Genomic DNA, 57,671 nt, shown 5'->3' on the forward strand with positions numbered 1-57,671 from the left:
GGCCAAGCTCCACTACATCAAATAGGCTATGGATTGGCGCATCAGTGATGATACCAAGGTCAATTATTCCCGTTTGTATTTCATTTAATATCTGATGATTAGGCGCTGCTTTTAGTTTAACAACAAGCTGAGGGTGCTGAACTTGTAAATCCAATAACTTAGGATAAAGCATCAGAGCAAGTGCACCAGAGCAAGCTAAAGTACAATCGCCAGAAAGCGGGTCGTCGAACGCTAACAGTTCCATTAACCCTTGCTCATTTTTAACTAATTGCCCTGCATATTGATAAACTAACCTGCCCTGCTCAGTTACTTCGAAGCTCTTTTTTTCTCTGCGAATTAAAGCATGACCGCATGCTTTTTCAAGTTTACTAATATGCTGGCTGACCCCAGGCTGAGTCATAAATAACTTTTCTGCCGTTTTCGTAAAATGCCCCATATCAACGAGCGTTACAAACGTATTTAACCATGTAGGGTTTAGCATCACCAAGTTCCATAACAATAAATTATCATTATGATTATAATTGATAATTTCAACTAATATATAATATTCCATACAATAGCGTCATTAAATTAAATCACGAATTAAACACTTAAATTCAAAACAGTTAAGTTTGGAGTAAATTATGAAAATGAATCACGTAGGTCTTATGGTTGGCGATATGGATATAGCGGTTGAGTTTTACACTAAAGCGCTTGGTCTTAAAATTGTAATGGGCAACACTAAGGTAAAAGAAGAGCGTGAAACTGCCATTGGCAGAATGTGTGTGGCTGTTTTTGGTGAAGGCTTTAAAGGCTTCAACATTGCACACCTGGTTACGACTGATGGCATTGGTGTTGAAATGTTTGAAATGAAAGAGCGTCAAGAACGTCACGAAGTTGATTTCACACGCCTTGGTATATTCCACTTCTGTCTTCAAACAGATGACTTCGAAGGTGCTATTGCGCGTACTGAGCAATATGGCGGTAAAGTGCGTATGGACATTATGCGCTACCACCCAGAAGACGACAGTAAACAAGCAAAAATGGTTTACTTAGAAGACCCGTTTGGTAATTTATTTGAGCTTTACTCGCACTCTTATGAAGAAACTTACGCTTCTGATTACGAGTAGTTTAATAGGCTGATATTAAGCTAAATATTAGCCTATTAGTAAGGTAACAATCCCATCCTTGCCCTCATTATTTATGATAACAAGATTTATAACGCGACAGGCATTCAAATGAATAAAATTTTACACACCATGTTAAGAGTTACGGACCTTGAGCAATCAATCGATTTTTATACCACTGTATTAGGCATGAAAGTACTCGACAGAACAGATAACAATGAATATCGCTATACCTTGGTATTTGTTGGTTACGAAGGGCAAGGTTCAACGATTGAACTAACTTACAACTGGGATACAAATCAATACGATCTTGGCAATGCGTTTGGTCACCTTGCACTAGGCGTCGATGATATTTACGCCGCCTGTGACAAGATCAAAGCACTCGGTGGAAACGTAACCCGTGAAGCAGGACCTGTAAAGGGCGGAAAGACACAGATAGCTTTTATTACGGACCCCGACGGTTACCAAATTGAATTGATCCAGTTATCAAAATAAGAGAAAAACAAGATGAACGATGCACTATTTCAAACCATAAAACTCGGTAAGATCACGTTAAAAAACCGTATTGTAATGCCTCCAATGACTCGATCTCGCGCAAGCCAACCAGGTAATTCAGCGAACCAGATGATGGCTGATTATTATGCTCAACGCGCATCAGCGGGCCTTGTTATAGCTGAAGGTACTCAAATTTCAGCTATGGGCCAAGGCTATGCTTGGACTCCGGGTATCTATACGCCAGAGCAAATTGCCGGATGGAAAAAAGTAACCGATGCTGTTCACGCAAAAGGCGGCGCTATATTTGCTCAACTTTGGCATGTTGGCCGAGTTACTCACCCTGAAAATATCGGTGGTGAACAGCCTATTTCATCTTCAGCGTTAAAAGCAGTGAATGTAAAAGTTTTCATTGATAATGGCACAGATAAACCTGGTTTTGTTGATGTGGTAGAGCCACGAGAAATGACCAAAGCTGACATTCAACAAGTGATCGGTGAATATCGCCAAGCAGCATTAAATGCGATTGAAGCAGGTTTTGATGGTATTGAATTGCACGCTGCCAACGGCTACTTGATTAACCAGTTTATTGATTCTGAGGCTAATAATCGTACTGATGAGTACGGTGGCTCTATCGAAAACCGACTACGTTTTCTTAGCGAAGTGGTTGCCGCAATAAGCGAGGTCATTGGCGTTGATCGTGTCGGTGTTCGTCTCGCGCCATTCACATCATTAAATGGCACAGTAGATACAACACCAGTAGAAACATACACCGCTGCCGTAGTAATGCTCAATACACACAAGGTTGTTTACATTCATATCGCTGAAGTTGATTGGGATCAAGCACCAGAAACGCCAAAAGCGTTTAAATCTGCGGTTCGAGAAGCCTACCAAGGTGTACTCATTTATGCTGGACGTTACAACGATAAAAAAGGTGCACAGGCAATCACTGATGGTGTGACAGATATGGTTGGTTTTGGCCGCCCATTTATCGCCAACCCAGATTTGCCAAATCGCATGAAGAATGGTTTCCCATTGGCGGTTCACAATCCAGACACATTGTTTGGTGGTGCAGAGCAAGGACTAACGGATTATAACGAGTATAGTCCTTGCTAGTTAATTTACTGCAATTTATAGCCACAGTTATGAGCTTCATTACGCAAGTGGTGCGTATAGCTAAGTAGCTCTATTTTAATTTAAATTAAATTAAAAAAACTGATGCGTATCAATGGGATTACTTAACGTAATCCCATTTTTATGTCTGAAGTGATCTAAATTTTATAGATTATTACTTAAACATTGTATTTCGCTATTACTATTTAAGTGAGCACTTTAAACTTCAGCTCTTGTGAACTATGCCATCCATGTTAACTTCAAACGATCAAGATTAACTATGCCACCGAGTGTGAACTATGCCACCCATGTTAACTTCAGATTATGATTAACTATGCCAGATTAACTATGCCACCCATGTTAACTTCAAACGATAATAGCGCGATGATACTTCTATTATTTCTTGCATACTCATCGCATAAAAAGATATTTAGCAAGTTAATCTCTATCTACTAAAAACTTGCGGCTAATATCGACAAAATCACCAAATTTAAAACACAGTAAACCCGTCACACTAAGGCAACCTTTACTTTTTATACTGATTAAAGTGAGAAATCACCAGATTAACTATGCCACCCATGTTAACTTCAAACAATAACAGCGCGATGATACTTCTATTATTTCTTGCATACTCATCGCATAAAAAAATATTTAGCAAGTTAATCTCTATCTACTAAAAACTTGCGGCTAATATCGACAAAATCACCAAATTTAAAACACAGTAAACCCGTCACACTAAGGTAACCTTTACTTTTTATACTGATTAAAGTGAGTAAAAAGAGTTATGCCGTGTTCAAGCAGGCTTGAGCATTGGCTATACCATGGGCTCGTTGCAAACCGACATGCTCACTAAATTCACATAAGTGCTCAGCTGTGCCAACAGCTCCCGTGAAGATGCATTCAAACTCGGTAGTGAGTTTTAACCAACTTTCATTGCTGATGTGCAGCCTTGCAAGAATATTTTCTGCTTTAGCGCTAATAGCGCCGCGTTTATCATCACGGACAATACGACCTGTTTCATCAACGAGGGTTAAGTAGTCTTTTAAACTAAAGCTGATACCTACTTTTTTGTGTTGCTGTTCATTTCCCGTAAAAGCTAATAACGATGTTGGTTGTTTACCTGTTATTGCAGCCTTGATACGTAATTGAATACTAGTGAAGTCTGATTGCTCTGGTGTATCACTAATCCTTGCTCGTACTGGGTTTAAATCAACATAAGCCATACATGAGAGTAAAGCACCCTCATCAAGTAGCGCCTGTGATTTAAACCGCCCTTCCCAAAAATGTCCTGTGCATTTATCTTCTTTATTTGCTTGCCTGGCTATTGGCTCGTTAAGCGAACGCATAAACCAACTGATATCGATTAACCTTTTTTTATAAATTTCAGCTGAACTTTCAACCATAGCTAATTGAAACTTATCAAGGACTTGTTTATTTTGATATTGTCTGGTGAGATATGTGCCTTTGAACAACTGGTGCCAACGCTTAAGTATCTCTGCTGTAGACCAACTTTTTACTTGCTCGCTATCCACATGAAGCACGAGGTGAAGATGATTATGCATCACAGCATGGGCGCAAATATCGATAGAAAACACTTGAGATAATTGAAAGATACGCTGTTCAATCCATGCACGCCTATGCTCAAAGCTCACGCCTGTTTCTTTATCTACCCCACACAAAAACGCCTTTCGTACCGTGCGACTGCAAATGTGATAAAAAGGCGTATCTAATAAACTAATTTGTTGTGAGCGAGGCTTAGGCATAATAATCACCAAACTTAATTAAGGTAAGTTAAGCCTAGTTTAATGAAGGAAATATAACCAAGTTATAATGGGTGGCCTGATAACTTGAGCGAGCGAGGCTTAGGCATAATAATCACCAAACTTAATTAAGGTAAGTTAAGTCTAGTTTAATGAAGGAAATATAACCAAGTTATAATGGGTGGCCTGATAACTTCTCATGGGTGGCCTGATAACTTACTCTCCCCTACTAATGTATAAATATTTTGTCTAGAAAATAAAATTAAAAGCAAATGTCACAAATACCTTTCGCAACAGACTAATTATAAGAACTGTTTAATTACAGACTATTTTGTTGTTAGTGAGGTAAAAATATTATGGAAATTATAGACACCATGTTGAGGTTCTTAAATGAACTATTTGTTCCTGCAGAACTAGTTTTCATTGGAATAATTATAGACGTTGTATTATTGCTACTTGTAGCAAAAGCTTTCTTTTTTGTCGGGCGAAAATTTAAATTAATTTCAGATGAAAAATATCAGAAATTTATTAATAAAAATAAGGCGGTGTCTAAGTGGAAAAAAGGCATGAGACGTACTCTGCCAATTGTCGCTGTTGTGATGATGTTTACTATTGGCTATCGATTGAGCTGGCAGCCAGACACTAACATAAAACAATGGCAACAAGGCGACATTGGTCAATTAACGACTCAAACGAATCAGCAATTAGAAAGATTTATTCGTGAACAAGACATTAGAGACTTATGTGTTGGAATTATTAAAGACAAGCAAACCTATTCAACCTGCTTTAGCCAAAGCCCAGCTGAGGATAACTTTGAGCTTAATGATGAATCAATTTTTGAAATTGGCTCTATAACAAAAACCTTTACCTATGCTGCAATGATTAAGGTGCTAGATAAACACAATATCCCATTAACCGGTGAAATAGGGCCATACCTGCCAAAAGCTATTTCCCAGAAAAACCCTCAGCTAACCGAAGTTACCTGGCAGCAATTAGCAACTCATTCTTCAGGGTTAAGTCGTGAACCGATGGGCTTAAATTGGCCGACAATTTTAACGCAACTCAATGTTTTAAGGTTTGCTAATGCCTGGGAACCCTATACAACAGAATATGTTAATCATTACTTGCAGTCGGCTGAATTAAATAAAGAGCAATACGCGAGTTACTCGAATCTTGCTGTAGGGCTGCTTGGTGTATTAATTAGTGAGTTGGAGGGTAAATCCTATGCGCAGCTTATTACTGACGAAATAGCATTACCACTGAATATGACAGCGACTCGGACTAATCGCTCGGCTTATAAAGATAAAACTGTCCAAAGTTATGGACAATACCGAAGAGCTGGAAGCCTAGTAACGTCAACAAAGTCGGAAACAACGAGACTCTCTGAAGCATTGGCTGGCGCAGGCGCAATTAGCTCGTCATTGAGCGATATGATGCTTTACTTAGATGACCGCATGCAAGCCTATCAAACACCTATCTTTCAACAAGAAAAGTATGTCATGCCAACTAAAAAAGGAGCTAAAATCAACTTAGGTTGGCCTGTTTTATCATTATCAGCAGACAATGAACAAAAAGTTGTTATACACGATGGCATGGTTGGTGGCTTTGTTAGTTTTATCGGTTTTGATGAATCCAGTGAAGTTGGGATTGTTATTTTAGCGAATGGTACTCGCGATGTAACTAACTTAGGGTTAGATGTATTAAAACGAGTCATATTAAAGTAAATACAGTTAACATAATGAGAGATAAACCAGTTGCATAAAGAATTCGATAGCGTGATAGAAAGTAATCAGGGCCGGATACGTCACATCGTCTCTCGTTATTGTACGCCTGAGGAATTTGAAGATTTGTATCAGGAAATCTTATTGCAACTATGGCGTAGCTTTGATTCATTTAAAAATAATTCATCAAGGGAAACATGGCTTTATAAAGTAGCTTTAAATACAGCCTGTACTTTTGTCAGTACAAATATCAAAAATAGAGAATTAGATGACACCTTGTCAAAGCTAAATATTCAAGAGGAGCAATATGGTCAAGAAAGTTGTCAGGCTGATATTTTAAATAATTTTATGAAAACACTTGGTGATATTGATGCCAATATTTTAATGATGTATTTGGATGGTATTTCCTCTGAAGGTATGGCTGAAGTCGTGGGAATAAATGCAAGTGCGGTGAGAGCACGAATCAAACGGATAAAAAAGTCGTATGAAAACAAATATATTGGAGAAAAGTCATGATGTTCGATGATCTAAAAGTAGAGTGGAAGAATGAAGTTGCTCAGAAAAAGAATAATATTCGCTTGGCTTTTTCAAGTGAGCCACTGGAAAGGGAAGCAAATAAAATTGATAAGTTGGTAAAAAAGCAAAACATAATAGAAATAACAACCGCCATCGTGTTTTTACCCTTTATTTTGTATTTTTTACTCAATTCAGAAAATTCTGTTCAGTCAATTGGCTATAGTATCTGGATCTATGTGTGTTTAATTACGCCATATAAACTAGTAAAAGCTAGAATGATCAAGGTTGATAAAAATAATAGTATGAAAAGTTATTTACAGGTGGAAAAACTAAAAACGATTGAGCAATTAAATTTATTAAGAACTTTTGTCTGGTGGCATATCATACCTATATTACTTGGATTAATTTTAATTTCGGCAGGCTCTACTATGGATGAAACCGGTACTTTACATATTAGCTTCTCACTTAAAATATATTACGTCCTGTGCACCTTAGGTGCGATAGGAATTTATTTTTATAATAAAAAAATGGCTGATAATAAATTTAAACCACTACTCGATAAGATAAATCAGCGATTAGATGAGATACAGGATACGTTTTAATGTTGCCTTTACTCCTCATTGCTTAACTGTCTGAATTAAATTAACCATGGCACCACGTACTACACAGAGTTACACCATCGTATCAAGCATGGCTTTTATTCATAAATCGGATCGTTTTGATTAACAACTGAATAGGGTCTGTGGCTTACCCAGTATAAGATTTTATTACTCTGCCACCGTAGCTAAATATCACCAATTAAGTGAACTTAACCGGTGATATTTACCACTATTGACGCCGACGCTTGGCGATAACACCCTTTTCAAAACCTAAGATCTTTTCATACGTTGCGGGAAACCAGCGAACAATACGGTCAAGTAACTTAGCATCATTACCAATCAATATTCGGCGTTTATTCTTGGTTAAGCCCTGTAAAATAACCTCTGCGGCTTGCTCTGCTGTGGTTTTTGCTTGTTTATTAAAGTCAGCTAAAATTTTACTTTTGGAGACATGAGTCGATGATATTTTTGCGTTATTAGTGATATTGGTTTTAATGCCACCAGGATGAACACAATGCACGGCAACATTGGTACCGGCCATTTCCATTTTTAACGACTCGGTAAAACCCCGTACCGCAAACTTTGATGAGTTATACGCACTTTGTAATGGTAAAGACAACAAACCAAACAAGCTTGATACATTGACTAAATGTGCTTTAGGTGATTTTTTTAAGTAGGGTAAAAATGCGTGAGAGCCATGCACTACGCCCCAAAAGTTAATATTCATTAACCAATGAAAATCTGCCAAACTTTGATTTTCAACAGAATCGATTAAACTCACGCCAGCATTATTAAAGAGCATATCAACACCCGATAATTCATTATTTACTCGGTGAGAAAAATGTATAAAAGCCTGATTATCCGATACATCTAATTCTTCAATCAAACACTGTATGTCAAATGAGTTTAATTCATCCTTTACCGTCTTTAACGCTGCAAAGTTTTTATCCGCCAATGCCAAGTGGCAACCTTGCTCAGCTAATTTAAAGGCTAATGCCCTACCAATACCCGAGGCGGCCCCCGTGATCACCGCGACTTTACCGTTAAAGTATTGTTTAAACTTGTCTTGGTTACTCATATTAAAACTCCACTGCTTGAGCATGCTCGACAATGTCGTTAACAATGCTCGGAATTAATTCAATAGGGAAATCGTGCCCCATTCCCTGGTAAATTTGTAATTTTGCTTTTGAAATGGCTGTTGCTGTCGCGAGTCCGCCATCAAGATGGACTAAACCATCACTGTCACCATGTATAACTAAGGTTGGTGTGAGCACACTCTTTAATCGCTCGGTCCTATCTGGCGCGGTCAAAATAGCCAATATTTGACGAAGGGTGCCTTTGCCGCTGATACCTCTTTCTAAAAGTTTACCTACTCTTAAAGAAAGGTCAGTTTCGTTTATCGGATACTGTGGACTGCCAATGGCGCGCCATTTATTAACGTGGTAATTAAGACGATCTTCATAATCCGAAGAGGCCGGTTTTTGAGCCAAAGCCCTTTTGACTTCAACATCAATAGCGGGCAATTGTTTGTAGCCGGTAGTAGACATAATTGAGGTCAAACTGAGTAAACGATCTGGGTGATTAATAGCTATTAATTGGGCTATCATACCGCCCATAGAAGCGCCAACCACATGCACTTTATCAATGCCTAAGGCATCCAATAATGCCAAAGTATCTAACATCATATCTTCAAGTTGGTAGGGAACGTTAACTGAAAACCCACACTTGATTTTGATTACCGTCCACAATAAATTTGGTATCGCTAAATGATTTAACTGCTCTGATTTCCCCATATCTCGGTTATCAATCAGTAAAACGCGAAAGCCCTTTTCAACTAAAGACTCAACCATTTCTACTGGCCATCCCGTTAAAGGAGTGCTCAAACCATGCACTAATAACAAGACAGGGTTTTGTTCATCACCATGAATTTGATAGGCTATACTAATGCCATTGGCGTTTATTTTTTTATCAATGAAAATCAAAATACTTCCTAATTTACAAAAGGATAGGTGGTTACGCGTTACCGAAATGTTTACTATTCAAACGATAACTACTTATAAGAAAACAACTCATCATCTAAATTAACCTTGGGTAGTACTTCTTTTTCAGACCAATAATCTTGGCTATGCTGCCAGTCGGCTTTACTACCACGCTTAGGCAATAAATGCATTGAGCGCATCATATAACCGGGGTTAAATTCCTTAGTATCAATCCAAGGTAATAACTCCATATCTTTATCTTCTTCACGTAAAGTCATGGTCACTTGTTTCACCTGTTTATCATCCATGTGCCTAAGTAAACGACAAACAAAATCACCAATTAAATCGACACGTAAAGTCCAACTCGCGCGGAAATATCCCATCACCCAAGTCATGTTTGGAATGCCGGTAAACATCATGCCGCGATAGCCAACCGTCTGTGAAAAATCAACCACTTTATCATCCACAGAAAACTCAATTCCACCTAAGACACTTAAATTAAAACCAGTCGCAGAAACGATAATATCGGCCTCAAGTTGCTCACCTGATTTGAGTAAAATACCTTGCTTGTTAAAACATTCTATTTCATCGGTTTTGATACTCACTTTACCCGAGCGAATACCCGCGAAAATATCACCATCAGGCACGACGGCGATACGTTGGCGCCACGGATTATAATCAGGGGTAAAATGCTTAGCGACATCAAAATCTCCGCCTAAATGCTCTTGTACCGTGTCAATCAAGGCTTTCTTCACTTCATTGGGATAGGCTTGCGCTGTTTTTATAAAGCCCTCTTGTTCTTGTAATATTTGTTGACGAGAAATTTCATGTATCCATTTATCATCGATATTAAGGGCGCGTAACTGATCGGTTAACGGGTTTTCATTTTTACGTGGGAAAAAGTAAGTCGGTGAACGCTGTAATATCGTAACGTGTTTAGTCTCATCGGCAATATTGGGCACCAGTGTTGCCGCGGTTGCTCCTGAGCCAATAACAACGACAGTTTTATCTTGGTAGTTTAAGTCTTCAGGCCACGTTTGCGGGTGAATTAGTTCACCTTCAAATTTATCCATGCCATCCCACTTCGGCGTGTACCCTTTTTCGTGTTTATAGTAACCCTGACACATCCATAAGAAGTTAGCGGTAAAAACGTGCGTCTCTTGTGTGGCTTTATTTAAGGCCGTAATGGTCCATAACTGGGCTTTATTACACCATTTTGCCGTTGATACATGGTGGTTGTAGCGAATATGTGGTGCTAAATCATTTTCATCAATAACTTCTTGCAAGTAGGTCATGATCTCTTGGCCGGTCGCAATAGGTTTACCTGTCCAAGGTTTAAAGCGATAACCAAAGGTAAATAAATCACTATCAGAGCGTATGCCCGGGTATTTATGCATATGCCAAGTACCACCAAAACTTTCCATACCATCGAGTACACAAAAAGTTTTATCTGGATTTTGATCTTTTAAGTGGTAAGCACTGCCCAGACCTGAAATGCCGGCGCCGATGATCATAACGTCGAAATGTTCGACGTTTGTGTTGTTAGTGATAGCTTGGTTTTGTTTACTCATAACTTTACCTATTGGTGATATTGCCTACTCGAAGTGATTTACTGATACTGGCTGACAGTATTGAAACGCTTGTATTCAAGTAACACTGGGTTATCCAAAATTTCTTTAATATGTCTTTAAAACTGCTTTAACATGTAGTAAAAGGTTGCTAGCTTATTAATCATTTTTTATCTGTGTTTTTTTTCTTAATGCGGGAATATCCTTGATAAAATACTGCTGTCCTTGAATGGCCAAGATACCTGCCCGCTCCCATTCTTTCAGGGTTTTATTAATTCGTTGTCTAGAGCCCATGGTCAATTCAGCGAGTTCTTGCTGACTCATTTTTTTATTAATGAGCACACCATTTTCGGTTTCTTTACCATAATGACGAGCAAACCATAAAATTCGTCCCGCCAAGCGCGCGGCTAAAGGATAAAACAACATGCCGCCAAGCAGCTCAGACATTTTCAAAGTACGGTTTGCCTGAAAGAGAAATAAATTCTTATAAATAACCGGATATTTGTCGGCAACAGCCTGGACAACACGTTTAGGGATTTCAATAATGCTGGAGTTTTCTAATACCTGAGCTTCAAACATTTGTGTCGGTTGATTGGTCAGGGCAAGCTCGCCCAACCATTCATTGGCTGAAAACTCAGTAATTGAAAATTCTTGTCCGCCAATGCTGCTTATTTTTATGCGAACAAAACCAGATACCACGGCATAAACAAAATCACTTTCTTGTGCCAAACGGTATAGATATTTTTTGTTGTCATAATGCTTTAAACGCGCTGACTTTATGATAGTCTCACGGCCCTCTTCTGGCACATCATCAAACCAAGCACATGAATTAATTAAAAGATTTATACTACTCATTAAAATTCCAGGGCGGTGTAGCTAATAACAAATGGATTGATTTCTCGTTAAGACATCAAAAAATCAATCTGATTGGTACCATACATTTAGTTAATAAATTGAAATCATCAATTGAAAAAATAAGTGGTGGCAAAGTTCTGTTAAAAGAACTTTGCCTATTTGTTAACTAATCAAAGTTATAACGAAGTTGTATCGCATAAGTTACGGGGTCTGTGTATTCACCGCTTGAACCACGGGTATCAGGGAATGGTGCACTTCTATGAATTAAATCACGATTATCACCTGCGTTTTTAACAAAGGCAGAAATAACATAGGTATCTTCTGGTGAAGACCAGCTAATACGGGCATCAACGTTATCGTAGCTTTCAACTTTATCCCAATCATCTCGGTTAAATGAACGCGTGTATTGTTCGCCAATCCAAGAATAACCAGCACTTAATGACAGCATACCCATATCGCCTAATTCAACAAACTGAATAAGGTTTAAACTGAACTTACTTTCTGGCGCCATGTTCAACTGATTACCGGTCAAGTCTTGAACTTCACATTCGCCTAATATGGTACAAGCAGTTGAATCTACTGCAGAATAGTCATCATATTCAGACTTATTGAAAGAATATGATGAATTGAGCATAAGATTATCAGTGATTAGCATATCAATGCTTAATTCCAAACCGGTAATCGAAGCTTCAGCGGCATTGTCAAAAGCGGTGACGGGCTTACCTGCTTCAATGATCGTTGAGGTAACTTGTAGGTCAGTGTAATCGTAGTAATAAGCAGCAGCGGTTAAATTTACTCGGTTTTCCCATAAAGAACGTTTGTAACCAATTTCATAAGCGGTTAACTCTTCTGGGTCTACTACATCGGGATCATCAAGCGTTGGAGAGCCTAAGTTAAAGCCCCCTGAACGATATCCTGTGGCGACATAAGCGTATAAGAAGCTATCATTATCGATAGTCCAATCAGCTTGTACGCGCCAAGTTGTTTTGCTCCAGTCATCTTTAACTGTATGTGCTGTTTTAGCTAACCCTAAGTAGGCAAAAACTTCATCACTACCTTCTTTTTCATCTGTCGAATAACGTAAGCCAGTGGTAATGGTTAAATCATCCGTTAAGTTATATTCAAGTTGACCATAAATAGCGGTTGACGTGGTTTCTAAGTTATTTTGGGTATAAAACAAGTAACCGCCATCTTCACCGGTTGCTTCATAAGGGGCGCCACCTAACATGTCTGAGTAGGCTTTATACAAACTAACTGGGTAATATCCTGCTGGTGCCCATCCTAATATTTCGCCTGTATCGGTAGCTCCACCATAAGCTCTTTGTATTGCATCACCTTGCATTAAACCATAACCGCGCTCAACATAGTCATTGTACTGGCTTTCTTTATTATTGAAATAATACAAACCAGCAATAAAGTTTAAGTTACCACTGTAATTAGAGACTAACTGTAATTCGTGTGATGTAGATTCACCTGTTTGCATCGTACTTGTGGTCATGTCAGACGCTAGAGTAATACCTTTGGTATAACCTGACGCTGGATCAAGCATATAAGGTGCGCCCAGTTGAGCATACATCATCGAAACATCCATACCGCCGTAAGCAGCGTTAGTAACATCACCATCTTGTAATAAATCATATTCATAATCGAATTGACCATAAGTATATTTAAGGTCTAAATCACCAAATGAAATATCATTAACAAAAGTAAAACGTTCAGAAGTCGACTTTATATGACCTATGGTATCGACGTTAGTTTGACTGATATCTGCTACCGCTGGGTTAGTAAGTCCATAACCTGCTAAATGGTTTACCGCCGTTGCGCCAGGAAACATACCCGGAAAATTAACGGCACTACCGTTGACAAAGTCAGTTTGGTAATTATCTTTTAAATACGCTGTCGCTGGTATCTCATCACGTTTGTGATTCATATAACTCACTGAACTTGACCAATTATCTGTCCAATCACCTTTTAAGGTACCAGAGTAGTACGTGCGATCTGTAGTATCTAAATCTTCAAGACCTACGGCTAAGTTTTCTTGCATGCCATCACGAAGTTTCTTTGAAACAGTGACAATAGCTGAGAATGTTTCACCTAATGGACCGGTAACTTGTCCTTGAAGTACTTGATAACCATCATTACCAAATTCGGCATTAAGATAACCGCCAAAGTATTGCTCTGGTTTTTTACTGATTATGTTTATAGCACCACCTACAGAGTTACGGCCATAAAGTGTTCCTTGAGGACCACGTAATACTTCTACACGTTCCACATCACAGAAATTACAGTAATCAAAAATACCGTTTTCAGTGCTGTAAACACCGTCAGCATAGATACCAACACCCGGATCTGAGCCGAGGGCATTATTGGCACGTCCAACACCACGAATTGCCACTTTATTACCCGTGATAACTAAAGAGGGTGTGTATTGAACCAAGTCTTGTGCATTGGTGATATTTTTCTCTAACATATCGTCGGCACTAAAGGCACTAACCGCTTGTCCAGTTTCCATTAAGGTGGTGATACGTTTTGTGGAAGTAACCTCAATCACCTCGATGCCTGTCGCTTTTTCTTCAACCGCTTCCTCAGCGTTAATACTCGCTGAAAGTCCCATTGCGATAAAAGCGCAGGTTAATGGTGCTAACTTAAAAGATGTTTTTGAACACTTAGTAATACTCATGGCTATTCCCCAGTTGTTAATTAAATTATTATTATTATTGGTTGTTAGTTTTTTCTTATTGAACTTTATTATTTAACTCGTTGATAATTCTGTCTTTATTAATTATTTCTTTGAAATGCTAGTTGCGCGCTAATTTCTTCATGTCTACTTTTATTAAGATCATATTTAGTCGCTAGAAAAGCGGCGATAAAATAAATCAACATGGGCAATGGGCCGGCAATTAACCCTAAGTTATAAATGGTCTGCTCGCTGACTTGTGATACATCAACTTGTTTTGGAAAAGCAATCAGCTGTAAGCCTATGCCTGCGAATAAGGTACCAAAACCAAAGGTCGCTTTTTGCGCAAAGGAGTTGGCTGCAAAAAACAACCCCTCTTGACGCTTCTTAGTCGTTGTTTCATGTAAGTCAGCAATATCCGCTAACATTGAACCGATAATGATGCCTGCGGCAATAAAGAAGCTATAACCAACAACATAGGTTGAAAATAAAACCGGCATTAAGGATTCGGCGCCATTTTCAGGAAAAACGCCAATTAAGCGTAAAAGAATGGGACTAAAACTAAAGACGGTAGCCAGTAATAAACAAGTTACAAGACTTGGCATCTTATCAATACGTTTTGACATTACCGGAGCAATAATTGTCGCAGGAATAAGCCCTACCACGATGGTTAGTGTTAATAGTGCAATTTCACCAGGAGATAACTCAAAGAAGTAACTACCTATATAAAGCATGAACGTCGCGCCAGCACCGCCCGCAACCATGGTTAGTATTTGAACAATAAATATCAAACGAAATTGTCTTAACTTCAGTGCTTGTGAAAAAGCTTTAAAACTACGAGAAAAATCTACTTTCTTTTCATTTTTAGCTGGTTTAGATAAATGCGGGATGGTGTGTTTGGTACCCAACACACAAATAATCATAGCAACAAAGGCGATTACCGCTGCTAGTAGGCCTAAAGAGCTATAACCAGCACTATTTAACATGCCATTAGGGAATTGCTCTGATGCAGAAAAGAACGAATTTAATGCGACAACTGATAAGGTAATGCCACCGATATAACCTAAGAAGGTACGATAACTGACAATTTTAGTACGCTCTTGATAGTCATCACTCAACTCTGCCCCTAAAGCATTATGCGGCACATTAAACATGGTTAACATCAGTCGAACGACAATTGACCAACAGACCAACCAAAGAAACAAACCTTGTTGCTCTAAACCCGTTGGCGGTGTGAACAACATATAGATGGATAATGGGAATGGAATAATAGCGGCAATCATAAAGGGATGTCTGCGTCCCCAGGTTGAGTGCCAATTATCTGAAATATCGCCCATCAGCGGATCGGATACGGCATCAAATAACAAGGCAATTAAGGCGGCGAGTCCAGCCATAATTGCGGGTAAACCCAGTACCTGACTAAAATAAAAAACCAGAAAAGATTGGAAGGCGGTGTCTTTAACCCCCTGGGACATCTGCCCTACACCGTAGGAGACTTTAGTTAGAAAACTTAATTTAATCATCTTAATTCGCTCTTTAACCATCAATCATTAATAATGGTATTTGTTGATTTAGATCATAATTTGTAATTTGAACTTACAGTATGTAATTTTGACTTACAAGAATTAATTCACTAAAAAACGTTATTATTTTGTCTGTTTTAATGGCTAAAACCTGCCAACACCAATAAACACTTGCCCTACATTTGACCCGGTGGTATTTTATTTAACCTTGTAGTTTTTCTGTATTTAAGGTTTATTTATGAAAAAGAGTAAAAGCAATCAGCTCAAACCATGCACTCATGTGAAGGTTACAGCGCCATTATTAAATACAGAGCGTTTTTTGGCGATTGATTACAGTGAATCTCCACAACAAAATACTCGGTGGTCAAGACAAAGCCTAGCACCTAGCGCTAAGGTTATATCAACCCATCAAGTGCAATACGGTGCTATTGCCCCGCAATTAGCTAATGACCATGATCTGCTCATGTCACTGGCACTTATTGATAATCAAAGTGAAGATTGCTTAAACCTCAACATATATAGAAGTAAGTTAACCGCGCAATCAAAGCCAGGATCTCAGGTAAATTCTCTGGTAGATAGTGCTCAGCCCTGCCCTGTCATGGTTTGGATTCATGGTGGTGGTTTTACCATTGGCTCAGGTTCATTACCTATCTATGAGGGCAGCCATTTAGCGAAAGCCACCAATTGCCTTGTCGTCACCTTAAATTATCGCTTAGGAGCGCTGGGTTTTCTTCGTTTAAAAGATATTAGCAACCAAGAAATTGCTGCAACGGGTAATGAAGGGCTTGAAGACCAAATTCTTGCGCTGCGTTGGTTACAAGAAAATATACATAATTACGGCGGAGACAAAAATAACATCACTTTATTCGGCGAATCAGCGGGTGCTATGAGTATTGCCTGCTTACTTGCCATGCCTAAAGCGAAAGGTTTATTTCATAAGGTGATAATGCAAAGTGGTGCCGGGCATACTTTCAATACTGTTGAACAAGCCAATGAAGTAGCTAAAGAATTTTTGAACAGTGCAAATGCATTAGGTTTGTTGGCCTCGCAACTGGAACCAAAACAATTAGCTCAGCAATTACAACAATTAACCACTACACAAATTCTAAGCATCCAAGCGCACTTAACTGCCCGACCTGAAATTTACCGTAAATTTGGTATATTGCCCTTTAAGCCCGTCGTCGGAGACGCTGATTTGCCTTTAGCGCCTTATGAGGCAATTAAACAGGGTTGTGCATTAAATATTCCCATTATTTCTGGCTCTAATACCGATGAGTGGACGCTATTTGCTGCTATGCTTAAGCAAAACATTAGCGAGGAAAGTGTCTTGGACCATTGGTTAACTTCACTTATGGGTAAAGATAAAGTTGCTAGCACTAAGGCATTAATGAGCAAGCAATGTAAAAAGCGTCATATTGAACCCTCTATGCAAAACCTGTTGAGTGAAACGTTAACAGAATTTTGGTTTACTCAGCCAAGTTATCGTTTAGCTAATGCACAGATAACTGCCGGTGGTGAAGCCTATCGTTATAAGTTAGGCAGAAAAACAGTGATTCCAACGCTCCGCTGTACTCATATTACTGACTTAGGCTTAGTGTTTAATAATATCTCAAGTACTTTCCACGGTGATGAGCCTCGTGTCGCTGAATTAGTCACTGAAATACAAACATACTGGGGGAACTTTGCCCATTTTGGCACGCCAAATAATGCCGATGGTAAATGGCCCAAGCTAATTGATAAAACAGGTGAACACTCTGCTGACATAATGTTTTTTGATCACCATAAAACTTATATCGAAACCATACCGTTAGAAGAAATAGAGTTTTGGGCAACCGTGACCGATAAACAATTGGCCTCGTTTTGACTCCGTCCTCAAGTTCATCATCCACTGATTCAGGAAATAACTCGGTAGATAGTTCGGTAAGTAGTTCTGCAAGTGAAATTCACCCGCCAAAAGCTAACCAACCCTTTGTACCGCCAAGTATATGGCAGTTAGCATGGCCGACAACCATTGCCAATTTACTGTTAGCATCCGTTGGTTTTATTCAAATAATCCTCGCCGTACAATTTGGCACTGAAGCCACGGCTGCAGTTACGGTAAGCCAACGCATATTTTTCTTACTGCAAGCTTCGCTCTTTGGATTATCTGCCGGTGTTTCAGCAATAATATCCCGAAGCGTCGGTGCTAATGAGCAATTACGCACTAGCCAAGCTTTTCAAAGTGCTCTGTTATTAAGTCTTATACTTTCAATAACACTAGCGCTTACTTGTTATCTCTTTGCTGAGCAGTTAACTAATTTGTTTGGCATGAATGTCGAGACTCAAGCACTCTCCATTGCTTTGATAAAATGGGTTTGCCTCTTTAGTCCTATCTATTCTCTTAATATTATTATGGCGACATCGTTAAGAGCAACGGGCGATGCTTTTCATCCACTGATGCTTGCAATCATCAGTAGTGTCGGCAATGCCGTTGGCTGTTACCTGTTAAGTAACGGCTCTTTTGGATTGCCCAATTTAGGCGTTGAAGGTTTAATTATCGGCGGGGTAATCGGCTCGGCATGCACGCTCATTTTATACGGCATTTTATGGCGTAAAAACCACCTGGCAATTTATTACCCCATACAGAGCAATTACAAAGCAAAAATCCGCTTACTCTTAAAAGTTGGCATTCCGAGTGCTTTAGAGCAACTGTTATTGCAAATAGGCTTCGTTATTTTCACCATTGCCATTGCAACGTATGGCAGTGATGTACTCGCCGCTTATGGTCTCGGACTTAATGTCCTGACGTTAATATTGATAACCTCGTTAGCTTTTTCGATGTCTGGCGCCATTATCGTTGGCCAACACCTTGGCCGTGGTGAGCCTGATTTAGCTTATCAGCAGGCTTGGCGAGCATGGCGACTTTGCATCTGCTTTATGTCGCTCTTTGGTATTATCTTTATCTTCTTTAATCAAAACATCGCGGCGCTATTAACCGAAGACGTCAATGTGCAAAGTTATACCGCCATGTTTTTGCTCATTATTGGCTTTTCTATGCCATTAATAGCAACCGACTTTACTATTGGCGGTGCCATTCGCGGCGCAGGTGAAACTACCTATCCACTTATTGTTTCGGTTATCACCCTATTGCTCGTTCGTATTGCCCTACCCTATATCTTTATTCGTCAAGGTTATCCAGTAGAAGCACTCTTCGTTTTAACTGGGCTAGACTTCTTGATTAAGGCTATTTTTATGACACGCTACTTTCGTGGTAAAAAGTGGCAGGGAAAATTCTTCTAAGCACTCTATAAAAGCATGTCTCAAGTTATGCTTTATGGAATGTTTTAAGTAAAGTGTTGAACAAAATAAAGATAAACACAAAACAATTTGACCTTGCGGTATGTTAAAGTACCTAAAAGTATTCTATAGTGGCTTTTATCGACTCAATGAATAAAAAAACACTATGACTTTTGCTAAATTACTGTCCCCTTTAGATCTTGGCTTTACCGTTATCAAAAACAGAAGCTTGATGGGCTCTATGCACACCAACCTTGAAGAAACTGAAAATGGCTTTGAGCGCATGGCCGTTTTTTATAAAGAGCGGGTCGTAGGAGGCGTTGGACTGATAGTCACTGGTGGTATTGGCCCAAATCCTGAAGGTGCGGTAGCAAAAGGCGCGGCTTTAATGACCACCGAGGCAGATGCCAAAAAACATCAAATAATAACCGATGCGGTGCATAATGCCGGGGGTAAAATTTGCATGCAAATTCTCCATGCCGGTCGCTATGCCTATAATCCTTCATTAGTTGCGCCCAGTGCAATACAAGCGCCAATTAACCCTTTTCCGCCAAGAGCCTTAACTAGCGATGAAGTTGAACAACAAATTAACGATTTTGTTCGCTGTGCCAAACTTGCTCAGCTAGCAGGTTATGACGGTGTTGAAATTATGGGCTCTGAAGGTTACTTCATTAACCAATTCATCGCTAAGCGGACTAATCAGCGCGATGATAAATGGGGCGGCAGTTACCAAAACCGTATTCGCTTACCTTTAGAGATTATCGCCAAAGTACGCGCAGCGGTTGGTGAAAAATTTATTCTTATTTATCGGTTATCGATGATCGACTTAGTTGAAGGCGGTAGTTCGCAAGCAGAAGTCATTTTATTAGCTAAAGCGGTTGAAAAAGCAGGCGCTACCCTGATCAATTCAGGGGTTGGTTGGCATGAAGCAAGAGTTCCGACAATTTCCACCTCAGTACCACGGTCATTATTTTCGCAACTAGCCAAAGCAATAAAAGCGCAAGTGAATATTCCGGTTATTACCAGCAACCGTATTAATACCCCAGAAGTTGCCGAGCAACTACTGGTGGATAATTGTGCTGATATGGTATCAATGGCCCGCCCTTTCTTAGCCGACCCAGACTTCATTAATAAAGCCGCCGCTAATCAAAGTGAGCTCATCAATACGTGTATTGCCTGTAATCAAGCGTGCCTTGACCATACTTTTGAGCATAAAATTTCCTCGTGTTTGGTTAATCCCCGTGCTGCCAATGAAACCTTGTTAAACTTTCTCACCGTTACTCAGCCCAAAAACATCGTCGTTGTTGGCGCGGGTCCTGCCGGTTTAGCTTTTGCGACCTACGCAGCAGAAAAAGGCCACAAGGTTACCCTTATTGATAAAGGCGCTGAAATTGGTGGCCAATTCAATTTAGCCAAGCAAGTTCCTGGCAAAGAAGAGTTTTTTGAAACCCTGCGTTATTTTACTAAGCAACTGGCCCGTTTAAAGGTAACCATTAAACTCAATACCCTAGCGACGGTAGAAGACTTAGTGGCTTTTGATGAAGTGATCATTGCCACAGGAATAACGCCGAGAACGCCAGATATTGTCGGCATAAATCATGAAAAAGTGGTCAGTTATGTCGATGTTCTCAATAAATCAAAAATTATCGGTAAGTCGGTGGCACTTATTGGTGCTGGTGGTATTGGTTTTGATGTCGCTGAATATTTAAGTCATCAAGGTGAGTCGCCGGCGTTAAACAAAGCGCTTTTTGCCGATGAATGGGGCATTGATTTAACCAACAGCGGCAATGGTGGTTTATCGCCAGCAAAAATCACCCCGAGCCCAAGAGAAATTTACTTACTGCAACGCAAAGCATCAAAAGTAGGAGCAAACTTGGGTAAAACCACAGGTTGGATCCATCGTGCTAGCTTGAAACACAAAAAAGTAACCATGATAGCTAACGTTGAATATGACAAAGTTGATGATGCTGGTTTACACATCAAAGTTGATGGCATGCCACAGCTACTTGAAGTTGATCATGTAGTGCTTTGTGCCGGTCAACAACCTAATAAAAGCCTATATCATCAGCTCAACGATAGTAATTTTAATAAACCCGTTCATATTATAGGTGGCGCTGATGTTGCTGCTGAGTTAGATGCAAAGCGTGCTATCAACCAAGCGGCTTGGTTGGCCGCTGATATTTAAGCAATAGCTGCTGCTCGATAACTATTTCATAGCTGAGCAATAACTATTCCATACATGACCAATAACTAAGTAATAACTGAGCGACAAGTAATATGGTCGATATAGTGATGATTGGCAGCAGCATCTTTGAGTTTTGGCAACAACCTCATTGGCCGCCGCTTAGCGTTTCTAATCAGGCGGTTCGCGGTAGTCAAAGCCAATATTGGCGTGATAGTGACTTAAATACGCTGCCCCAAGCAAAGAGCTACTTAGTTTATTGCGGTAGTAATGATTTGATCTATGGCGTATCTCCTAGGCAAACGATTGAAAATATCAAAGCGCTGTTAACACAATTAACCCGGTTACAACCAAGCGCCAAGATAGGCTATTTTTCAATAATGAAATGCCCTCAAAAAGAAGATGCCGGGCAACTCGATATAATTGATGAAATTAATCATCAAATTAAAGATTTTATCAATGACAGTAATTCAAGCCACAATAGCAATCACAAATACAGCAACCTAGATTACTTTAACTTCAATCACTATATCGCTAACCATGAAAAATGGTTTGTAGAAGACGGATTACACTTAACCGATAACGCCTATCAAAGGTTAGATCAGCAACTAACCCCTGTTCTTTCTCTGTGGTTAGGCTCTGACAAATAAGCAAGTAATTATCTAACGTTAATTTAACCTTCACCCGTAATTACTTAGCAATAACCCAATAAAAAGGTAAAAACATCATGAAAAACTTATTTTCTCTCTCTGGTAAAGTTGCCGTCGTTACTGGCGGCTCACGTGGTTTAGGTGCAATGATAGCCCGTGGTTTAGTTGAAAATGGCGTTAAAACCTACATTAGTGCCCGTAACAAAGAGGAACTCAACGCGACAGCAAAAGAGCTCAATACCTTAGGTGAATGCATTGCTGTCGTTGCTGATTTATCGACACTGGCTGGTATTGAAGAATTTGCGAAGACCCTTAACTCACATGAAAGCAAACTCGATATTTTGGTCAACAACGCCGGCGCTGCTTGGGGAGCACCTTTTGCAGACTTTCCAGAACAAGGTTGGGATAAAGTAATGAACTTAAATGCCAAGTCACCCTTTTTTGTCACCCAAAAGTTATTACCCTTACTATCGGCCTCAGCAAGCAGCGACAGACCCGCGCGAGTCATTAACATTGCATCAATTAATGGTATCAACAACCCACGCACCAATAACTATTCATACGCGGCCAGTAAAGCGGCGGTTATACAAATGACACGTCATCTTGCTGCAGACTTAGTTAAAGACCATATAAACATTAATGCCATTGCGCCAGGATTTTTCTTGAGCAAATTAACCAAGTACCTCGTTAACGATCAAGAAGCGCTATTTGCTAAAAAAATGGTACCAAAAGAGCGCTTAGGTCAAGCTGAAGATATTGCCGGTACTGCCATTTATTTATCTTCACAAGCATCAAGTTGGATGACGGGACACACCTTAGTGTTAGACGGTGGTGTTATCGCAAGTAGTGGTTATGGTGAGCTGTAACAGGTATTACAGCCCTTAATGAGTACGGCAATTGCTTGGCCGTACTCATTATTTCCGAACGACTCATTTCCGTACTAAGTATTTCCGTATTAAACGCCCGAACTAAAGATCCGAACTAAATTACATCACCGAATAACTGTACCGAATAACGGCACTAAAAATAGCGACGTTACTTTTGCAGGTACTGAGTGAACCATTGTATTGCTTCTGCTCTGCCCTTGTTCAAGTTATCGCCTTTATACATGTCGTAGTGTTCACCAGGAAAAGTAAGATAACGACTTGCTAAACGATCTTTAATTGAGTCGTAAACTAATTTACCGTTTTCTTTATTCTCAAATAATTTCTCGTCTTTAACATCCATAATTAACGTTGCTGCGGTTAAGTCAGCGACATGCAACATAGGGTCAAAACGCTTCATCGCCACCCAGTCTGGAAAACCTCTTAACATTGGATTTACTTTACTTTTTGGACCTGGATAAGGCGGGATAATGCCACGTGCAACCATCGCTTCTACTTGACGCATTTGTTGATCAGGGATCACTCTTAAATTGTACTTGTAATTAAAAGGTGCCAATTGACTGACCAAGGCTTTAACACGATCATCATTCGCCGCGGCAACAAGCGCAAGGCCACCGCCCATACTGGTACCCCAAATACCTAAATCATTAGGCATTACTTGTGGTTCACTGCCGAGAAAATGTAGCGCCGCACGAACATCTTCGACCATAGATAGTGGGTTAATAATTTGGCGGATATGAGTAACCTTTACATTGATCTCTTCGGCTTTGTCTGTGGTAGCCATCTTTTGATCTAATACTACTGGGCCATCGCTTTGGCCCCAGCTTTTAAAATCAAAACTGAGCACAATAAAACCTTTTTTGGCAAAATGTGGTGCATAGTTTTTTTCAATATTTTTTTTGTTGCCACCCCAACCAGGCACCATTAAAATTCCCGGTAATTTATCATCAGCCTTAAGTCCTTTAGGTTTATAAATATCCCCTTCTAAGCGAATACCATGACTCCAAATGGTCACCACTTGGTGATCAACCTCTGAGACATTCACAGAGGAATCACTTAGCGCGGCCGCACTCAAAGACACTAGACTTGATAAATAGAGTGTCGATATAACAATTAATGTTGAAGAAGATTTTAACATCACAGAGCGTTCCTTTTTAGTAGCTTAGCCACACATTGGCATAAGTTAACCAAAAAGCATGTCGCCTTAGCGACAGCTCACAGGATAAATTTTTAAGTAAAACAATAAGTACGGTTTAAAGTTTTCTTTTCTAGAATGGCTATGCGAACAACCACTTTATCGATAAGGTTCAACAAAAAAAAGCCATAAAAAAACGTAGCTATATGAGCTACGTTTTTAGTCTTTCCCTTAAATAAGTCACTTTACTAAATCACTTTGATAAGTCACTAAAATCTGAATTTTTTTAATAACTTATGGTAGATGATTTATTCAGGGGAAATTTCTTAAACACCGGAGTTTAAAGTACTTCAAACAAGCCTGCTGCGCCCATTCCGCCGCCAACACACATAGTGATAACAACATATTGAACACCGCGACGTTTACCTTCGATCAATGCATGACCAACCATACGGGCGCCACTCATGCCATATGGGTGACCAATTGAAATTGCTCCGCCATTAACATTCAATTTATCCATTGGAATACCAAGGGTATCGGCACAATAAAGAACTTGTACGGCAAACGCTTCGTTGAGCTCAAATAAACCGATATCATCAACAGTAAGACCGTGTTGTGCTAATAATTTTGGTACAGCAAATACCGGTCCTATGCCCATTTCATCTGGTTCACAACCAGCCATTGAAATACCCATGTAACGACCCAGTGGTTTAAGACCTTTGGCCTCTGCTACTTTAGCTTCCATGAGTACACAAGCAGATGCACCGTCAGATAACTGGCTGGCATTACCCGCGGTAATAACACCATTGTCAATTACCGTTCTAAGGTTGGTTAAACTATCTAATGTTGTTGCTCTAAGACCTTCATCCGCAGAAATAGTTACTTCATGATAGGAAACTTCTTTCGTTTCTTTATCCATAACCGCTTTAGTCGTTGTCATCGGTACTATTTCAGCATCATAACGACCGGCAGCAACCGCTTCCGCTGTACGATTTTGACTTAATAAACCGTATTCATCTTGACGTTCACGACTTATGCCATAACGCTCAGCTACGATTTCAGCCGTTTGCAGCATATTCATATAAATATCTTTATGCAGTGCCACTAGATTTTTATCAACAGCCATGTGGGTATTTACATGTTCGTTCTGAACCAATGAGATAGACTCTAAACCCGCACCAATAGTAATATCCATACCATCATGAATAATTTGCTTAGCCGCTGTAGCGATAGCCATTAAACCTGATGAACATTGACGGTCAAGTGACATACCACTAACAGACGTTGGTAAACCGCCGGCAAGTGCCGCTAAACGGCCAATATTTAAGCCTGATGTGCCTTGTTGCATCGCACAACCCATGATGACATCATCAACTTCACTGCCATCAATGCCGGCACGTTCTACCGCATGACTAATAGCATGACCGCCTAATGTTGGCGCCGTAGTCATATTAAATGCACCGCGATAACCTTTACCAATCGGTGTTCTTGCTGTTGATACTATTACTGCTTCTCTCATGATCATTTCCTCTGTAATCTCTTTCTTCGATATGGCTTCTATGCTGCTTCGATGTTCTTTCGCGCTTAGGTCGATGTTACTTAGCAGTTAGGTCAATGCTTAGAAAAGCAGCTGCTTTTGCTACATATTTGTTGGTTTGCATCCAACCCGCTTTCAATTCTTTGCTGCTAGATTCGTCTTCTAACTCATCCCATTTCGCTAGGATATTTTCAGGTGTTTGTTGTTCAGGTGATAAGTAAATACCCTCTGTTTCTTTGATTACTGCACGTGCATAACCGCCAGCGCCACAGCCTAAAACAGCTCTATTTGGACAGTTTTCAGCAACTAATGCTAATAAACCAGTTGTTACTGATTCTACTGTCATCATTTCTAATACACGTTTGTCTTCAATTAAATCTTCAGTCATTGCTGTGCGCGCTGTTGGTGATAAGCAATTAACTTTAATACCGTATTTTTCACCTTCGATACATAAGGTATTCATCAGACCTACTACGGCCATTTTTGCCGCGCCATAGTTTGCTTGACCAAAATTACCGTATAAACCTGATGAAGACGTTGTCATCACAATACGACCGTATTGCTGAGCTTTCATGATATTCCATACCGCTTTTGAACAGTTAGCTGCACCCATCAAATGTACATCAACCACTAGCTTGAAATCTTCAATAGGCATATTGCCAAAAGACTTGTCACGTAAAATACCAGCATTGTTAACTAAAATATCAACACGACCCCATTTTTCCATGGTTTGTTCAATCATATCTTGTACTTGCGCCATATCAGCAACATTGGCACCATGTGCCATTGCTTCGCCACCAGCCGCTTCAATTTCAGCAACAACCGCTAATGATACCGCTGATAATGAACCGTCTTTACCACCAAGATCATTGACGACGACTTTAGCGCCACGTGCTGCTAATGCTAAGGCATGAGAACGACCTAAACCGACACCTGCACCTGTAACAATTGCTACTTGATTGTTATATTGTACTGACATAAAAACCTCTTTAAAATTTGAATTATTTTGTTTTTGTATTTTTATTTAGTCTTTCATAAATAGAAAATAAGTAATACTGCTAACACTAGGCTACGTTGAATTTGCTAACCATATTGTCACCTAGGTGACTATTCATACCCATCACACTTCAACATACAGATTTCAGCAAGTCGAGAAAGGGTCAGGTACAAGGCATTGATTGAAGAAAATAGTTATTCTATTGTCTAAATCAATAACGCCGTAGATGACCCTTTATCGGCTTGCCCGTAGGGAGTTAAGCTAGATCATCAGTTCAGCGTTGCGATACTTGATAAGGGAGTAACCATTATCTGCGTAACGCGCCTTGCTCTGATTTCCTAGCTTAGCTCTGAAACTGCACTTTGAGGTGGGACGGGTATACTTATCATTGTCATCGTTAACCACTGCGCAGTTAAGGCGAGTTTACTTGCCCCTTCAATTTCAACTTCAACCAACCAATTAAATAAAAACTGTCCCGGTCGTTTTTCGGTATATTCAGACAAAGTCATTTTTCCTCTTACCTTGCTGTTGACCGGTACGGGTTGTAAGAAACGAACTTTCTCAAAACCATAATTTAAACCCATGGTCATGTTTTCTAACTGTAAACCTGCTTCATAAGAAATTGCAGACAATAACGATAAGGATAAAAACCCGTGAGCAATGGTGCCGCCAAACGGTGTTTCTTTGGCTTTTACCGGGTCAACATGAATAAACTGGTGATCATGTGTAGCATCGCCAAAGGTATCTATTTGCTGTTGCGTGATAGTGAACCACGATGAGGTTCCTACTGTTTTCCCAACGTATTCAGGTAAGTTTTTTGCATTGATGGTGGTTGCCATGAGTGTGCCTTTTATAAATTAGTAATATATGTTTCTTTTAAGGTGCGTTTATCAATTTTCCCTGAGCCTAAACGCGGTAAGTTTTCATTGATAATCCAGACTTTACTGGGCACTTTAAATTTTGCTAAATGCTCGGCAACAAAGGCTTGCAGTATTGTTTCGGATATTTCTGCAGATGTATTGCCAACATAAACCACTGCGCCAACCACTTCCCCTAATCGTTCATCCGGTAAAGCAAATACTGACACTTCGCCAACCAAAGCATGTTTATAAAGGCATGCTTCGACTTCTAAACAGGCAATATTTTCACCACCTCGGATGATGATATCTTTAGCGCGGTCGACGATATAAATAAAGCCGTCCTCATCTAAAAAGCCTAAATCACCCGTTCTAAAATAGCCGTCAGTAAACGCAGCCTCAGTCGCTTCAGGATTGCGCCAATAGCCCAATATATTGGCCATGGTTTTAATGACAATTTCGCCCTGCTCACCTACAGCAAGTGAATTACCTGCTTCATCAAGTATCTTTACTTCAACAATTGGCGGTGTCGGTAAACCGGCACTGTTGGGCTTTTGCACATAATCAACCGCGCCGTTCACCGCGCCCAAAGCATTCGTTTCAGTTAAACCATAACCACAGCTTGGATTACCTGATTTGAATGAGTCATAAATTTTACGGACATGCTCTGGTGGCCTAGCTGCGCCGCCTGCACAAATATCATTGAGCGAGCTTAAGTCGTATTGAGATTTATTTGGATGATTCATCAACTCCATCGACATAGTGGGTACACCATTGAAGTATGTGATCTTTTCTTTTTCTATCAGACGTAAAGCTTCTTCAGGCTCCCAATACGTCATCATGATAGTTTTACGGCCAATAATCATCGAAAGTAGAAACAGTGTATGACAACCGGTAACGTGAAATAGCGGTACGGTCATTAAGGCAACGGGAGCATTAACGGAGGGCTGGATATTTTGTTTGCTATTGGCAGCCGAGGCCGAAGCACCTAACATAACCCAGGTATTTATCGCCGTTAAAATGCTTTCATGGCTAGACACTGCGCCTTTAGGCGATCCCGTTGAGCCTGAGGTATAAAAAATAGTCGCGATGGCGTCACTGCCAACCGCTACTTCTGGCATAACTTGGCCTTTGTACTTCGCAATCAATTCTTCAAAGCTTTCAACATTGGCTTTTAAGCTAGTACGTTGCGCTAACGACGGGCGAGCAATAATGACCGGGGTATTATGTTCTGCTAAACAACTTGAAAGTAAATCGTACCGTTTGTCATCAACGATAGCTAATGTAGCATCACAATGTCCTATGACTTGAGCAAACTCGTCTTGTGTCCACCAGGCATTTAATGGGACAGCGATAGCACCAATACTGGTAATCGCCATAAATGCCACTATCCATTCTGGATAATTACGCATAGAGATGGTCACTCTATCACCCGCAGATATTTGATACTGCTCAACCAAAGCATAGGCAAACTCACTCGCTTGTTGATAAAGGCCCTTAAAACTGTGGCGCTCATCTTTAAAAACAATAAAGTCGGCGTCACCATAGGTATCTGCTGAGGTTTTGAACATTGCCTTTAAGTTTTCAGGCAAGGTAGCAAAGGCTTGATAGTTAATATCTTCTCTGACTTTATCAATAACTTCAAAGGGCTGCCCTTGAGCAGTTAATCCAAATAACTCAACTAGCACTGACTTTGTCGATGCGTGGTCAATTTTTATGTCTTGATTTTGCAATACCATATTTTGCATTACTGATTCTCTTTTTAATTGGCAGTCGGTAGTAAAGTCAATGATGCAGACTTTAGGTACTCTCTTAATGCTAATTTGAACTTACAGTATGTTTTAATATCTTTCAAGTACAATAGTGACATTGATTTATCTATCCGCGGCTTTTCAACCGTACTTTTTCGTGACAAAACAACTAAATGAATATCTATAAAACAATAACTTAGTGGAGTATTAACGACTGATATCAAGGCTAGATTGAACATTGCTGTTATATGACATACAATAAAATCGAACTCTGGGTATAATTACTTACCTTTTCAAAAAATATTAAAATAATAATTATAAAAATAAAATAACTGTTGAGATCTCATGGCATATTCTGACAAAAATAAAATTAGCTCTCCTTTTAGTAAAACGAATCAACATGATCAAAAATATAAAACGATTCTTTCTGCTGCTTCAGAATTATTTAACGTGCAAGGCACACGTGGTACAACGCTCTCACAAATTGCAGACAAGCTAAATCTGACCAAAACCAGTCTTTATTATTATGTTAAAACCAAAGAAGAGCTCACTCATCAGTGTTATTTAAATACTTGCATTGAAATGCAAATCATCGTTAATAAATCACTGGCTTGTCCTGGCTCAGCCATCGATAAACTTGATAGACTATTTCGCCTTAACTTTGAGTGTTGGAACGACATTATTAAAGGCAACAGAGGCCATTTAGCCGGTTTAACCGAAATCGCGTCATTATCAGCAAGCCATCAAGATGAAATATCGCAGCACTACCGTCACTTTGTTATCCAAATAAAAGATCTCATCATTACCGGCATAAAAGATGGCAGCATGCATGCTATACACCCAGGTAAAGCTGCAAATGCTATTTGGGGTAATATATTTTGGCTACCGGTTTGGCTCTATTCGGTTGCAGAACAAGAACGTGAAAGTGCTTATCAAGAATGGTTAAAAATAATCAAATTTGGCCTAAGCAATAGTGCCGAACATTTTGAATTTAAGCCGATGTCTTTCGAAGATGAACACACGGCCCCGACCGGTTTTGATCGAAATGAACAAAACCGTAAAAAGCAGGAAGCTTTTTTACGTGTCGGCTCTAGTTTCTTTAATCATAAAGGTTTTAAAGGCACCTCCCTTGATGAACTGGCTAAATCGCTTGGCGTGACCAAGGGTGCTTTTTATTATCATATAAAAAATAAAGAAGACTTATTGATCCAGTGTATCGAACGCACCTTTAGTGTTGAACAATCTGTATTGAGCACTACTATGGCAATGGATATACCTGCCATTGATAAACTCGCCTTTGCGGCCCGAAAAATGTTTGCCATTCAATTAGGCGATCAAGGACCGTTAATTCGTTATGCCACCATGTGGTCGTTACCTGTTGATAAAAGAAAGGAAATGGAAGTGATTGCCAGCGAAGTACGCGACTTATTTGGTGATATGATCCGCTCGGGCATTAGTGATAAAACGGTTAAAGCGGTTAATTTATTAGTGGCAGAGAACATTATTGCCGGCGCGATAGAATCTATTCCCGATATGGGGATAGCGCCAAACGAAATAGATTTAGAGCAAGGCTCTATCGATTTCTTTGATATATTCTTTAATGGCATTGCAACAAGGAGTTAATCTTTGCTGTGGTAGTCGTTGTAGAAGAGTATCAAAGGCTCATACTAAGTTTTCCAAATGGGTAATTAAAATGCACTAAAGGTCTATATTATCGGCCTTTTTTGCACGCTTTGACCATTTTTTTCGTTTAACTGAAGTAATCATCTCAAAAGCTTAATATCTCCTAAGGAATGATGAATGGTGAATGGTAGTGAATTTAATCGAACCAATAATGAGTAATATAATACTAATGCTTGGTTCTACACTGCAACATAGAAAAAAGATGATGGTTTTCATTTTAAAAGTCTAGGATGTTAGCGTGATCATTGCCCTGATTTCTAGAAGGTGGTAATTATTTCTTCTTTAAAACTCAGACTTCCATTTTCAACAATGGCTCTAACGATATGGATTTCCATTGTTTTGGTGCCAAAATCTTTATAGTACAGAAACATATTTGTATCATTGAGAGTATTGCCGCTTGATAACGAGCCATTCTTATATTGGGTGAATGAGTGTTTGTGATACAGGTCGCTTGATCTCATTATTGACAAATGATGGGTATGACCACAGAAAACATGTTCTATATTATGTTCTCTGACGAACTCAACCACTATTCTGGAGTTGAAAAGAGGGTCTGAATCAGTGTCTAGGATGGAGTGATGATTGAGTAATATTATTCTATGGTAATTTTCTTTACTAATCGCATCAGAGATTGTTCTCAGTATTTCCTTATCGACAAAACCATTGTCTTCATAGAGGGAATTAGAGTCGAGGCATACTATTAAAAGGGTCTCACCATTGATGGTGATCTTTTTTAGAAAGTTGATGTCAGTAAAATGTTCCTTTATACCAATGGTATTTCCTTCTAGATAAATATTTCTTTTTCTACAATTTTCACGTTTTAATGGGCGAATAACCTCGATATCGTCGATATACTGACGAAAATAGTCAGCACTTCGCATATTTCGTTTGTCATGATTTCCGGGGATTGAGATGATGTGTTGGCAATCAATGGCCTTCAAAAAATCCCCAGCAGCTTCAAATTCATTTTCCAGCGCATCCGTTGTATTGTCGCCGGTGTTGATAACGATATCCGTCGCATAGCTGTTCAATTTTTCCAACAATAAGTCATTTTGTCCGAGCCAGTGACGAGGCCCAAAGTGCATATCAGAGATGTGTAGTATATTCATATTTTGAGTAGTTCCATTTCACTAAGTAATATTTAAGTTCATGCTCTGTGCAATTACTATCAAAGTGCACACAGACATGATCAAGTGAAACGGAGTATGCCAACATAATGTGACAGTAATGTGACAGTAGAGTGTGCTGAAGGGCATTGGGTTGGTATGCTTGGTTTAGCTGTACTCAATATCGCTCAGATAAGGCAAGAAAAGCTTATTCAAATTACTATCCCTCTCCCCTGCGAAGAGATTAACCTGAGTATTGAATTTAAAGTCCAACCGTCTGCAGTTGGAAGCAAAGCAGCCCACTAGTGACTGCTTTTTCATATTAAGAAAGTGGCTTCTTTGGGGTAAAACTGACATTATTTACTTTTTATTTTAACTAGGCTATTGTCGCATGGCATTGATGAGCTCAGGTAAAATGTTCTCAATTCAATTAGTAAACTTATACTAAATCACTGCTGCTAATTCAGCCCCTTGCCTAATAGCTCGTTTGGCATCAAGCTCTGCTGCAACATCGGCACCACCAACAAGGTGAACTGATAAACCTGCTTGCTCTAATCCTTCTTGTAATTCACGTAAAGGATTTTGTCCTGCACATAAAATCACGTTATCAACCTCTAATACCCTTGCTTTTCCGTCGACAGTTATATGTAAGCCTTGATCATCGATTTTGTCGTAACTTACACCATTAAGCATTTGTACCTTTTTATGTTTTAAACTGGACCTATGTATCCAGCCCGTTGTTTTTCCGAGCCCTTTACCTACTTTAGTTTTTTTACGCTGCAATAAATATACTTCACGTAGGGGTTCTGTCACTTCGGCAGGTTTTAACGAACCTCGGTTTTGGTAATCTTTATCAATGCCCCAATGTTTTAGCCACTTTTCAGGTGATAACGTTAGGCTCTCTTTCTCTACCAAAAACTCCGCAACATCAAAGCCAATACCACCCGCGCCAATAACAGCAACTCGCTTACCAACCGCTTTTTTATCACGTAGTACATCAAGGTAATTCAGTACTTTAGCATGTTCAATACCGTCAATTTTTGGTGTTCTGGGTACTATTCCCGTACACAGAATGACCTCATCAAAACCTTGTTTAGTGAGGTCTTCAACCGCCATTTCAGTTGATAGGTGAACCGTAACACCCGTATCTTTTAGCCGATTACTAAAGTAGCGGATTGTTTCAAAAAACTCTTCTTTACCTGGTACTTGTTTAGCAATATTAAATTGCCCTCCAACCTCACTGGCTTTATCAAATAAGTGTACTTCGTGGCCTCGCTCCGCCGCATAACATGAAAAAGATAAACCAGCAGGACCAGCACCGACAACCGCAATTTTCTTTGATTGTTTAGTCGTAGGGAAATTCAATTCTGTTTCATAACAGGCTCTTGGGTTAACCAAACAACTCACACGTTTTCGTTCAAAAACATGGTCTAGGCAGGCTTGGTTACAGGCAATACAAGTATTAATCTTTTCAGCTTGATTAGCCGCCGCTTTATTAACAAAATCTGCATCCGCTAAAAAAGGTCGAGCCATAGAAACCATATCAGCATGACCTGCGGCTAATACTTTTTCAGCAACTTCGGGCGTGTTGATACGGTTAGTCGTTATTAAGGGAATAGATACCACGGATTTCATTCGCTGGGTGATCCAAGTAAAAGCAGCTCGTGGCACTGAGGTTGCTATCGTGGGTACACGGGCTTCATGCCAACCAATTCCCGTATTAATAATGGTGGCGCCAGCTTTTTCGATGGCTTTGGCAAGGTATACAACTTCTTCCCAAGTTGACCCATCTTCAACTAAGTCGATCATTGATAAGCGGTAAATAATAATAAAATTTTCACCCACTAACTCACGGGTTTGTTTGACACTCTCAATGGCTAAACGTGCTCTATTTTCAAGACTACCACCCCATTCATCTGTTCGGGTATTAGTACGAAGACAGAAGAACTGGTTTATTAAATAACCTTCTGAGCCCATTATTTCAACGCCATCATAACCCGCTAATTGGGCGTGATAAGCTGAATTAGCGTAATCTTTTACGGTTTTCCAAACTTTTCTAGCACTTAACTTTCTAGGTTTAAATGGTGAAATCGGTGATTTAATTCCAGACGGGTCAACATTAAAAGGTTGATAAGCATAACGACCTGTATGCAGAATTTGCATACATATTATTCCGCCTTCTTTATGCACAGCATCGGTAATAACCCGATGCTTTTTTGCATGGCGTTTGGTACTCATTTTGGCTGCAAAAGGCATTCCTGAGCCAGCAAAATTAGGTGTTATGCCACCCGTTACGATAATGCCAACGCCTCCTTTGGCTCTTTCAGCATAAAAGGCGGCCATTTTTTCGAAACCATTTTTTTCTTCTTCTAAACCTAGGTGCATAGAGCCCATTAAGGTACGATTTTTAATAGTGATAAAGCCTAAATCTAGCGGCTCCATTAAGTGTGGGTAAGGTGTGCTCATCTGTTTTCTCATTTTGGCTTATAGACGATGTCTTAAGGTATTGGTTAACAATAAAGACAATGCTACTATCAAGCAATAACCAATAATGACAAATCGATGACCATAGCTTGCTTTTTCTTATTGTGAGTTGACTAAAAGGAAAATAAATGAAACTTGGTGATGTGTCTTCAACCTATATTGATGTGATGTTAAAAGTGATAAAAGCGCTTGGCTGTAATTGTGATGACATTTTGCAACAATTCTCAATCAGCCAAGCCATGCTGTGCTCTCCAGATGCAAGAATAAGTATTCCTAAATTTATGCGTTTAGGTCATGCATGTATCAAAAAATCTCAAAACCCTTGTTTAGGATTACTCATGGGAAGAGCAACTGCAGCTACTCATTTAGGTTATGCCGGTCTATTAGCATTATCGGCTAAAGATTTATATCAAGCATGTCATCAAATTGCTCGATACGAACCATTAAGCACCTATAACGTCCGAGGGCAATCTCAATTTTATTTAAGCGATGATAATAGCGGTATTATGGCTTTTTATTCTCTAGCTCCATACAACGATTATAATTATTTTGTCGTGGATTCACTATTATCCAGCTGGTATCAGTTATTACAAAGCTTATCTGCTAGCACTGATGTGGTTGAAAAGGTTTGTTTTGAATTTTCACCTCCTAGTTATGTAGAAGAATATGAGGAGTTTTTTGATTGCGATGTATTGTTTAATCAAACTAAAAATTATTTAGTTATAAAAAAAGAAGCCCTTAAACTCCCTTGTCAAAGCAACTGTGCAGCTACATTTGAATTGCTAAAAAGACAGGCTGATAGCAACTTAGAAAAAATGGAATTAGGGCTAACTTTTCAAGAGAAAGTAAGCCAAGTAATAGGCCCTTTACTCGCAAATAGTAACCTTAGTCATAACCATAGTAAAAACAAGCTAGATAACAATACGCCAACATTGGCGCAAGTAGCTGAACAATTAAATATGGCTCCATGGACTGTAAGAAGAAAATTAGTCACTGAGGGCAGTAGTTTTCAACAAACATTGAATAATACCCGTAAAGACTTATCAATAAGCTACATCAAAGATACAGCGCTGACTTTAGGGGAAGTTGCCTACCTGATAGGTTTCTCTTCTCCTGCGGCATTTCAACGTGCATTTAAGCGGTGGACTGGTGAAGCCCCAGGGCAGTTCCGATTGCGAGGTTAACCCTCTAATCTCCATTCTGAATGTTGTTCCCTGATAGATAATTCTATCCAAATCTTGGGCATAATAGCTAGACAATTTGCATGCTAATGTAGGTCAACCAACAAGCCATAATCTACCCGTTGAGGATAGAAATGAAGGCAATAAAATTCTGTTGAGATCACAATAAATTGGATAACAAGTACTCATCACTTTATAAAGTTTTTTATCTCTTCTATACTTTATTTTGCTGAGTAAGTTGTCTTTATTTTATGCTCGGCAGCCTTGGTAGTTTTGCAGTCAATGCTTTTATTGGTACATCTGTGGCTAGCAATACGCGAAAGGAATAAGTTACCGAATTGAATTTTCGGGCCTAAAGAATCTCCTGTCTAAGTTATCTTGCCACTCAGAAAATTAGTAGATACATATTTTATCCTCACTATCCCTTAAAGGAGATAAATGATGCCTAGTTCAGGACTGAGTACAGGTGACATTGCTGATCATTTGAAACAAGCCGAGGAGCTGCTTGAAAAATTAATAGAAAATATCGATAAAATTAATGGTATTGCTGAAAAGAAAGATAAGATTGAAGAGCTTAAGTTAAGGATTCAACGGTCCCGTGAAGAGCCTGATGCACTGAACGATACTAAGTATGGCGAGCTCATGGCCGATCTCCTGCTGCTTCTGCCAGGATACGATTACCTTCCAGATGGGCTGAAAAAAATTGTCACTGGTATTCTTCGTGCTATTGGTTTTGTTTTTGATGACATTACACAAAAAATGCTGGGTATAACATACAGAGCATTTCTCGGATATATGGACATTGAAGGTGGACCATCGGAAGAAAACGCAAAAAAAGCAGCGAAAAAGGTCCCTCGCTTTCAACATAGACTATGGCTTCTTTGGAAGTGGCGCCAAGAACAGGCGTCACAAGAAGAAACCGACAACGAAGAACCTTCAGAGGACGAAGAAAGTGACTACATACCTTTAACTGAAGAAGAAAGAATGTTTCTCAAACTATATTACCTCAGTGAGTCCACAGCCGGCCCGTTGACTAAATGGTTGCGACAGATCAAGGCAATGGAAGATAGTGGTATCCCCGAGCTGGAAAAAAGGGCTAAGCGACAAAAAGAATCCTTCGGACGGCGCGTTGATGAGTTAATCAAGCTCTTCGAGGATCTTATCGAAGTGCTTTTAGAAGATCTTGAGACCCACAAAAAAACACTTAAAGTTCACCCGAAAATTGGCATGAATCTCGATCAGGATCAGGTTGAGTTAACCGGTTACGTCGCCGCTTTTGACCCTGATGGCACAACGGAGATATGGTCAAATCTAGCGGGTTCGAAACGTATGAGGGTAGCCACCGAAGCTATCATTGACTCTAGCCAAGATGAGAGTGGCTACACACGCCTGACGCTCGCGGGTGCAACCGCCGTTAATCTGGTGAACTGCTCTAATTCCGAAGTGACCGCGAAAGAATTCACTTCTAGGGTCCAAGGATCGATGGGGCCACAAAGTGCTATGCAAATTGGAACCGATAAATTTGGCAGACCAATTTACGTCTACACGTATTGGTGAGAATAATAAATATTTATCTCACTCAATTGGTCATTTAACGCCAATTTAATGGGCAGTCAAACCAACGGAATGGCTGTCCAGTCACAGGTGCATGGCGGCCTACACTTAACTAAAATCATGGTGGTAAATGCATGGCTAATTTAGGACTTCTTTGTGGTGAAATCTGAAAATAATTACCTATATCTGAAGATATGGTATTTATTACTCTCCCACAGTAATTAGCGCTTGTTCAAAAGCTGCTTTTAACACACCGTCAATTTTCACCGGCTTTTCAGTTTCTCTATCAACAAAAACATGGGTCATGGTTCCGTAAGCTGAAGCTGACTCCTGCCCTGCTTTAAAAATTGCCACCCCATACTCAACCGATGAATTTCCGATACGATTAACCCGAAATGCACCAAATATTTTATCCGGATAAGCAACACTGGAAAAATAACTACACTGTGAATTTACGATAAAAGCAATAACAGGGCTGGTTTGAAAATCGATGCCGACGCGTTCTATCAAATAACTATTAGCAATCGTATCGAAGTATGAATAATAAGTGACATTGTTAACATGACCAAAAGCATCATTGTCCATCCAACGCGTGGTTATTTCTTTTATATAATGAAAGTCTGCTTTCATTGGGATTTCTTTAGACATATTCATTCTCCACAGACTGACTTTCATAAGCGGCTTGGTAAATAGCCAAAACATCTTCATAAAGCACATCTTTAGGATTATTAACCAGTAAACGCGTTTGCATCATAGCGTCTTGGGCCAACATGGCTAATTTATTTTCGGCGATGTTCATCGCTTTTAATGAATTAGGTAACCCTAAGCGTTGTATCAAATCTTCAAGGTAAGTAATTAAGTCCTCGGTAACTGCTTGCGGGGGTTGATTGGTATTAATGGCATCACTGATACAAGGTGCTAATTCACTATATTGTATTGCCGCATGGCTCTTATTAAAACGCATAACATGGGGCAGCACTAAAGAATTGCTTAAGCCGTGCGGTATATGAAAATGCCCTCCTAATGGATAGGCTAATGCGTGCACCGCGGCTACGGGAGCATTGGCGAACGCCTGCCCTGCTAAACAAGCGCCAAGTAACATATTCTGGCGGGCTGCTATATTTTTTCCATCACGACATACCGTTTCGATATTCGCTGAAAGTAAACGTAACGCTTCTTTCGCCAGCATATCTGAATAAGGATTTTTTTTAATTTTTGAGGTATATGCTTCTATCGCATGTACCATAGCATCAATACCCGTGGCAGCCGTCACAGCCGTTGGCAATCCGAGTGTTAACTCGGCATCAAGCAAAGCAATGTCGGGCAATAATTGCGATGAAACAATACCCGCTTTAGTGGTTTCACCCGTGGTAATTATCGCAATGGGCGTGACTTCAGAGCCAGTACCCGCGGTTGTCGGTACCAATATTAGGGGTAACCGTTTACCGACTACTTGATCAACACCATATATATCAGCTAATGATTGTGGTGACTTCATTAAGACTGCGACAACCTTGGCAGTATCCATAGAGCTACCACCACCAAAACCAATAACGCCATCTATATCATTTGTTTGGGCTAATTTTAGCGCGTCATTGATGATTTTTTCTTGTGGGTCAGCTACAACGTTATCGTAAATGATCGTCGGTAGTTTGCCATTAAAATGACTAAGTAAAAGTGTAAGTAAACCACAAGAAACAATACCATGATCGGTCACAATTAAGGGGTTATGTATCCCTAGCTTTTGACAATATTCGACGATATTACGCAGGCTACCCGGCTCACTGATAATGCTTTTAGTGGTATTAAATTGAAAGTTAGTAAACATTAATAGTTCTCATCTTTTTAGTCCTTAGATGTTGTTTGTTTCATCGGTATTTGTTGTTAGTTGCTGATATGTCGAATTAGCGTACTCAAATACCCTGTGACCAGTTATTTTACCGCTGTAAAGCATTCGCCTCGACATGACAATCTCTCGATGATTTCAATGCTTTAGCGCGTACTGCACTTATCTCTAATTTTGCTGCTGCCATGGCGGAAGTAAACGCTGAGTTGGCATGCAATCTAGCAAACGTTGCCGCGCCCATGGTACGACCCGCCTCTACATCACTTTGCCAATGCACATTACAAATTAAGCGACTTTCCCCCACCGCCAAACCACGTGCTAATGCTTTATTGCTGAACTCGGGTGATATTTCAGCAAAGATTTGTCCCCATAACCAACCAATAGCGGCATGGCCAGAGGGGTAAGAGCCACTGGTTCGCAAGTGCTTTTCTTTAGCAGGAACACAAGTCGCTGCTTCATTAATCATAAAGGGACGTTTTTTTTGATAGTGCTTCTTAGCCGCATAAGTCGATAGTCCGGCATCAGTTGCTGATCGTCTTAACAAACGATAAAGTTGTGGCGTTTCTATTTTGCTAATTTGTGCATCAATGGCACAAGAAAACATACTGGCCGCTACAGGAAACGCCAAATTGTCATCTGAGTTTGCTAAGTCCCACCTAGCCCCCTCTTGTTTAGCTATTACAAGGGTATTTAAGCGTTCATCTTCAGCATTACCAGCAATAGGTGCCGTAGGTAATAAGGTGATGCCATCAGGTATTACCTCATGTGGTAAATAACCGATTAAAATACCAGGTATTAACTCAGGCACGGGTTCAAGTGGCTGTGGTTTATTTGAGGCACAACTTGAGATTAACAACACACTCGTTAATCCTATCAATACGTTGGTTAGATTTTTTATCATAATTCACAGTAAATTATTAAATAGAAAGTGATTTGAACTTACAGTATGTTTTAATTCCATTCAAGTATTAATTATTTTATGAGGTATAAACTTTAAAATGCTAAAGAGAAAATAAGCAAGATTGCCTACACTCGCGTCAATAAGTTTGCCTCAAATTTACTAACTAAAAGTTTACTGACTATATAGCCGGTAAGTTACAAACTCTTAGCCTATTCATAGGCCTTAAAAGGAAAAACTCCATTAATAGCTGATGACACAATATAGCTAGCGCAATCACTTTCTTCTCCTACGCAGCGTAGCTTTAACTACAGCGACGAGTAAATGACCAACAGCTCTGACGTTTTTTATTTATCTCTTTGCTGTTAATATATGGCTCTCATTAAATTTACACCAAGCACTGCTTCTCGAGCGAATCTTCATGTTCAGTGTTTTGGTCACCATCAATATTAAAGGGTTAAACCGTGGACGCTTTTACAGCCAAGCAAACCGAGCACACCGAAGGCAGATCTCATCCTTGGACATCGATGATCACGGACGAAAACAGTATTTATATGGATTTCAAGAAAAATCCAAATCTGATACGCAGCTCGCTGGAAGATTTTCAGCCCTTTGAACAATGGCCCTTTGTCGATACTTTCTATTCGCTGGTCGAATGGCTTAATAGTTCATCATCATTGTTAGAAAGTAATGACTGCACCTTTAATGCCGTAGAAGAAAATCCCGATAAACAATACCCCTATGCTAAAAAATGCAGTGCCCGATTAATGATATTGTTTCGCGAAATTGAAGAAAACTGTCAGCAGCGAAGCATCGACTGGTTAATGCAAAATATACTGCAAAGCGTTGCCAGCACCAAAATAGGCTTTCGTGCTGGCGCCATTTGCCTATCACAATCCGCCACTTGTTATCTCGCGCTCGGCGATAAAGTAGATACCGGCGGCATGGGCCAACAAGTGGTACTGACTTTCTTTGCCTACGGAAAAAATGACCGTCGTTGTTTTGAAAACATGCAGGAAGTGATCAGCCATGCACAGCTCTGTTTAAAGACAGTCAATAAAAAGCTTAAAAACGGCGAGCTGGACGATATTTACCGCTAGAAATACTGAAATAGCGGTTATATTCTGAAAGTGTCGGAAGTGTCTAATACCAGAAAGGGCTGCACATTGTGCAGCCCTTTGAATGTGACGGTGAATCCAGAGATGAACGCTACTGTAGGTCCAATAGTAACTAGTTATATCAGTGTCTATTTAGAGGTTGTAGGAAAAGACTTAAGTTTTTCTAACAGCTTATTAATGGAGGGCATTGTACTATCATTAATTGTTGTTCTTATCTCATAAGTATCGGCTGTAGGACCGTTAACAATGTTAAAACACTCCAACTTGTTTTTACCTAAATGATACTGAATTGATTTGTCGGTGTAACCTTCCCCAAGCGTTTTTAATAAATAAGGATGAGTAAAGTTTATTTTGATTTCTTCCTTAGCAGGCCTAATGCAGTAATCACATCTTATGGCTTTATGTCCATCATGCTTCACGCCTGTTCTTACATCACCTCTATTAGTATTTGTTGTCCAAAAACTTAAACCAGGATTACTTGCTTTTGTTTTATTCAAAATCGCATAAGCAAGTTGTTTAAATTCATCCTTTTCACAACGTTGTATTACGTGTTTTATTTCTTCAGTTATAAAGTTGTTAGCAGACATGTATAAACCTTTTTATTAATAATATTTCAATAGATAAGATATCTCGCATATAGAGTATTGTTAATTTAATAACTTATATTTCTATACGTAAGTGTTAACTGTTATTGAGAAAATCTGCCATTTCTGTAATCAAACTTCTAATCGAATGGTTATCTTCGGCTTCTGGTTCATAAGCAGTAGAACTCGTTACTACCTCAGCATTTACAAGTTTTTTCCATAAAATGAATGCCGTAGCGGTAGGGTTACTCACTCGCAAGTCAAATTTTTCGATAAATTCAATAAATAATTTCCGTTGGGTAGACGAAACGAGAAAGAACGCAGGGCTTACCTTTTTACCCGACGTTCCTATCTTCAACCTAATTCTAGCTGGCCAACCTTCTTTATATATAAACACTGTTGGATCTTGCGCTAATCTTAAATCTGGTTCACCTATTATATAACTGTCACCCAGTACGTCATGAGCGATTTGGTTTACGTTTAATAGTTTTTCAAAGACAGAATTACGTATTATTTTATCTTCATGATCTTGGGTGTAACTGCCATCTCGTAAGTTTATTTTTCGCTCTACATCTAATCCCTGTAACGCTTCTAAATCGCCTTCTGGTCTTATATTTACCGAACGAAAGCCATGGACCATGTTAGTTAAATTATAAAAACCATACATCCACTTTATAAGCACAGATTCAACAGAACGGGCTTCATTATTCGTTTCAAATCTACCTATAACCCGCTTACCATAAAAATCTTGTTGTTTTAAAGATTTGATCATTTCTACTTTTGCAGATTCTTGAATATCGTTCTCATGTGCATCAATTCTTAACCCTTGTCCTTTACCTACATAAAAGACTTTATCGTTACGTGTATCAAATAAAATATATACGTAGTGTTCCATAAATAAACTCCTAAAATTAGTACGTTACATCACAGTGCTGTACTGTAAAATTAACAAACTTAATCAACACTTGGTTCTCACATAACTACTGTAGCTAGTATCCAAAATTCAGTTAGTTTGACTGCCTACTTGCACATGCCCAACCAACATATGACCACTTGCCCGTTGGCAGTGTTTAGGGTGATCATCAAAAAAAATATCGCTATCAATAATTTTTAAAATAGGTGTTTTATCACTACCCTCCATAAAAAAGCATTGTGAAGGAGACAACTGCCACTGTTCTATTGTATGCATAGCACGTTTAAGTGCTTTTCCTCCACGAGCTGTTACTAAAGACCATTTAATACCTTTGTTAACATTTTGAAGAACATCTATTTTTTTTATAAAGTTATATAACACCCCTTTGCCCATCTCAATACCAGCGTATTTTTGTTCATGTTCTTCAAATGCAGCAATACCCTGTTGATCGGCAATTGTCTGTGCATTATGGCAAAAAAGCACGGCGTCACCGTCAAAGGAAAAATGTAACTGTTTTCCTAGCACTCTATTATTTTCATTTTGATCAACAACAATAACAGGCAAACTATTACCTTCTAATTGCTCAGCAAATACCGTATCAGTTGTCATTACAATATCGGGCTGCATGACCTTAGTAACGTCAACTAATTGCTGATATTGCGTCATCACGACTTTATTAAAGGTTAAACCTTGTTGAGTAAATTGACTTAATAAAGGAATTAATCGTCCATGTTCACAGCTAGCCAATAAAAGTATTTTAATATTCATTTCTTGGCAATGATGTTCATGAAGCTTTGAAAGAAACTCACAAATCTGGTGATGTTGGTTAGCAAGCTCTCCTGTTATTCCTATGGTTAATGTATTAGAACTAACACCATGAGAATTCCCATCTACCCCCTTACCTTTATGACTTTGATGAGTTTCATCATTTTTATTAATGTTTAAATCAATATCCGTTTTAGTATTTATTTCAATCATGTTTTACCCTTTCAACGTATTCGATAAAGTATCTTTACATTGAAAGAAGACAATCGGAGTCTGAAATTAATTTAAAAGCGTTTATAAATAAATATTAACTTTTTATCAGATGTTTTTCATTATTAAACCACTAAGCAAGTTGTGCGAATGGCTAATAAACTGACTAAAGTAAATAAAAAATCACGCTTAAGAAAGTGTCGTACCTATCTAATATCATTATTGCAGGAACAATCACTATCACGCGCTCCAACAAAACAATGATTAGGTTTCATTTAATATTTATCTAAATGTTAACTTATTTAAATTTTTTAAATTAATCGGACGAAGATAGTCAGGAGCCATAGATAATATTATTTTACAAAATAAGTAATCCAAATAAAAAGGAACTCATCATGCAAGTTAAAGAAGATAATTTTTCAAAAATAGTACAAAAATAAGCCATTAAGAACATTCATAAGTAATTGGAGAGTAATAATGAAGGCAGCAGAAGTATTTCAACAAGTTTGTAACCTTGACGGTATTGATATTCAAGAAGGTGCTCATGGTGAAAATTATGAACGCATTGATTTCAATTATAAAGCAGGAATAGTCTCTGGGCACGGACACTATGAACTATCAAAAAGTAGACTGAATTTTTATATTGCTTATCAAATTGAAGGACAAGATTTTGATATTGAGCACACCCGTCAAGACGGTTATGAATACGTAACTTTCAACAATATAAGTCCTTTATGGGCAACAACAAAAATAAAAAACGACATTGTGGTAGAGATTAATGTTTATGAAGAATTTCCTGACAACAAAAGTTGGTTATTTTCAACAAAAAAGAATCAACGCTTCCTCACTTTAGATGAACCAGGTTAATATTTTTTAATCATATGCCTATGCCTATGCCTAACAGAAGTTTAACGTTAAGCGGCTTATATAGCATTTATAAGAAATAAGTCGCCACCTTTATTTCACCCATTAAAGAACAAGTTTTTTCTTCAATGTTCATGTTCATGTTCATGTTCACCACAACAATATAGTTTTTAAGAAAATCAACCTATTTTAAAACAAGGTAAAACAAAATGAGTAATTTCAAAATAGTACTTGAAAAAGGTCAAACAGAAGCAGAAATAAAAGCGGATTTGCAGTTCGAATTAAAAAATGAATTAGGCGAATGCATAAGTTCTCATCAGTTTGATTATCTCCCCCAAGCAATAGCGTTTATGGAAATCAACCAAGGGTTAATAAAACAAGAGACTATTCCTAATACTGATAAATCTCTATTTTTAACCCCCTCAAATACCCCTGCTAGATTAATATTAAATGATTTCTGGCTAAGGTTGTTATACACAAGAAAACTTGATGCAAGTTATTACGAATCTCACTTATAAAGAGCACGAAAAGAAAAGTTATTTTCGGACAATCATATTCTGGAAGGAGCTCTACAATGCACGTACTTTAGATTTACTAACAAAAACAGAGAAAATATTATGAGACATGTTGTACTAGCAGGTGATTCAATTTTTGACAATAAACCCTATGTAGCCCATGGAGACACGGTTAGTGATTTAATGAGATCAAAGTTATCTTCCCGAGACAGTTATACTTTATTGGCGGTTGACGGACACATATCCAATAATGTGAATCAACAATTAACTCAATTACCTAGTGATTGTAGTGACTTATTTATAAGTGTTGGCGGTAATGACGCTTTACAAAACGCCTATATATTAAATTCTCAAGTAACGAGTGTTACTGAAGCATTTGAACTTTTTAACAATGCAATTGTGAACTTTAAGCGTGACTATTTAGGTATGATCGATAATGTATTAAAAAGCTGTGCCGCAATAAATTGCAAGAACATTACCTTGTGTACTGTTTATAACAATGTTCCAGGCTTGGGTCATATAGAAAAAACGGCACTAGCGCTATTTAATGAGGTAATACTTGATGTTGCTATTAGTTTTAAACTCAATGTTATTGATTTAAGAAATACCTGCGATGATGAAGCTGACTATTCTGAAATTTCCCCGATAGAGCCTTCATTCGCTGGCGGAAACAAAATTACAGATGTGATTATCGATGTTATTCAAAACAACAAAGAACAAGTCACTCATATTTTTCAATAGAGGATAACCAAAATAAGAGTTTTATTGTTTAATATCATTAAGGCGAACAATAACTGCCTATAAACACAGTCGTAATAACAATATAAAGAGTTCTTATGAACCCCGTAGAAGATCCTCTTGGTTTATCTAATCTATCTATTGAAATTATTTTTAATAACTAAAATATGGCCTCAATGGATGTTATGGGTTTTTCAACCTTTAGGGGTATTTATTACCCTTCTATGAGTATATTTTATAGTGAAAGTTAAATACCTTTCACTATTACATTAATATTTACGAATGAGCGGCTAGCTTTTGATAAGAAGCAAAATTATTATCAAGTCGCCTGCGTATTTCATCAACCACTTGGCTAGGTTCGGTTACGATCATATCAGCACCAAACATACTTATCGCGTTAACAAAAAACCATGCGTCCCAACCGTCATGGTGATCCAAAAATTGACTGGTTAATTCAATGGTTGCTTCAATTTTAAACCAAGGTTTAGTTGGCGCTGATTGTGTTAAACACGTTTTCATTAACTGTTGTTCTTCAACAACAAGATCTTCAAATGCAGTAATTTTCTGATCTGTTGAAAACATCGTTTGAGTTAAGTTTTCTTTCACCCACGGGTTAACATAAGCAACAAACTTAAATGGTGCTTTAGGCTGGTCAAACGACTGATATTTATGCTGAGCTTTTATTTTAAAGTCTTCATCGATCAATTTTATATTTTTAAATCTATTAATATCAAAGTGACGATAAATGCCTTGTTCTTCTGTGGGAAGCTCTTGCCCTGCTCTCAAGTTATTATGTAAATAACCAATAACTTGTGTTTGTTCATACTGAACTCTGACTTGTTGAGGGCTAAAAATAATATTATTGGGCACTACATCTTGATGTACTGATTCATATTCGGCATGAATCACCTGTTGTTTTTCAATTGCATCAAATATAAGACGATAGTTTTCTTCGTTGATTGCAGTTTTCACCCAAGGCGTGGAAAAGGGCACATAATCACTAGCATCTATGGTGCGCCTGATAACACGAAGCTTTTCTATCGTTTTTTTGGCTTTATCAAATAACGGTGCTAATTCTCCTGCAATATCCGGCGGTAAAATATTACCAAAATTACTGCGTACTAAATCAAACGCCATAGCAGTTGAAAGCGGCATGTTTTGTGTTTTACACAAAGCATTGTTTTTTGCTTTAGAGCTAAGCCAATAATATTTATTTCTAGTTGAACTGTCTTCACCAATAACTTGTAAAGTTGAATGCTTAAAGGTTAAGCGTTCTACAGCATTTTTGATTCTACTTTGCATTGTATCAAGAGGTTGCCCTTCTACACCCGAGGCAATATACATTTTATAAATGGTTTTAAGTGGAATTGCACTCGACTCAAACGGAGGTAATATAGCAGCAATGGCTGAGTCAAAGTCAGCACCATCTAAATCAAATAAGGTATTGATTTCATGTATGTCAGGATCATTCTCTTTCGTTTTACTTGATAATATATTTAAACAGTCTTGAACGATTGGACGTGATGGCATATTAATCTCCAGTGATTAAACGAAAGCTTTCTTTAATTTTTTTAACTATCTAAATATATCGATATTTTATCAATATAACTATTTCTAAACAGCGCCTAAAGTATCCTTCTTTTTAACCAATCTTGAATTTGCCCGGATCCTAAGCCAAATCCTACTAAAAATGCAAAACCAAACTTTCTATTGGTCAGCGAAGTAAATGCCATTAGGCCACACCATAATAGTAATGAATCTTGTAGTAACATATTGTGTGTACCACAATATGCTATAACAGCCATTAACAAGGCTCTTTTCGGCATAACATTAAACCAAATACAGGTAATAATATAAAAAAACAACTCACCAAATGCAGATTCGAATATAAACATAGTTTTCTCTCTTTAGTTAGTATTTCGAGGATTAAGTCTAGTTTATTGGTAATGTTTGATATCTAAGGTCCGATTTTGTTATTTTTTTGTTGTATGCTCTATTTCAAATAGTTATTTACAAAGGTAATTTACAAACCAACAGAAGTTGCAAAGGTACTTGAAAAAGTTCATTGCTTCGTTGAGAAAACAAATTACTATATTGTGGGTTTGCATTCATACCCCCTTTACTAACTAAATTAAAAATAAAGAATTAAAACGAATCAAACATTCGAATTAAAATAATTTTTAGCATAAGTAAGTTGTTTAAATATTTTTTCAAGATCATTACTTTTTACTTTAAAGTTTTCCCAGTTGGGTAACTTAGAATAAGATTCATTATTTCTTACAGATAACTCATTGTATTGATTTAGATAATTCGAAAATTTTTGTCGATCGACTCTATTCTCACTTATAGGTTTTAGATTAAAGACAATATTATTTGCACCACTATCTGTTAGTTGTATTATCAGTCTTAAATTCGAGTTTAAATTAACAAAAACAGCAATATATCGACCTGCTTCCCAGTAACAAGGTGCATCTACATCGAATGTGGAATCTTTTTCTATGATAAAATCACGGATGTCTTCTGCGTGCGACATGTGATTGTAGCGGTCATGGTTTTCAATTTTATCTTGAAGGTATCCTGTACCATGTATAGCTGCGTTTTTAACGATATCAATACCAACGATATTCTCATTATTTTCAAAGGGACGCATATAGTCTGCGTGACGACCTCTTGATATGTTCGTCAAATTATCAATACCATAGACCCAATTAATTAAGGTACTTTCAACAGAAAACGCCTCGTTTTCTGTGTCATAACGACCTATGACACGAACACCAATCTTATTGTTGATATTTCGAGCTAAGATTTCTCGTATTTTGGTTAACTTATCTTTATCATGATCAGAATTTAAAGCCTCTACTTCATGTGAGAGAGCTCGTTTGCCAGTGCCTTTGCCAATATAGAATACTATAGAATCTTCAGGGTCCACTAATTCATATACATAATAAGGCTTTAGAGGTATTTCTCTTAGTTCAGTCATAATATTTTCCTTTATAAAAAAGTCACAATGGTGTCTTTAAATTGATTGATAAGTCATCGTTTGTCCTAAAATACCTTTGCTTTTTATATTCAGTATTACGTTATTTATGAATTATTTGTTAAAACCTAGTAAATACAACTAAGTTGAAATATCAATTATTGTTTGAATAAAAGTACTTCGAACAGTATCAGGTGTTTTCAACCATTGTTGCGCATTTATTTTAAATTTAAAGAGCTTCTCTCTTGGTGATTTTATAATGACACCTTCAGGCCAGTTACTTTCATTAAATACTTCTTTAATATCTTTATCTACACGCAAGTTAACTTCAATGCATAATGAGTTTTGGTTTGATTCATCGAGCCTCAATGAGCACATTCTATCTTTTTCTGTGTGCCATAAACTCAGCCGTGTTTTAGTCGTTTTTTGCCGAAGATTTGGGTTGCTTAATTGCTCATATAACTCTATAGCCAGTGGTTTTGTATGAGGAGAGTCTACATCCCATCTACTCCAGAAAGCTTTATCATCTATAGCTTCAGGAGCGTTATTAGATCTACGCCAATATACTTGCTCTTCACTGCCTTTATTGATGACTTCCCTGATAAATGCTTTTAGATTTTTTAATAACAACAATGAAAATGGCGAAACAGAATCAATATCACCTAGTTGCTCTTTTATTAATAAATCGGTCAATAAAGTATATATTGATGAATCGTTATGCCCTTTATTGAATTCCCACTGCATATGGCAATAACTCGCTTGGAGTAAAGATTTTTCAGTTATCATATAGGTTAATTGATTAAAATTATGCTCTAACCCTTTTTGACAGATGTTAGGCGTAAGGTAAACAAAATGTATATGTGGAGACTTACCTGTTATTGGATTGTCAACATGCAGTTCATTGATGATAGATCTCTCAAGTAGTTGATACTCATCTAATAATTGAAATGAATCGCCAGCAGAGTCTGATTTTATTTTATTTTCAATAGGTACAACAAGAAATAACTTTTCTTCTTGTCCTCCCGTATAATAAAGACTGATAACTATATCAATATCCCGTTGTTTATTGTCACTAATAGAATCGACAAAACCCATATACGTGTCTTCAATCTCTACTTTAACCATTATATCTTCATTTCCATATAATGATATTTGGTTAAGTACTTTCTTAAATTCAAGCGTGTCGGGAAGACATGCATTTAAGAATATTTTTAAAAATGAATCCCGTAAGCCATGTCCTTCTGTAGGGTCAAGTAAGTATGACAAAACACTCGTAATGTTAGCTTCATTAACAATACCGTCACCTGATGACATAACACTAAAAATATTCATTTAATCTCCTAATTTAATCTACTTGAATTACTAAAAAATCTACGACCTGCACCACGATTGCCAAGCTTCAACAATCATCACCATAGCTAACGTGTCTAACTCGCAGTATTTTAATAATGCATTATCAAGTTCAGTTCGTTCATATTCAGACATTTGAGTAAACTGCATTTTAGAATAAGCGGTTAATGCTAAGCCACCATTATTCAACTCATCTGTTTCACTAAGTAAGTCTGCTTCATGCTCACTAATATCGGCAAACATTTTGGGTAATAACTTATATGGATCTTTTACTTGGCCATCATTATCAATTTGAAGCCATTGTTGCTTGGTAAAATTACAGCTTGGCATTTGCTCACTGCCATAAATTGCTTGCCCGTATTTTTCTTTTAAAAATGCAGAACTGTTTAATACCGCTGGTAATACAGCTTTTATCGAATTTGAACCATTAGTTGCAGGGTCGTAATAGTATTTTTTCACTAATACCCATAAATCAACCATCAAACGATCACCACTCCAAATCTCTTTACTCTTATCACCTGATTTTGTGATAGTTTTAATAAAATCGCTTAGCTCAAGTTTATCGACTTCTGTCGATACCGCCAATTGTCGATAAATCAGATTAAGGTAGGTATTCTCATGGGATGAATAGCGAAAAATAGTGCCTTCATCATTTTCTAATTGACGCTTTAATTCACGGACAAATTCAAAATTAGGAAACTGCCCGACTTCCGTATTTAAAAACTCACCCGCATGTTCTACTCGGCCATCTTCATGTAAAACATGATGAGAAAATTGGAAAGCGATCCCCTCATAAGGAGCCATTCCTTTAAAAAAGGGGATGGCAGAGGCATTGGTTTCAAAATCAATAAAATGTAATGGATATGTCCATTTTGCCATTTCTGCTTCCATGGTACCGCTATCAAATTCAATACTCGTATCGTTATTTTTAACTTTCTCTATTTGTAACCATTGTCTTTCAGATTGCGTCATCGCAAAACTGTCAGATGTTTTTATATTGAGATGCTCTTTTTCAACATCTTTAATTTTTACAATACCTTCATTAATAAGCTCTTCCGCACGCTTAAAACTCCAAATTTGTAAAACACTTTGATCATTAAAGTCTTCGTCTTGCCAATGTAACTGTTCTTTCCAGCATGTTTTATAACCACTTAATTTACCCTCAGCTTCTTCTTGTGCTGTACAAGTGAATTCACAGGTTTTACATTTTTTGCCAATAACAGGCGCTATTTTTTCATCTTTTTCGTAATACTGAGCCAGTAATTCAATATTACCTTTGAAGGTATTAGTTGGCATACCTGTGGCAAGTTCTTCGGCATATACTTTGTTCAATATTTTATCGACATTAACTTTAGTTAAGAACTGTGCTGATAAGTCTTCCGCGGTTAAATTTGACGATACTTTTACACCTTTTCTGTTGTTAGCGTCTTTGGTCATTAAAAACTTTTGATTTAGACCGTCAGTCACAGCCACTGAGTTTTTATCAACTAACATTAAGAAACTGGTAACGGTACTGTTAGGGAATGCTTTTTCTAAAACATGTTTTTGAAAAGCTACGTCGTATAAATACGGTTTCCAGCCAGAAATAATCCCCCCCCTTGCCCCAAGGAACTCGTTGTCTTCTTGTTTTGAATATGACTTTGCTTTTACTTCTATTAATTCGAAGTGATTACCTTGTTTGACTAAAATATCAATGCGAACAAAAAGGTTATTAAAACGAATAGCGGGTTCAAATAGCACCACGTTTTCTTGGGATAATAGTGCTAATGTTTGTTGTTGTGCTTCTTCGTAATCAATAGCGGTTATGGCTTGTCCTTGAGGGTAATAACATTTAGCTAACTCACCCACTTGAAAACCACCTTCTGCTAATGCTTGTAAAAATGAGTCTTCGAGTTTGCTATCGGCATAGGAATTTTTACCCGAATAGAAAAGTTTAGTTGGACACTCTGTAGCCATTTTAAATCGAGACTTAGTTAAATAACGTGGCTTACTCATATCTTGTATACCTTATAAAAATGTAAAATTTGACGTCTACATATATTTCAAAAAATAAAAAATATTCACTTGCCTTTTAATTTCGTCCGATCAGAATATCTGTTCTGACAAATAAAAAACAGACTCATTTACAATAAAGGAACGGGTGTAAACAAACTAAAGCAACCTGTTAATTTATTGTGACAAATATCTAAAAGTGAATAAATACGACTAACACAACCTTCAATGTATTGAACTTAAAAAAGATTTGTATTCAATAGCATGTTTAATAAGTTCATTGAAACATCTAGCCAAGAGATTGGGGATCCGATTTTAAAATTAATGATACTTAAATTTGCAATACTTATATTGGAGAGAACAAAGCAACATCTGGTAAATATTTTTTAACTAATAGATGTACTGTTGGATCATCATCAAAAACAGCTTCAACTTGCTCTTGTTTAAATGCGATTATTTTTTGATAAAGTAAAATCTCTTTTCCCACTAGCTCAATCGGCTGTTCTTCGGAGTCACCACTCCAATCAGCAAAATATATGTTCGAATAGTTAATATTTAATAACTCTAGTTCTTTTATTGTATGTTCAATTGACTCTTGTGTGTTTTGTCGAGAAGTAACCACTACAGCTTCATTCGCATGGCTAATTTGTGAAAAAAAATCAGGGTACTTGGTGATAGTGTCATCAATATCTAAGGCTATTTTCATTTGTTTTGGTCACTCTTATCATTCAGGGAGTTTAAAAGGAAAAGCAAAAATAACATCGTTCCCGGAAGGTCAACATCCGAATCATCTGTTTTAATGCTCTCATCACTTAATAACAGTCGTAAAAATATGGCAACAGACAAACAATGCTCTGACGGTTTAGCCGATCTTTCTTTGCAAGATCTTAAAGATGTACTTGATTGGTCATTAAAGCAATTATATTTGAGCCATGTTGCTGGCATAACAATGATGTTACTGGTGCTAACGTTATTCTTAATCGATCTAGCGAGCTTTTCAACCGTACTATTACCTGTTATCTCTTGGCTCAATCAAATGCGTTATGACCGCTTTTCGGAAAGTAGAATAATAAAATGCGCCATCGTTTACCGAGAAAAAATCTTTTAAAGAAATATACCTAAATAAGGAACATTAATATGAATACACAAGAAGAAACGCTGTGGTTATCTGAACTAACCGATGATTTTTTAAAAGAAGCATGTATTTGGCCAAGCAATATGATGAAACTTGTCCATGTTACTGGCATTCTTACTACATTACTCTTAGTTTTTGGTAGTATTAATTTACAAGTTTGGACTTTTACAGGTTCAATTTCAGCGCTTATCTTAATTGTTTATAAGGGTTACGTTTATAACAAAGATATCTGTTTAATAAGATATGAATTACAACGTCGACAAAATAGAAAAGTTCGCTAAATTTGGATAATGATTATTTGCCTAATATACTTAACAAAACCCTCTAATGCTTCAGTTAAGGTAATTTGAGTAATATTGGGTTGCGGGGCTAAGTATTGAACGACTTCAGGGATAGTTAGAATTCATCAGTACTTTTTGTTTCGTTAATAAGTTCAATTAATAGCGCTAAATAAGTAAATTGTCTCAGTTAATCCTGCAGGACTGATTTAAAAAGCTTCAGACATAAGAAAGCCGTTGAATATCAACGGCTTTCTCTGTTTCTAATGTGACGGTGCGATATAAATTTTAACTCTACGTCGTAGGTGCTGCGCTACAAACCCTTTACAGTTTCAAGAATTACTCCTAATCGATAATAATCAATTAGTTAGCTTTTATATTCCGGATAACGAATTCTGCTACATAACGCCCCCAAAATAACGTCAATTGTCTACAGAACTGTCAATACTATAATGTGTTGACGCACCGTCCCCTCAAGAATAGTCACCTAGAAAACATAAGTAACTTAAATACAAAACTTACATGTAAACCATTGTTCTATTTGTGTAAAAAAAGTAGCAGTACCCATCATTTGAGATCAATAACTTACAACTGAATTTGCAACCAAGTGCTGTTCTAATTTATCGACTCAAATTCATAAGTAATTCTTCGTTGATATTGTTGATTAGGCTGCAATACATTACTAGGAAAATTTTTATTATTGTCCGCATCGGTATAATTTTGCGCTTCTAAACATAAGCCTTGGTATGAACCAAACTTGCCACTTAAGTAATATCCCGTATAAAGCTGTATTGCTGCTTGATCGGTATAAACAGACAAACTTATTTGATTTTTTAATGAAGTAAGGATTGCCTTAGGCTGCTCGAACGGCGCGTTATCCAAAACAAAACAGTGATCATAACCGTTTTTTGTTTTAAGCGATTCATCTTCAGTATTTTGTTGTCGATAACCAATAGAAGTAGGCTCTCTAAAATTATAATCTGTCTCTGCTACCGAAATAATATTCCCCGTAGGTATATTAGCGGTGTCAGTTTCAAGCAATGCCGAAGACATCATTTGTAAATATAGTGATTGGCAATCTTTTTCACCCAAATTAAAATATGCATGGTTAGTCAAATTTATTGGCGTAGCTGAATCAGTATTAGCCGAGTATTGTATGCTTAGTTTATTGTCAGCACTTAACTTATAAGTGACAGATAATGCTAATTGTCCTGGAAACCCTTGGTCTCCATTAGGGGAAACAAGCAATAAAGTTACCGAAGAGTCGGTGACGGTTTCTTTATCGATTTGCCAAAAGCGCAAAGAGAAATTATCAGGTCCGCCGTGTAAACAGTTTTCACCATCATTTATGGGTAACTGATATTGACGGCCAGCAAGCTCAAACTTACCGCCAGCAATGCGATTACACACCCGACCACAAGTTGCCCCTAAATAAAACTCATCCGTTAAGTAATCGGTTGCTGATGCATAACCAAGTATCATTTCCGTTGCTTTAGCATTAACTGGAAACTTAATTGACTTAATTCTGGCACCAAAGTTAATGATTTCAACTGACATGCCATAGTCATTGGTCAATGCTATTAATTCTAGTTCTGATTCCAATTCGGTTGCCATCTCTAATTCCAATTCTATTTCTGCTGTTGTTTCCAGCTCTGTTGCCAAGTAAGTCATTAATCTAAAAACCCATTTGGATTGTTTGATTGCCAGCGCCAAGTATCCGTCATCATTTGTTCTAGGCTTCTATTGGCGTGCCAATTAAGTTCTTTATTTGCTTTACTGGCATTGGCCCAAAAAGCAGACAGATCCCCAGCTCTTCTTGGTGATACTTCAAAGGGGATAGCTTTATTAATGGCTTTTTCGAAAGCTTGAACAATTGCAAACACTGACACCCCGTTACCTGTGCCTAAATTAAAAGCTTCAACACCGTTAAATTCACTGTGACGATCTAACCAGTCTAATGCTGCGACATGCCCTTGAGCTAAATCCATCACATGTAAATAATCTCGTTCACAGCTGCCATCTTTAGTAGGAAAGTCTTCACCAAAAACACTGAGTTTGTCACGTTTACCGACGGCAACTTGGGCAATATAAGGTAAAAGATTATTGGGAATGCCTTTTGGGTCTTCACCAATTTCACCACTTTCGTGAGCCCCAATAGGGTTGAAATAACGTAAAGATACGCCTCTAAACTTGTTATCCGAGAGCGCTAAATCGGCCAGTATACGTTCAACCATGACCTTGCTAGCGCCATAGGGGCTTGAAGGCGACCCTAGTTTCATTGTTTCCACATAGGGCACGTCATTTTCTTCACCATAAACCGTGGCTGACGAACTAAAAATGAAATTATGCACCTGGTATTGCTGCATAACTTCGAGTATACAAACGGTGCCATGGACATTATTTTGATAATAACGTAACGGTATTTCTGCCGATTCGCCAACCGCTTTAAGTGCGGCAAAGTGAATGACGGCATCAATATCAGATTGTTTAAATAGCTGACTTAATTTTTCTTTATCGCAGATATCACCTTCAACAAACTTAACTTTCTTTGAGGTAAGCTTTTCAACCCGCTTAATAGACTCAAGACTTGAGTTAGTTAAATTATCATAAACGATAACGTCGTAATTATTTTCTAATAACGATAAAACCGTATGGGAGCCGATATACCCGGCCCCGCCTGTGACTAATACTTGCATTATTTGTCCTTCAAAAAAATGAAAGGTCAATTGCTTATCCTTTTTATGAGCAAATGGATGGCAATTGACCTTTTTTTATACCAATTTGGTATTACTGTTCAGATGATTATTTTTCTATAACTTTGTTTACCACCAAGTAGCGTATAAAGCTATTAGGATAAGTATCACACCCACAGCAGCAACATTAAATGACTTAGTTGTTTCAAAGCTGACATCATCTAAACTAACACTGTTATCTTCAGTAGGCGGTTTACCTGCCATAGAGACAAAGTAACAAAGCGCTAAACATAACAAGAAGACTAAACCAACACGGTCCATAAACGGTAGTTCAGGCCAAGCAAATTTAAGTATTAGCGAAAATACCGCGGAGCCTAAGGCTGCTGATAATGCGCCCATTGAGGTAGCTCTTTTCCAAAACATACCCAGAACAAATATCACCACTATGCCTGGAGTAAAGAAACCGGTAAATTCTTGAATATATTGGAACGCTTGGTCAAACTTACCCAATAATGGCTGAGCTACGATTAAAGCGATACATAATGAAACTAATGCAGCAATACGGCCAATATGGACATAGTGACGTTGACTCTCATTAGGTTTAAAGCGGCTATAAAGATCCATGGTAAAGATGGTGGAAATACTATTGGTCATTGAAGCTAATGAAGACACTATCGCAGCAACTAAAGCGGCAAAGACTAAACCTTTAATGCCAACAGGCAACATTGCCATCATCGATGGGTAGGCTTGATCTGGCGATGTTAACGTTGGATAAAGCACAACCGCGGCAATACCAGGTAAAACAACAACAATCGGCATGAGCAATTTAAGGTAGGCAGCAAAAGCAATGCCTTTCTGCGCTTCTTTGAGGTCTTTAGCGGCCAAGGCACGCTGAATAATATACTGGTTAAAACCCCAATAACTAAAATTCATTACCCACATACCGCCAAGTAATACCGAAATACCAGGAAGGCTCATGTAATGTTCATTTTCTGGGCTTAAGATCATATCAAAATGCTCTGGCATTTGGTCGGTCAGTATGCCAAAACCAACTAACATGCCTTGACCATCAGCAACTGCATCTAGCGCTATATAACTCAGTAACAGTCCACCAAACACTAATAACACGACTTGTAAGATGTCGGTAAAAGCAACCGCCTTTAGGCCACCATATAAAGAGTAAGCCACTGAGAAAACGGCTAAGAATATCATACCGAACATCCAATCTACACCAGCAACGGTTTCAATAGCCATACCACCTAGCCACAATACCGCAGTTAAATTAACAAAGGTGTATACCGCTAGCCAAAAAATGGCCATGGTCGTTTTTACCTTATTATCAAAGCGTTGCTCAAGGTATTGCGGCATGGTGAATATTTCATTTTTCAGAAAAATAGGCAGCATATATTTACCGACTATTACCAAGGTAATCGCAGCCATCCATTCGTAAGAAGCTATGGCTAAACCAATCGCATAACCCGAGCCAGACATACCGATAATCTGCTCTGCGGAGATATTTGCGGCAATTAAAGAGGCACCAATTGCCCACCAAGGTAACGATTTACTCGCTAAAAAGTAATCTTCGGTATTCGCGCCTTCTTTTTTTTCA

General features: G+C 38.3%; 50 protein-coding genes (1 of these 50 running past the window's edge). 20 read left to right on the top strand and 30 right to left on the bottom strand.

From position 1 onward, the window contains the following. A partial coding sequence (locus tag F580_RS0116300; RefSeq protein WP_019028599.1) for a LysR family transcriptional regulator occupies positions 1 to 481 on the bottom strand: 481 nt, incomplete at its 3' end. Positions 482 to 623: 142 nt separating this feature from the next. Here F580_RS0116300 and F580_RS0116305 point away from each other — a divergent pair. The 3 genes from F580_RS0116305 to F580_RS0116315 all read left to right on the top strand — a co-directional run bounded on the left by F580_RS0116305 (position 624) and on the right by F580_RS0116315 (position 2,714). Then, positions 624 to 1,109, top strand: a complete 486-nt coding sequence (locus F580_RS0116305; RefSeq protein WP_019028818.1) for a VOC family protein — start codon at positions 624 to 626, stop codon at positions 1,107 to 1,109. A gap of 108 nt (positions 1,110 to 1,217) precedes the next feature. Beyond that, positions 1,218 to 1,601, top strand: coding sequence for a lactoylglutathione lyase (gene gloA / locus F580_RS0116310; RefSeq protein WP_019028819.1), 384 nt, complete (start codon positions 1,218 to 1,220; stop codon positions 1,599 to 1,601). A 12-nt stretch (positions 1,602 to 1,613) separates the two neighbouring features. Next, a complete protein-coding gene (locus F580_RS0116315) occupies positions 1,614 to 2,714 on the top strand; it encodes an alkene reductase (protein ID WP_019028820.1) in 1,101 nt (366 codons plus the stop codon). A gap of 779 nt (positions 2,715 to 3,493) precedes the next feature. On the opposite strand, the gene F580_RS0116320 is transcribed toward F580_RS0116315, so the two are convergent. Then, positions 3,494 to 4,474 carry a hypothetical protein gene (locus tag F580_RS0116320; RefSeq protein ID WP_019028821.1) on the bottom strand — a complete coding sequence of 327 codons (981 nt, stop codon included), beginning with the start codon at positions 4,472 to 4,474 and terminating at the stop codon, positions 3,494 to 3,496. 353 nt (positions 4,475 to 4,827) lie between these two features. Here F580_RS0116320 and F580_RS0116325 point away from each other — a divergent pair, with 353 nt between their 5' ends. Genes F580_RS0116325 through F580_RS0116335 form a run of 3 tightly spaced genes read left to right on the top strand, consistent with a single transcriptional unit; the run spans position 4,828 to position 7,310 of the window. Beyond that, positions 4,828 to 6,195, top strand: a complete 1,368-nt coding sequence (locus F580_RS0116325; protein ID WP_019028822.1) for a serine hydrolase domain-containing protein — start codon at positions 4,828 to 4,830, stop codon at positions 6,193 to 6,195. A gap of 51 nt (positions 6,196 to 6,246) precedes the next feature. After that, entirely contained in the window at positions 6,247 to 6,708 is a 462-nt protein-coding gene (locus F580_RS24730; protein WP_245560636.1) for an RNA polymerase sigma factor, read from the top strand. Further along, entirely contained in the window at positions 6,705 to 7,310 is a 606-nt protein-coding gene (locus F580_RS0116335) for a hypothetical protein (protein WP_019028824.1), read from the top strand. Before F580_RS24730 ends, F580_RS0116335 begins: the two co-directional genes overlap by 4 nt. A 226-nt stretch (positions 7,311 to 7,536) precedes the next feature. Here the strand turns inward: F580_RS0116335 and F580_RS0116340 are convergent, their stop codons facing one another. The 6 genes from F580_RS0116340 to F580_RS0116365 all read right to left on the bottom strand — a co-directional run bounded on the left by F580_RS0116340 (position 7,537) and on the right by F580_RS0116365 (position 15,909). Beyond that, positions 7,537 to 8,385 (bottom strand): SDR family NAD(P)-dependent oxidoreductase, encoded by an 849-nt coding sequence (locus F580_RS0116340; protein ID WP_019028825.1) that lies wholly within the window; start codon positions 8,383 to 8,385, stop codon positions 7,537 to 7,539. 1 nt (position 8,386) lies between these two features. Next, positions 8,387 to 9,289: an alpha/beta fold hydrolase gene (locus tag F580_RS0116345; protein WP_019028826.1), complete on the bottom strand. Its 903-nt coding sequence runs from the start codon at positions 9,287 to 9,289 to the stop codon at positions 8,387 to 8,389. A 68-nt stretch (positions 9,290 to 9,357) separates the two neighbouring features. Then, positions 9,358 to 10,857, bottom strand: a complete 1,500-nt coding sequence (locus F580_RS0116350; protein ID WP_019028827.1) for a flavin-containing monooxygenase — start codon at positions 10,855 to 10,857, stop codon at positions 9,358 to 9,360. Between the two features lie 156 nt (positions 10,858 to 11,013). Further along, a complete protein-coding gene (locus tag F580_RS0116355; protein WP_019028828.1) occupies positions 11,014 to 11,709 on the bottom strand; it encodes a Crp/Fnr family transcriptional regulator in 696 nt (231 codons plus the stop codon). Between the two features lie 166 nt (positions 11,710 to 11,875). Continuing rightward, on the bottom strand, positions 11,876 to 14,389 hold the full coding sequence (locus F580_RS0116360; RefSeq protein ID WP_019028829.1) for a TonB-dependent receptor: 2,514 nt from the start codon (positions 14,387 to 14,389) through the stop codon (positions 11,876 to 11,878). Between the two features lie 98 nt (positions 14,390 to 14,487). After that, complete coding sequence (locus tag F580_RS0116365; RefSeq protein ID WP_019028830.1) at positions 14,488 to 15,909, bottom strand: MFS transporter; 1,422 nt, start codon at positions 15,907 to 15,909, stop codon at positions 14,488 to 14,490. 238 nt (positions 15,910 to 16,147) lie between these two features. On the opposite strand from F580_RS0116365, the gene F580_RS0116370 reads away from it, so the two are divergent. The 5 genes from F580_RS0116370 to F580_RS0116390 all read left to right on the top strand — a co-directional run bounded on the left by F580_RS0116370 (position 16,148) and on the right by F580_RS0116390 (position 22,883). Next, the gene (locus F580_RS0116370) at positions 16,148 to 17,773 is read left to right on the top strand and encodes a carboxylesterase/lipase family protein (protein ID WP_019028831.1); all 1,626 of its coding nucleotides are present in this window, start codon (positions 16,148 to 16,150) and stop codon (positions 17,771 to 17,773) included. Beyond that, positions 17,770 to 19,188 (top strand): MATE family efflux transporter, encoded by a 1,419-nt coding sequence (locus F580_RS0116375; protein WP_019028832.1) that lies wholly within the window; start codon positions 17,770 to 17,772, stop codon positions 19,186 to 19,188. Before F580_RS0116370 ends, F580_RS0116375 begins: the two co-directional genes overlap by 4 nt. A 163-nt stretch (positions 19,189 to 19,351) precedes the next feature. Continuing rightward, on the top strand, positions 19,352 to 21,370 hold the full coding sequence (locus F580_RS0116380) for an FAD-dependent oxidoreductase (protein WP_019028833.1): 2,019 nt from the start codon (positions 19,352 to 19,354) through the stop codon (positions 21,368 to 21,370). 92 nt (positions 21,371 to 21,462) lie between these two features. Next, positions 21,463 to 22,017 carry an SGNH/GDSL hydrolase family protein gene (locus F580_RS0116385; protein ID WP_019028834.1) on the top strand — a complete coding sequence of 185 codons (555 nt, stop codon included), beginning with the start codon at positions 21,463 to 21,465 and terminating at the stop codon, positions 22,015 to 22,017. A 77-nt stretch (positions 22,018 to 22,094) separates the two neighbouring features. After that, positions 22,095 to 22,883 (top strand): SDR family NAD(P)-dependent oxidoreductase, encoded by a 789-nt coding sequence (locus F580_RS0116390; RefSeq protein ID WP_019028835.1) that lies wholly within the window; start codon positions 22,095 to 22,097, stop codon positions 22,881 to 22,883. A gap of 169 nt (positions 22,884 to 23,052) precedes the next feature. On the opposite strand, the gene F580_RS0116395 is transcribed toward F580_RS0116390, so the two are convergent. The 5 genes from F580_RS0116395 to F580_RS0116415 all read right to left on the bottom strand — a co-directional run bounded on the left by F580_RS0116395 (position 23,053) and on the right by F580_RS0116415 (position 29,175). Continuing rightward, positions 23,053 to 24,039, bottom strand: a complete 987-nt coding sequence (locus F580_RS0116395; protein WP_019028836.1) for an alpha/beta hydrolase — start codon at positions 24,037 to 24,039, stop codon at positions 23,053 to 23,055. A 337-nt stretch (positions 24,040 to 24,376) separates the two neighbouring features. Further along, positions 24,377 to 25,555, bottom strand: a complete 1,179-nt coding sequence (locus F580_RS0116400) for an acetyl-CoA C-acyltransferase (RefSeq protein WP_019028837.1) — start codon at positions 25,553 to 25,555, stop codon at positions 24,377 to 24,379. A 76-nt stretch (positions 25,556 to 25,631) separates the two neighbouring features. Further along, positions 25,632 to 26,552 carry an SDR family NAD(P)-dependent oxidoreductase gene (locus tag F580_RS0116405; RefSeq protein WP_019028838.1) on the bottom strand — a complete coding sequence of 307 codons (921 nt, stop codon included), beginning with the start codon at positions 26,550 to 26,552 and terminating at the stop codon, positions 25,632 to 25,634. A gap of 356 nt (positions 26,553 to 26,908) precedes the next feature. Beyond that, positions 26,909 to 27,409: a MaoC family dehydratase gene (locus F580_RS0116410; RefSeq protein WP_019028839.1), complete on the bottom strand. Its 501-nt coding sequence runs from the start codon at positions 27,407 to 27,409 to the stop codon at positions 26,909 to 26,911. Between the two features lie 11 nt (positions 27,410 to 27,420). Further along, positions 27,421 to 29,175, bottom strand: coding sequence for a class I adenylate-forming enzyme family protein (locus F580_RS0116415; protein WP_019028840.1), 1,755 nt, complete (start codon positions 29,173 to 29,175; stop codon positions 27,421 to 27,423). A gap of 348 nt (positions 29,176 to 29,523) precedes the next feature. Between F580_RS0116415 and F580_RS0116420 the strand changes: the two genes are divergently transcribed. Then, the gene (locus F580_RS0116420; RefSeq protein ID WP_019028841.1) at positions 29,524 to 30,801 is read left to right on the top strand and encodes a TetR/AcrR family transcriptional regulator; all 1,278 of its coding nucleotides are present in this window, start codon (positions 29,524 to 29,526) and stop codon (positions 30,799 to 30,801) included. A gap of 317 nt (positions 30,802 to 31,118) precedes the next feature. Here the strand turns inward: F580_RS0116420 and F580_RS0116425 are convergent, their stop codons facing one another. Beyond that, the gene (locus tag F580_RS0116425; RefSeq protein ID WP_019028842.1) at positions 31,119 to 31,970 is read right to left on the bottom strand and encodes a metallophosphoesterase family protein; all 852 of its coding nucleotides are present in this window, start codon (positions 31,968 to 31,970) and stop codon (positions 31,119 to 31,121) included. A 441-nt stretch (positions 31,971 to 32,411) separates the two neighbouring features. Continuing rightward, positions 32,412 to 34,433, bottom strand: coding sequence for an NADPH-dependent 2,4-dienoyl-CoA reductase (locus F580_RS0116435; RefSeq protein WP_019028844.1), 2,022 nt, complete (start codon positions 34,431 to 34,433; stop codon positions 32,412 to 32,414). A 146-nt stretch (positions 34,434 to 34,579) separates the two neighbouring features. Here F580_RS0116435 and F580_RS0116440 point away from each other — a divergent pair, with 146 nt between their 5' ends. Both F580_RS0116440 and F580_RS0116445 read left to right on the top strand, forming a co-directional pair. Further along, a complete protein-coding gene (locus F580_RS0116440; protein ID WP_019028845.1) occupies positions 34,580 to 35,635 on the top strand; it encodes an AraC family transcriptional regulator in 1,056 nt (351 codons plus the stop codon). Positions 35,636 to 36,070: 435 nt separating this feature from the next. Beyond that, on the top strand, positions 36,071 to 37,189 hold the full coding sequence (locus tag F580_RS0116445; RefSeq protein ID WP_157443149.1) for a hypothetical protein: 1,119 nt from the start codon (positions 36,071 to 36,073) through the stop codon (positions 37,187 to 37,189). Between the two features lie 201 nt (positions 37,190 to 37,390). On the opposite strand, the gene F580_RS0116450 is transcribed toward F580_RS0116445, so the two are convergent. The 3 genes from F580_RS0116450 to F580_RS0116460 all read right to left on the bottom strand — a co-directional run bounded on the left by F580_RS0116450 (position 37,391) and on the right by F580_RS0116460 (position 39,891). Further along, positions 37,391 to 37,834 (bottom strand): acyl-CoA thioesterase, encoded by a 444-nt coding sequence (locus tag F580_RS0116450; RefSeq protein WP_019028847.1) that lies wholly within the window; start codon positions 37,832 to 37,834, stop codon positions 37,391 to 37,393. Then, positions 37,827 to 39,014, bottom strand: coding sequence for an iron-containing alcohol dehydrogenase (locus tag F580_RS0116455; protein ID WP_019028848.1), 1,188 nt, complete (start codon positions 39,012 to 39,014; stop codon positions 37,827 to 37,829). Before F580_RS0116455 ends, F580_RS0116450 begins: the two co-directional genes overlap by 8 nt. A gap of 109 nt (positions 39,015 to 39,123) precedes the next feature. Beyond that, complete coding sequence (locus F580_RS0116460; RefSeq protein WP_019028849.1) at positions 39,124 to 39,891, bottom strand: acid phosphatase; 768 nt, start codon at positions 39,889 to 39,891, stop codon at positions 39,124 to 39,126. Between the two features lie 503 nt (positions 39,892 to 40,394). Here F580_RS0116460 and F580_RS0116465 point away from each other — a divergent pair. Next, complete coding sequence (locus tag F580_RS0116465; RefSeq protein WP_019028850.1) at positions 40,395 to 41,030, top strand: hypothetical protein; 636 nt, start codon at positions 40,395 to 40,397, stop codon at positions 41,028 to 41,030. A gap of 146 nt (positions 41,031 to 41,176) precedes the next feature. Here the strand turns inward: F580_RS0116465 and F580_RS0116470 are convergent, their stop codons facing one another. The 3 genes from F580_RS0116470 to F580_RS0116480 form a co-directional block, all read right to left on the bottom strand. Beyond that, the gene (locus tag F580_RS0116470) at positions 41,177 to 41,635 is read right to left on the bottom strand and encodes a hypothetical protein (RefSeq protein WP_019028851.1); all 459 of its coding nucleotides are present in this window, start codon (positions 41,633 to 41,635) and stop codon (positions 41,177 to 41,179) included. A 94-nt stretch (positions 41,636 to 41,729) separates the two neighbouring features. Beyond that, the gene (locus tag F580_RS0116475) at positions 41,730 to 42,527 is read right to left on the bottom strand and encodes a GIY-YIG nuclease family protein (RefSeq protein WP_019028852.1); all 798 of its coding nucleotides are present in this window, start codon (positions 42,525 to 42,527) and stop codon (positions 41,730 to 41,732) included. Between the two features lie 108 nt (positions 42,528 to 42,635). Next, positions 42,636 to 43,523, bottom strand: coding sequence for a 5'-nucleotidase (locus tag F580_RS0116480; RefSeq protein ID WP_019028853.1), 888 nt, complete (start codon positions 43,521 to 43,523; stop codon positions 42,636 to 42,638). 474 nt (positions 43,524 to 43,997) lie between these two features. Here F580_RS0116480 and F580_RS0116485 point away from each other — a divergent pair, with 474 nt between their 5' ends. From F580_RS0116485 to F580_RS24735, 3 genes are all read left to right on the top strand, one after another. Next, on the top strand, positions 43,998 to 44,387 hold the full coding sequence (locus tag F580_RS0116485) for a hypothetical protein (RefSeq protein WP_019028854.1): 390 nt from the start codon (positions 43,998 to 44,000) through the stop codon (positions 44,385 to 44,387). Between the two features lie 206 nt (positions 44,388 to 44,593). Continuing rightward, positions 44,594 to 44,902, top strand: a complete 309-nt coding sequence (locus F580_RS0116490; protein ID WP_019028855.1) for a hypothetical protein — start codon at positions 44,594 to 44,596, stop codon at positions 44,900 to 44,902. A 99-nt stretch (positions 44,903 to 45,001) separates the two neighbouring features. After that, positions 45,002 to 45,640: an SGNH/GDSL hydrolase family protein gene (locus F580_RS24735; RefSeq protein ID WP_019028856.1), complete on the top strand. Its 639-nt coding sequence runs from the start codon at positions 45,002 to 45,004 to the stop codon at positions 45,638 to 45,640. A gap of 273 nt (positions 45,641 to 45,913) precedes the next feature. Here the strand turns inward: F580_RS24735 and F580_RS0116500 are convergent, their stop codons facing one another. The 6 genes from F580_RS0116500 to F580_RS0116525 all read right to left on the bottom strand — a co-directional run bounded on the left by F580_RS0116500 (position 45,914) and on the right by F580_RS0116525 (position 52,662). After that, the gene (locus F580_RS0116500; RefSeq protein WP_019028857.1) at positions 45,914 to 47,167 is read right to left on the bottom strand and encodes a WYL domain-containing protein; all 1,254 of its coding nucleotides are present in this window, start codon (positions 47,165 to 47,167) and stop codon (positions 45,914 to 45,916) included. A 95-nt stretch (positions 47,168 to 47,262) separates the two neighbouring features. Beyond that, positions 47,263 to 47,532 (bottom strand): hypothetical protein, encoded by a 270-nt coding sequence (locus F580_RS0116505; RefSeq protein ID WP_019028858.1) that lies wholly within the window; start codon positions 47,530 to 47,532, stop codon positions 47,263 to 47,265. 260 nt (positions 47,533 to 47,792) lie between these two features. After that, positions 47,793 to 48,617 (bottom strand): GIY-YIG nuclease family protein, encoded by an 825-nt coding sequence (locus F580_RS25600; protein ID WP_019028859.1) that lies wholly within the window; start codon positions 48,615 to 48,617, stop codon positions 47,793 to 47,795. A 138-nt stretch (positions 48,618 to 48,755) separates the two neighbouring features. Beyond that, a complete protein-coding gene (locus tag F580_RS0116515; protein ID WP_019028860.1) occupies positions 48,756 to 49,946 on the bottom strand; it encodes a PD-(D/E)XK nuclease family protein in 1,191 nt (396 codons plus the stop codon). A 39-nt stretch (positions 49,947 to 49,985) separates the two neighbouring features. Continuing rightward, positions 49,986 to 51,959, bottom strand: coding sequence for a DUF2779 domain-containing protein (locus F580_RS0116520; RefSeq protein ID WP_019028861.1), 1,974 nt, complete (start codon positions 51,957 to 51,959; stop codon positions 49,986 to 49,988). Positions 51,960 to 52,302: 343 nt separating this feature from the next. After that, complete coding sequence (locus tag F580_RS0116525) at positions 52,303 to 52,662, bottom strand: hypothetical protein (protein ID WP_019028862.1); 360 nt, start codon at positions 52,660 to 52,662, stop codon at positions 52,303 to 52,305. A gap of 126 nt (positions 52,663 to 52,788) precedes the next feature. Between F580_RS0116525 and F580_RS0116530 the strand changes: the two genes are divergently transcribed. Together F580_RS0116530 and F580_RS0116535 are read left to right on the top strand one after the other, a co-directional pair. Continuing rightward, the gene (locus F580_RS0116530; RefSeq protein ID WP_157443150.1) at positions 52,789 to 53,064 is read left to right on the top strand and encodes a hypothetical protein; all 276 of its coding nucleotides are present in this window, start codon (positions 52,789 to 52,791) and stop codon (positions 53,062 to 53,064) included. Positions 53,065 to 53,093: 29 nt separating this feature from the next. Beyond that, positions 53,094 to 53,372: a hypothetical protein gene (locus F580_RS0116535; protein WP_019028864.1), complete on the top strand. Its 279-nt coding sequence runs from the start codon at positions 53,094 to 53,096 to the stop codon at positions 53,370 to 53,372. Between the two features lie 612 nt (positions 53,373 to 53,984). Here F580_RS0116535 and F580_RS0116540 read toward each other — a convergent pair. The 3 genes from F580_RS0116540 to F580_RS0116550 all read right to left on the bottom strand — a co-directional run. Next, a complete protein-coding gene (locus F580_RS0116540) occupies positions 53,985 to 55,040 on the bottom strand; it encodes an aldose epimerase family protein (protein WP_019028865.1) in 1,056 nt (351 codons plus the stop codon). Continuing rightward, on the bottom strand, positions 55,040 to 56,065 hold the full coding sequence (gene galE, locus F580_RS0116545) for a UDP-glucose 4-epimerase GalE (protein ID WP_019028866.1): 1,026 nt from the start codon (positions 56,063 to 56,065) through the stop codon (positions 55,040 to 55,042). The genes F580_RS0116540 and galE overlap by 1 nt, the downstream gene beginning before the upstream one ends. Before the next feature lie 126 nt (positions 56,066 to 56,191). Further along, positions 56,192 to 57,671 carry the 3' portion of a sodium/sugar symporter gene (locus tag F580_RS0116550; RefSeq protein ID WP_019028867.1) on the bottom strand. 95 nt of this gene lie beyond the right edge of the window, so the window shows 1,480 of its 1,575 coding nt (coding positions 96–1,575); the start codon falls outside the window, past its right edge; it ends in the stop codon at positions 56,192 to 56,194.

This window comes from Colwellia piezophila ATCC BAA-637, assembly GCF_000378625.1.
Classification (GTDB): Bacteria; Pseudomonadota; Gammaproteobacteria; order Enterobacterales; family Alteromonadaceae; genus Colwellia; species Colwellia piezophila.

What these genes read in the sequence shown, in the direction of transcription:
- F580_RS0116305 (WP_019028818.1), top strand. Translation starts at nt 624, where the DNA reads ATGAAAATGAATCACGTAGGTCTTATGGTTGGCGATATGGATATAGCG.
- gloA (WP_019028819.1), top strand. Translation starts at nt 1,218, where the DNA reads ATGAATAAAATTTTACACACCATGTTAAGAGTTACGGACCTTGAGCAA.
- F580_RS0116315 (WP_019028820.1), top strand. Translation starts at nt 1,614, where the DNA reads ATGAACGATGCACTATTTCAAACCATAAAACTCGGTAAGATCACGTTA.
- F580_RS0116320 (WP_019028821.1), bottom strand. Translation starts at nt 4,474, where the DNA reads ATGCCTAAGCCTCGCTCACAACAAATTAGTTTATTAGATACGCCTTTT.
- F580_RS0116325 (WP_019028822.1), top strand. Translation starts at nt 4,828, where the DNA reads ATGGAAATTATAGACACCATGTTGAGGTTCTTAAATGAACTATTTGTT.
- F580_RS0116335 (WP_019028824.1), top strand. Translation starts at nt 6,705, where the DNA reads ATGATGTTCGATGATCTAAAAGTAGAGTGGAAGAATGAAGTTGCTCAG.
- F580_RS0116340 (WP_019028825.1), bottom strand. Translation starts at nt 8,385, where the DNA reads ATGAGTAACCAAGACAAGTTTAAACAATACTTTAACGGTAAAGTCGCG.
- F580_RS0116350 (WP_019028827.1), bottom strand. Translation starts at nt 10,857, where the DNA reads ATGAGTAAACAAAACCAAGCTATCACTAACAACACAAACGTCGAACAT.
- F580_RS0116355 (WP_019028828.1), bottom strand. Translation starts at nt 11,709, where the DNA reads ATGAGTAGTATAAATCTTTTAATTAATTCATGTGCTTGGTTTGATGAT.
- F580_RS0116360 (WP_019028829.1), bottom strand. Translation starts at nt 14,389, where the DNA reads ATGAGTATTACTAAGTGTTCAAAAACATCTTTTAAGTTAGCACCATTA.
- F580_RS0116365 (WP_019028830.1), bottom strand. Translation starts at nt 15,909, where the DNA reads ATGATTAAATTAAGTTTTCTAACTAAAGTCTCCTACGGTGTAGGGCAG.
- F580_RS0116370 (WP_019028831.1), top strand. Translation starts at nt 16,148, where the DNA reads ATGAAAAAGAGTAAAAGCAATCAGCTCAAACCATGCACTCATGTGAAG.
- F580_RS0116380 (WP_019028833.1), top strand. Translation starts at nt 19,352, where the DNA reads ATGACTTTTGCTAAATTACTGTCCCCTTTAGATCTTGGCTTTACCGTT.
- F580_RS0116385 (WP_019028834.1), top strand. Translation starts at nt 21,463, where the DNA reads ATGGTCGATATAGTGATGATTGGCAGCAGCATCTTTGAGTTTTGGCAA.
- F580_RS0116390 (WP_019028835.1), top strand. Translation starts at nt 22,095, where the DNA reads ATGAAAAACTTATTTTCTCTCTCTGGTAAAGTTGCCGTCGTTACTGGC.
- F580_RS0116395 (WP_019028836.1), bottom strand. Translation starts at nt 24,039, where the DNA reads ATGTTAAAATCTTCTTCAACATTAATTGTTATATCGACACTCTATTTA.
- F580_RS0116400 (WP_019028837.1), bottom strand. Translation starts at nt 25,555, where the DNA reads ATGAGAGAAGCAGTAATAGTATCAACAGCAAGAACACCGATTGGTAAA.
- F580_RS0116405 (WP_019028838.1), bottom strand. Translation starts at nt 26,552, where the DNA reads ATGTCAGTACAATATAACAATCAAGTAGCAATTGTTACAGGTGCAGGT.
- F580_RS0116410 (WP_019028839.1), bottom strand. Translation starts at nt 27,409, where the DNA reads ATGGCAACCACCATCAATGCAAAAAACTTACCTGAATACGTTGGGAAA.
- F580_RS0116415 (WP_019028840.1), bottom strand. Translation starts at nt 29,175, where the DNA reads ATGCAAAATATGGTATTGCAAAATCAAGACATAAAAATTGACCACGCA.
- F580_RS0116420 (WP_019028841.1), top strand. Translation starts at nt 29,524, where the DNA reads ATGGCATATTCTGACAAAAATAAAATTAGCTCTCCTTTTAGTAAAACG.
- F580_RS0116425 (WP_019028842.1), bottom strand. Translation starts at nt 31,970, where the DNA reads ATGAATATACTACACATCTCTGATATGCACTTTGGGCCTCGTCACTGG.
- F580_RS0116435 (WP_019028844.1), bottom strand. Translation starts at nt 34,433, where the DNA reads ATGAGCACACCTTACCCACACTTAATGGAGCCGCTAGATTTAGGCTTT.
- F580_RS0116440 (WP_019028845.1), top strand. Translation starts at nt 34,580, where the DNA reads ATGAAACTTGGTGATGTGTCTTCAACCTATATTGATGTGATGTTAAAA.
- F580_RS0116445 (WP_157443149.1), top strand. Translation starts at nt 36,071, where the DNA reads ATGATGCCTAGTTCAGGACTGAGTACAGGTGACATTGCTGATCATTTG.
- F580_RS0116450 (WP_019028847.1), bottom strand. Translation starts at nt 37,834, where the DNA reads ATGTCTAAAGAAATCCCAATGAAAGCAGACTTTCATTATATAAAAGAA.
- F580_RS0116455 (WP_019028848.1), bottom strand. Translation starts at nt 39,014, where the DNA reads ATGTTTACTAACTTTCAATTTAATACCACTAAAAGCATTATCAGTGAG.
- F580_RS0116470 (WP_019028851.1), bottom strand. Translation starts at nt 41,635, where the DNA reads ATGTCTGCTAACAACTTTATAACTGAAGAAATAAAACACGTAATACAA.
- F580_RS0116475 (WP_019028852.1), bottom strand. Translation starts at nt 42,527, where the DNA reads ATGGAACACTACGTATATATTTTATTTGATACACGTAACGATAAAGTC.
- F580_RS0116480 (WP_019028853.1), bottom strand. Translation starts at nt 43,523, where the DNA reads ATGATTGAAATAAATACTAAAACGGATATTGATTTAAACATTAATAAA.
- F580_RS0116485 (WP_019028854.1), top strand. Translation starts at nt 43,998, where the DNA reads ATGAAGGCAGCAGAAGTATTTCAACAAGTTTGTAACCTTGACGGTATT.
- F580_RS0116490 (WP_019028855.1), top strand. Translation starts at nt 44,594, where the DNA reads ATGAGTAATTTCAAAATAGTACTTGAAAAAGGTCAAACAGAAGCAGAA.
- F580_RS24735 (WP_019028856.1), top strand. Translation starts at nt 45,002, where the DNA reads ATGAGACATGTTGTACTAGCAGGTGATTCAATTTTTGACAATAAACCC.
- F580_RS0116500 (WP_019028857.1), bottom strand. Translation starts at nt 47,167, where the DNA reads ATGCCATCACGTCCAATCGTTCAAGACTGTTTAAATATATTATCAAGT.
- F580_RS0116505 (WP_019028858.1), bottom strand. Translation starts at nt 47,532, where the DNA reads ATGTTTATATTCGAATCTGCATTTGGTGAGTTGTTTTTTTATATTATT.
- F580_RS25600 (WP_019028859.1), bottom strand. Translation starts at nt 48,617, where the DNA reads ATGACTGAACTAAGAGAAATACCTCTAAAGCCTTATTATGTATATGAA.
- F580_RS0116515 (WP_019028860.1), bottom strand. Translation starts at nt 49,946, where the DNA reads ATGAATATTTTTAGTGTTATGTCATCAGGTGACGGTATTGTTAATGAA.
- F580_RS0116520 (WP_019028861.1), bottom strand. Translation starts at nt 51,959, where the DNA reads ATGAGTAAGCCACGTTATTTAACTAAGTCTCGATTTAAAATGGCTACA.
- F580_RS0116525 (WP_019028862.1), bottom strand. Translation starts at nt 52,662, where the DNA reads ATGAAAATAGCCTTAGATATTGATGACACTATCACCAAGTACCCTGAT.
- F580_RS0116530 (WP_157443150.1), top strand. Translation starts at nt 52,789, where the DNA reads ATGGCAACAGACAAACAATGCTCTGACGGTTTAGCCGATCTTTCTTTG.
- F580_RS0116535 (WP_019028864.1), top strand. Translation starts at nt 53,094, where the DNA reads ATGAATACACAAGAAGAAACGCTGTGGTTATCTGAACTAACCGATGAT.
- F580_RS0116540 (WP_019028865.1), bottom strand. Translation starts at nt 55,040, where the DNA reads ATGACTTACTTGGCAACAGAGCTGGAAACAACAGCAGAAATAGAATTG.
- galE (WP_019028866.1), bottom strand. Translation starts at nt 56,065, where the DNA reads ATGCAAGTATTAGTCACAGGCGGGGCCGGGTATATCGGCTCCCATACG.